The sequence below is a fragment of the Streptomyces sp. NPDC111507 genome, from assembly GCF_055638955.1.
This window is the reverse complement of the sequence record NZ_JBVKBU010000009.1, coordinates 191,029-247,230: the sequence shown is the minus strand read 5'-3', so window position 1 is coordinate 247,230 and position 56,202 is coordinate 191,029. Positions and strand designations below refer to the sequence as shown.

Sequence of the window (56,202 nt, the reverse complement as noted above, 5' to 3'; positions counted from 1 at the left end):
GCTGGTCCGCTCCGTGGCGACGTACAGCATGATCACGAACATGCCGAAGAACAGCAGCGAGGTACCGAGGTCGGTCTCGAAGACCAGGATCAGGATGGAGACGAACCAGACCACCAGGATCGGACCGAGGTCGCGGCCGCGCGGCAGGTAGAGGCCCATGAAACGGCGGCTGGCGAGGGCCAGCGCGTCGCGCTTCACCATGAGGTAGCCGGCGAAGAAGACCGCGAGGATGATCTTCGCGAACTCGCCGGGCTGGAGGGTGCCGAGACCTGGGATCGAGATCCAGATCTTGGCGCCGTAGATGTTGGCGCCGAGACCGGGGACCAGCGGCAGCAGGAGCAGGATCAGCGCGCCGAACATGGAGATGTAGGTGTAGCGCTGCAGGACGCGGTGGTCCTTCAGGAAGATCAGCACGGCGACGAACAGACCGATGCCCAGCGCGGTGTACATCAGCTGGCGGGGCGCCGCCTGGACGAAGTTGGGCAGCGACTGGAGCAGCTTCGACTGGTCGAGGCGCCAGATCATCACCAGGCCGAGGCCGTTGAGCAGCGTCGCCAGCGGCAGCAGCAGCGGGTCGGCGTACGGCGCGAACTTGCGGACGCCGAGATGGGCGACGCCCGCGATCAGGCCGAGGCCGAAGCCGTAGCTCAGCAGGCCGGCCGGCACCTTCTCATCGATGGCCAGGCCCACGTTGGCGTACGCGAAGACCGGGATGAGGACGGCGAACACCAGCAGCGCCAACTCGGTGTTGCGGCGGCTCGGTGTGCCGATCGAACCGATGGTCGATGTGTGGTGCGTCGGCGTGTTCGTACTACTGCTCATGGTGTGACAGGGCCCCTCACGGCTTCTTACTGCTTACCGCACAGCGAGACCAGCTTCTGCTCCTCGTCGGAGAGGCTGGGGCCGGGTGTGGGAGTGGGTGCGGCGGAGGTGGACGGTTTCGAAGACGGTGCCGAGCTCGATGGGTTCGGCGTCGCGGACGGGCTGGACGTGGCCTTGGACGTCAGCGAGGTGGTTGTGGTTCCCGTGGTTCCACCTGCCTGGCCCGTGCCGGTCTTCGCGCTGTTCTTGCTGTCGACGGCGCGGCGCTCGGCGTCCTTCTTGCACGCGGAGGCCTGTGTGGCGAGCTCGCTGATCTTCTTCTGGGCGTTCTGGAGGCCGCCCTCCGCGATCGTCGCCTTGACCTGCTTCTGCTGGTACGGCGGCAGGTACTTGAGTTCGATCTCGGGGTGATCCTTCTCCACCTTCGAGAGCGAGACCCAGGCCAGGTCCTGGCTGATCCCGCGGTACAGCGCGACGTGCTCGTCCTGGGTGCCGACGTAGTACTGCGTCTGCGTCCACCGGTAGCCGCCGTACAGACCGCCGCCGACGACGGCGAGGGCCAGCGCGGTGTAGAGGGATCTCTTCAGCCACTTGCGTCCGGCGCTCGGCTTGACGAAGTCCTCGTCGGAGTAGTCGCCGTAGCCGCCCGTGGAGACGTAACCGGTGGTGTCGCCGCTGCCGGGCGGGCCGAACTCGCCGCCACCGCCCTGTCCGGGCACCGGACGGCCGAGGCTGGAGGCGCGGCCCGCGGGGGTCTGCATGGCGCCGTTGTCGTGCAGCTGGTGCTGGTTCTCGGCGACCGCGCCGACCACGACCGGGGTGTCGGAGAGCTGGGCGGCGAGGGTGTCGCCGGAGTCGATGTCGAGGACGTCGGCGACGATGACGGTGATGTTGTCGGGGCCGCCGCCCCGCAGCGCGAGCTCGATGAGGTTCTGGACGGTTTCCTGCGGGCCCTGGTAGCTGGCGAGCGTGTCCTCCATCGTCTGATGGGAGACGACGCCGGACAGGCCGTCGGAGCAGATCAAGTAGCGGTCGCCGGCGCGGACTTCGCGGATGGAGAGGTCCGGCTCGACGTGGTCGCCGCTGCCCAGCGCGCGCATCAGGAGGGAGCGCTGCGGGTGGGTGGTGGCTTCCTCTTCGGTGATGCGGCCCTCGTCGACGAGGCGCTGCACCCACGTGTGGTCCTGGGTGATCTGCGTGAGGACGCCGTCACGCAGGAGGTACGCGCGCGAGTCGCCGACGTGCACGAGGCCGAGGCGCTGACCGGTCCACAGGAGTGCGGTGAGGGTGGTCCCCATGCCCTCCAGCTGGGGGTCCTCCTCGACCATCATCCGCAGCTGGTCGTTGGCACGCTGTACGGCGGTGCCCAGCGAGGTCAGGATGTCGGAGCCCGGGACGTCGTCGTCGAGCGCGACGATGGTGGAGATCACCTCGGAGGAGGCGACCTCACCGGCGGCCTGGCCGCCCATACCGTCGGCGATCGCGAGCAGCCGGGGACCGGCGTAACCGGAGTCCTCGTTGCCCTCGCGGATCATGCCTTTGTGCGATCCGGCGGCGAAGCGCAGTGACAGACTCATGCGCACCTCGCCCGTCGGCTCCGGGTACATCCGCACGGTGCCCACCCTCCGGTCGGGAGCGCGTCGGGGTCCGTCGTGTGGACCACTGCTGCGTGCTCGCTCCGCTCGCGCTCATTCATGACGTAGCACTACTTCCGCAGCTCGATGACGGTCTTGCCGATGCGGATCGGCGCGCCCAGCGGAACAGGCGTGGGAGTCGTCAGTCGGCTCCGGTCGAGATACGTGCCATTGGTGGAGCCGAGGTCCTCGACGATCCACTGGCCGTCCCGGTCCGGGTAGATCCTGGCATGGCGGCTGGACGCGTAGTCGTCGTCCAGCACGATGGTGCTGTCGTGCGCGCGGCCCAGGGTAATGGTCTGCCCCTGCAGCGCGACGGTCGTGCCCGTGAGAGTTCCTTCGGAAACGACCAGCTTGGTGGGGGCGCCGCGGCGCTGTCGGCCACCGCCGCCGCTCGGCGCCGCCTGCTGCTGGCGCTGCGGAGGTGGTGTGGTTTGGCGCGCGGCTTGCTGCGGCCTGGAGGCGTCCCTGCGCGAGCCGCGCTGTGTGACGCGCGTTCCGAACAGGTCGCTGCGGATGACCTGCACGGCCACGATCACGAACAGCCACAGTACGGCCAGGAAACCCAGCCGCATGACCGTGAGGGTCAGCTCTGACATTGCCCCCGCTTCACCCTTCGGCTTGCCGGTAAATGATGGTGGTGCTGCCCACGACGATCCGCGAGCCGTCGCGGAGCGTAGCGCGGGTGGTGTGCTGCCCGTCCACCACGATGCCGTTGGTGGACCCGAGATCCTGGATCGTCGAGGGCGTTCCGGTCCGGATCTCACAGTGCCGGCGGGATACGCCGGGGTCGTCGATCCGCACGTCGGCTTCGGTGCTGCGACCGAGCACCAGCGTCGGGCGGGAGATCTGATGGCGGGCGCCGTTGATCTCGATCCAGTGCCGCATGCGGCCGCCGGCCGCCGGGCCCGGAGCCGCGCCGGGCCGGGAGCCCATCGGCGTGGGGCCGGGGCGCACGCCGGGTGGCGGCGCGGACGGCATCGGGGGAGCGCCCGCGGGACCCGCGCCCGGGGCGGCAGCCGGATAGCCGTAGCCACCGGGCCGGCCGGGAGGCGGGCCCGCCGGGGCACGCTCGGGGGCCTGCTGGTCGGTGGAGGAGGCGAGCGTACGGCTGCGCACCCGGTAGAGACCGGTGTCGAGGTCGTCCGCCTTCTCCAGGTGGACCTTGATGGGGCCCATGAAGGTGTAGCGCTGCTGCTTGGCGTAGTCGCGCACCATCCCGGCGAGCTCGTCGCCGAGCTGGCCGGAGTAGGGGCTGAGGCGCTCGAAGTCCGGCGTGCTCAGCTCCACGATGAAGTCGTTGGGTACGACGGTCCGGTCGCGGTTCCAGATCGTGGCGTTGTTGTCGCACTCGCGCTGCAGTGCTCCGGCGATCTCCACGGGCTGGACCTCGGACTTGAACACCTTGGCGAAGGTGCCGTTGACCAGACCTTCGAGACGCTGCTCGAACTTCTTCAGGACTCCCATGGGGCACCTCCTCCTTCGTGACCGTCCTGGTTCTGCCTGCTGTCCATGTCGTACTGCGTACGGCCCGCCGTGTCGTACGGCCTGCCGTAGTCGTCCTGGTCCTGCTGGTACTGCTTACTGATCGTATCCACGCGTCGGGAAATCGGCTGGTTCCCCCTGTCGGCCCTGTCGACGGGTGTCGACGCCTTCCGAAGTCCCTTCCCGGAGTTCCCTCCGGGGCTCCTCTTCGAACACTTCCCGGCACTACTCCTGCCATGGATCGTAGAGGCGGCCCGAGACCAGTGTCCCGCACCTGACTGTGCACCCTGTCCTGCTCCTGGGGAGATGGCCTGGACCGGTACGAGGTTGATACGTGAACCGGTTAGGCCTGAGACGTGCGGTGCCGGCGGGGCCCGTGGCCGTGGAAAGGGATGTGATTCCACCCCGGACAGCGTGCTAATCTTCTGCATGTCGACAGGGGCTCGCACCACTCGGTGAGAGACCAAAGACACACCCAATGCGCGGGTGGCGGAATAGGCAGACGCGCTGGATTCAGGTTCCAGTGCCCGCAAGGGCGTGGGGGTTCAACTCCCCCCTCGCGCACCAACGAAAAGGGCTCATCGTCAAGACGATGGGCCCTTTTCCATGTCTCCGGTACGGGTCCGGGGGCGAGGCCGGGGTGGGGTCGGCCGGGGCGCTGGTCGGAGTGTGTTCTGTCTCTCAGTTTTCCTCGGGCGGGGCTCAGGGGTGTCCGCGCAGGGGCAGATGGATCTCCAGCAGGGTGCCGGTGGGGGTGCCCGCAGTGATGCCGATCCGGCCGCCGAGGTCCTCGACGCGGTCGGTGAGGGAGCGCAGGGCCCGCGCGGAATCGGCGGAGCCGGTGGAACCCGCCGCGGGGCCGTGGCCGTCGTCGGTCACCTTCGCGTACAGCCAGCGCCTGGTGACGCGTACTACGGTGTCCACGCGATGCGCGCCCGAGCGGGCCAGGCGGTCGCGCAGGGCCTCGCGCAGGGCGAGGAAGGTCTCCTCCCGGTGCCGCTCGGAGAGGGTCCACTCGTCGCCGATGACCTCGACGGAGGCCTGGATACGGCGGCCGTCGACGGGACGAGGGCCCGCGAGGAAGGCCTCCAGGGCCTCGCGCAGGGGCGGCAGGTCGGCGCGGTGGCGCACGCCGTCGATGAGCGCCTGGTTCTCCCTGGCCGCCGCGGCCAGTGCCCCTTGGGCGGTGGCGAGGTGGGCCGCGACGGCGCCGTGAGAGCCAGGGGTGGATGAGCCGGTCCTGACGGGGGCGCAGGTCGCGGCGGCGTCGAGGCTGAGTCGGGCGAGGGACAGGGCGCCGCCCAGTTCGTCGTGCAGCTGCCGGGCCAGCCGGCGGCGCTCGCCGCGGCCGTCGTCGCCGGACCACATGCCCTCCCCTGCCTCCCGGACGACCTCGCCGAGGCGTCGGACGACCGCGACCGCGCGGGGCAGCGCGCTCTCGTGGTGCGCGATGCCGTTCTCCAGGACGTGCAGGAGGGCGCACTCGAGGAGCAGGGCGACCGCGGCGGCCACCTGGTGCGGGGAGGCGGCGGGCGGGGCGATGGGGGTGGGTGCGGGGGTGGTGTCCGCGGCACGGGTCAGGGCGGTGCGGGCGAACTCCGTCAGCGTGGTGCGCAGGGTGGGCACTTCCGCCTCGGCGGGGGCGAGCGCGGTGGGGAGGCGGGCGGTGAAGCGGTCCAGGACGGCGCCGGTCTCCCAGGACCCCAGGGTGGTGGCGGACGCCATGAGAGGGGAGCGGCCCGGGCGGGACGACATCCGGGCCGCCGCGCGGACCAGGCCCTCGTGCAGGGCTTCGCCGAATCCACTGCCGACCAGGGGGATCGCCGCGGTGACAGGGGGGATCGGGCCGGTCGGTGAGGTCGGCGCTGTCGTGGAGGTGGGCGCGGTGGGGGCGGTCGTGCTGCTCATCGGACTCCTCGACGCTCGGGTGACGCTTGGGTGCCGGGGCAACGTGGCCATCGCCAACGTAACAAACAGACTTGTCTGATTGTCAAGGGTGGACGGGCGTTCCGGATGGGGTGTGGTCACGGGATCGCCCGGTCGTCAAGAGTCCGTCCATGGGCAAGAGCAGCAGGATTTATGGGGATTGCATGAAGGTCTGGGTTCACAGGGCTGTCGACTAAAACAGGCATGGTTGTATGATTCCGGTTGCTGCTGGCGCCTTCGGGGCACCCGCGCGCTCCTTCATGCCAAGAGCAGGAATAGGCAGGTGCAGCCTGATGCAGACCCGGTCCGAACAGACCCGTCAGGCTCTCGTCCGTGCCGCGGCGGAACTGATAGCGAACGGCCGGCTCTCCGATGCGGGACTGGTCAACATCTGCCGCCGGGCCGGGGTGAGCCGAGGGGCTCTCTACCACCACTTCACCTCCACCGCGGAGTTGACGGCCGCGGTGTACGAGCAGGCGCACGAGCGGGTCGTCGCGCTGATGGACGAGGCCTTCGAGGGGCCCGTGGAGGATGCCCCGGAGCGCCTCCTGGTCGCCCTGTGCGAGGCGTTGCGTACGGAGGAACTGGTCCGGGCCGGCATACAGCTGGCGGTGGACGGGTCCGCGGGGCCGCCTCGGTTGCGTGACGACGTACTGGCGTTGGTGCGCAGGCGGGTGGTCGACGCGCACCGGGACGTCGTGCCGGCGCCGGAGGATCTGGCCGAGCTGGCGGTGGTGGTGGCCGCGGGGCTGGAGTCGCTCGGGCACACGGACGCGGAGTGGTGGGACCCCAAGACGTCCAAGCGGTTGTGGGTGTTGTTGCGTCCGTTGTTCTCGTTGGCCGGGGAGGGACTGGCGCAGGAGGAACGGCGGGTGGGGAGCGGGTCCGACGGGGTCTGAGCTTTGAAGCGGGGGGTGAGGGCGGGCCTCCGCGGTCTCCTCAAGGTCGCGCGACCTGGGCGGAGTTGACCTGAAGGCCGGCGCGCGGACTCGGCAGGGCTTGGGTGCGCGGCCCAGGACGCGGGGGACGCCGGCCCCGTCCGGGAGGCGGGAGGGCTGGAGCCCGGGTGTGGGCGGAGCCCTCGGTGTCCAGAGGCCGGTTGCGGGGCGGTGCCCGTGAACGGGACGGCATGCGAAAGGGACCCGCGGTCGGAGGATCGGCCCGGGTGAGGTGTCGGGCTCGGGTCCGTCACGGGTGGGCGGCCCCGCCCGGGAGTTCGCGTTCGGGGCGCCGTGTGCTGTTCGGCTGGCGGTGCAGGGCGTGGGGCAGGGCGTGGGGCTTGGTTGTGCGGGTCCTGGCGGGGGTCAGGCCGTCTCGCGGGCCGGCGGCGGGATGGTGCGGAGGCGGCCGAGCATGCCGGGCGTGGCCAGGCCGGGCAGCATGAAGCGCCAGAACGCACCGATGCGTTCCGGCAGATCCTCGCGGTTGCTGTAGACCTGGGACATCAACTGCAGTCCGGTGAAGGCGCCGACGATGGTCGACGTGGCCTCCTGGATGTCCACGCCGGGCAGGATCTCGCCCTGCTCCTCGGCCTGCCGCAGCAGGGCGAGTATGGCGGCGCCCGACTGCTCGTACGCCGTCTGCGGCGGCCGCGAGAACGACGTCTGCTCGACGGCGAGCCGCACGCTGGCCCGTAGCACCGGATCGCGCTGGAGGCGCTGGGCGAACTCCAGGGTGAGGTCGATGACGGCCTGGAGCTTCACCGCCTGGTCCGGCACCACCAGCGCCTCGCTGTGCGCGGTCACGAGGGCCACGGCGATCGCTTCCTTGGAGGGGAAGTGGTGGTACAGCGCGCCTCGAGTGAGGCCCGTCCGGGCCAGGATGTCGTTGGTGCTCGCCGCGTCGTAGCCGCGCTCGTCGAACACGCGGGCCGCGGACTCCAGGATCGAGTGCCTCGACCTCGTCCCGCGCTCTTGTGTGGCCATACCAGGTCCTTGCTCTCGCCCACTGGAATTTTACCGACTGGTCTGTATTGTATCGGCAAGGCGGCACGCCGCCAGTAGGCGGGAGTATTTGCTTCCGGTTTGGCTCGATTTTCGGTCGGTCCTCGGCCGTTCATCGAGTGCTTCTCAAGTGGACCTCGAGTGGTCTCCAAGCGGCCCTCAAGCGGCCTTTACGTGGTCCTCGTACGGCCCGCGGGTGCCGCTCACGGGTGGCCGAGCCGAAAGCCGACACCGCGTACGGTGATGATCCAACTGCTCGAACCGAGCTTGCCGCGCAGGCTGCTGACGTGGGTGTCGATGGTGCGTCCGCGGTGGGACCAGGTGTCGTCCCAGACCTGCGCCATGAGCTGGCGCCGCGGCATGACGGTGCCGGGCTGCGAGGCCAGCAGGTGCAGCAGGTCGAACTCCTTGCGGGTCAGGTCCACCTGCTTCCCGTTCAGCGTGGCCACCCGGGTGCCGACGTCGATGCGCAGCGGCCCGTGGGTGATGACCTGGGCGGCGGCGGGCTGTTGACGCACCCGGCGCATCACCGCCTCCATCCGGGCCAGTAACTCGCGGAAGCCGTACGGCTTGACCAGGTAGTCGTCCGAGCCGGCCTGCAGTCCGAGTACGCGATCGAGCTCGGAGCCGCGCGCGGTGACGGCGATGACCGGGGTGTCGCAGACCGCCCGGATGCCCCGGCACACCTCGAGCCCGTCAAGGTCGGGCAGGTCCAGGTCGAGCAGTAGGAGATCGGCATCGCGGTGCGCCTGGAGCGCCTTGGTGCCGGTGGCCACGCTCTGCGCGGCGTACCCCTGCCGCAACAGGCCCTGGACGAGGGAGTCGGCGGCCCTGACATCGTTCTCTACGACCAGGACGCGCAGGGCTCCGGCCGGGGGGCTGGGGTGGTCGGCGGCCGTCTGTGGGGCAACGGCCCGCCCGGGCTGGGGAATCGTGGGGCGGTGCGGAAGATTGCGCTGCGATCGGGCGTCGAGTAGATCCACGGCTTGCCGATTCATCTGCTCCTCCTGAGGCACAGTCTCGTCATCACGGAACGGACTGCTGAACTCTCACAATGAGGACGATAGCAAACAGACTTGTCTGATTGTCAACGCGTTCGAAATCCCCCGCGCGTCGGTCCGTACCTTTTCCAATCTACCCACGTTGACCTGCGAATATGCAGAGAGATTCGATGCTTCAAGGTCATGTTTCCGGCAGGTTGCCGTCGGGGTGGACCCCCTTGTCCTGCGCGTGTCCTTGGCGCTAACCATGCAGGTCTGCACGGTTTGGAAGATCGCGCGTTCCTGGTGGCGCAATCGTGCTGTACCGGCGCGTAGCGGCGGCTCATCGCTCGAAGGATGCTAAAGCTTTACTTGAAAAACCGAACAGACATGTCTGTATCTTGTGTGAGCGAGAGAACGTCGGCCACGGGGGGTGGCTGCCGGCGGTACGGATTGCTGCCCCCTGCTCGGAAACAGACAGGAGTGCCGTACATGTCGTACACCACCTCCACCCGTGTGTCCGTCGAAGACGACGTCGCGACGGTGGGCACCAGCGCCTCACGAACCGCTGCCCGAAGCGCCGTTCAACCCGCCGTTCAGACCTCTGCCCAGGTCTCTGCCCAGGTCCCTGCCCAGGCCTCCGTCCAGACCGCCGCGCGAACTCTGACGCCGCGGCTGACCACGACGGTTCCGCGCGAGTACGTCCATCGCGCCGCCGTCTCGGAGGTGTTGCTGACCGGCTGGGAAGCCGCCGCCGAACCAGCCGGACCCGACCCGGACGAATTCGCGGTCAGCGCCCAATGGCCGCGCAGCCACTCCTTCTTCACCCAGTCCGGCGGCTACCAGGACCCGATGCTCCTGATCGAGTCCGTCCGCCAGATCGGTTCCCTGCTCGCACACGCGGAGTTCGGCGTCCCCTTCGGGCACCAGTTCCTGATGTGGGACATGTTCTTCAGTACCTCCCCCGAACTCCTCGTCGCGGACGCCGTCCCCACGGAGGTCGAACTGCGCACGGTCTGCCGCGACATCGTCCGCAAGGGCCGGGTGCTCGGCGGTATGCGCTACGACGTCACCGTGCTGCGTGACGGAAAGGCGCTGGCCACCGCGGGCGCCGCGTTCAGCTGTACCAGTCCCGCCGTCCACCGCAGGCTGCGCGCCGGCCGGCCCACCACCACCGACCGCGTCGTGCCGCCCGCGATCGACCCGGCCGCGGTGGGCCACTCCGACGACCGGCACGTGCTGCTCGCCGAGCCCGGATCGGCCTCCGGCAGCGGCGACCGCTGGGAACTGCGCGTCGACACCGCCCACCCCACCTTCTTCGACCACCCCGTCGATCACATACCAGGCATGGTCCTGCTGGAAGCCGCCCGGCAGGCCGCCCTCGTGTCGACCGGGATGCCGGACGCCCTCCTGCTGGGTCTCAAGAGCAACTTCGCGCGCTACGCCGAGTTCGACGCGCCCTGCTGGATCGAGCCGCAGGCCGAACCGCACGGTACGGAGGGCGGCGTACTGGTGCGGGTGCGCGGTACGCAGCACGCTGAGACCGTCTTCACCGCCGAGCTCGTCCTGAGCCCGCGCGGCCGCTGAGCGCGCGCATCCTCCGTACGCCTGGGAGAGCGTCCCCATTCCGAGGAGACAGACCCGTGCCCACCATCCTGATCACCGGCGCCGCCGGATTCGTCGGCGGACACGTCACCCGTGAAGCGGCCCGGTACCGGGCCGACTTGAGGCTCATGTCCCATCGCAGTCCCCTGCTCGGCTCCGGTCCTCCGACCCAGGAGGGTCCTGCGAGCCATGACGGTGCTCGCGTCGTACGGGCCGATCTGACCGACCCCGCGTCCCTGCGCGGGGTGTGCGACGGCGTCGACGTCCTGATCCACTGCGCCTCGCAGATCGGCGGCGGCGTCGAGGCCAACGAGGCCGTCAACGCCCGTGGCACGGCGGCGCTCATCGAGGAAGCGCGCCGCGCGGGGGTTGCGCGCATCGTCCAGCTGAGCACCGCGTCCGTCTACGGCCGTGGCACCTTCCGCGGCGACCGGACCGAAGAACTGCGCCGCAACCCGGGCTCGCCCACGTCCCGCACCAGGGCCGCGGCCGAGGACACCGTTCTCGCGGCCGGCGGCGTCGTCCTGCGCCCGCACCTGGTGTACGGGGAGGGCGACAGGTGGGTGGTGCCCGGCCTGACCCGGATGCTGCGCGTGCTGCCCGGCACGGTGGAGGGCTGGCCCGCCCGGAGCTCCGCTGTCGCCGTACCCGAACTGGCCGCGCTGCTGGTGGCCACCGCGCTCGCCCCCGCCGCCGACCTGACTGCCTCCGTCTATCACGCCGCCCACCCGGAGCCCCTCCCCGTGGACACCCTTCTGCGCGCGGTCGCCGAGTGCACCGGGGTCGACTGGCCGGACCGGGAACTGACCGTGGACGGAGCCCGGGCGGTCCTGGCCGAGAACGGTGTACCGCCGTCCGGACTCGACATGTTCACCACCGACCACGTCTTCGACAGCACCCCGCTCTGGTCCGACCTGCGTCGCGCACCCGGCGCCGGTTTCGACGCCGATTTCTCCCTCGCGGCGCCTTGGTACCGCAAGGCACTGCGGGACGGTTGACCGGGGACGAGCCCGGGAGCTCGACCGGCCAAGTGATCAACAGGCCAGGTAATCAGCAGGCCAGGTGATCGACTGGCCAAGTGGTCGACCGGCCCGCGAAACCCCGCGGGACTGCGGGAAGCGGCTCCCGGACCCCTCCCGGACCCCTCCCGGATCCCTTCCGAATGCCTACCGGACCCCTTCCGAACGCCGCTGCGGAACGCCTCCGAACGCCCCTCGAAATTCTCCGTGGAATGGCGCATTCCTTTTCTTTCCGGACCCGGCGGATCCGTCCGCCGGGTCCGGCTATTTGACGGAGGTCTGACCTTCCCCTTTCCTCTTCCGGTAAGTGCTGCCCCGGGTCTGCGGATTCTGACCCAGTCCTGCAACGGACCGTATTGAAGGAGAAGTACGCACTCGAACAGTCTTGTGGCTCCGAGCGGAGTCTGGGGAGGTTCATCGTGCGCAAGGTGCTCATCGCCAACCGTGGCGAAATCGCTGTCCGCGTGGCCCGGGCGTGCCGGGATGCCGGGATCGCGAGCGTTGCCGTGTATGCGGAACCAGACAGGGACGCTCTGCATGTCCGGGCGGCGGACGAGGCGTTCGCCCTGGGCGGTGACACCCCCGCCACCAGCTACCTGGACATCGCCAAGGTCCTCCAGGCCGCCAAGGACTCCGGCGCGGACGCCATCCACCCGGGCTACGGCTTCCTGTCGGAGAACGCCGAGTTCGCCCAGGCGGTCCTGGACGCCGGTCTGACCTGGATCGGCCCGCCCCCGCAGGCCATCCGCGACCTCGGCGACAAGGTCGCCGCCCGCCACATCGCCCAGCGCGCCGGGGCCCCCCTCGTCGCGGGGACACCGGACCCGGTGAACGGCGCCGACGAGGTCGTCGCCTTCGCCCGCGAGCACGGACTGCCGATCGCGATCAAGGCGGCCTTCGGCGGCGGCGGACGCGGCCTGAAGGTCGCCCGCACCCTCGAAGAGGTCCCCGAGCTGTACGAGTCCGCCGTGCGTGAGGCGGTGGCCGCGTTCGGCCGCGGCGAGTGCTTCGTCGAGCGCTACCTCGACAAGCCCCGCCACGTCGAGACCCAGTGCCTGGCCGACACCCACGGCAACGTCGTCGTCGTCTCCACCCGCGACTGCTCCCTCCAGCGCCGCCACCAGAAACTGGTGGAAGAGGCCCCCGCGCCGTTCCTGTCGGACGCCCAGGTGGCGGAGCTGTACTCCTCCTCCAAGGCGATCCTCAAGGAAGCCGGCTACGTCGGCGCCGGCACCGTGGAGTTCCTCGTCGGCATGGACGGCACGATCTCCTTCCTCGAGGTCAACACCCGCCTCCAGGTCGAGCACCCCGTCACCGAGGAAGTCGCCGGCATCGACCTCGTCCGCGAGATGTTCCGCATCGCCGACGGCGAGGAACTCGGCTACGGCGACCCCGCCCTGCGCGGCCACTCCTTCGAGTTCCGCATCAACGGCGAAGACCCCGGCCGGGGTTTCCTCCCGGCCCCCGGCACAGTCTCCACCTTCGCGCCGCCCTCCGGCCCCGGCGTCCGCCTGGACGCGGGTGTGCAGTGCGGCAGCGTGATCGGCCCGGCCTGGGACTCCCTGCTCGCGAAGCTGATCGTCACCGGCGCCACCCGCGAGCAGGCGCTCCAGCGTGCCGCCCGCGCCCTCGAGGAGTTCGAGATCGGCGGGATGGCCACCGCGCTGCCCTTCCACCGCGCGGTCGTCAAGGACCCGGCCTTCGCCCCCGAACTGACCGGCTCCGCCGACCCGTTCACGGTCCACACCCGCTGGATCGAGACCGAGTTCGTCAATGGCATCCCGGCCTTCACCAACCCCGCCGAGACGGCGGAGGAGACGGAGGCCGAGCCGGGCCGCGAGTCCGTCGTGGTCGAGGTCGGCGGCAAGCGCCTGGAGGTCTCGCTGCCCTCCTCGCTGGGCATGTCCCTGGCCCGCACCGGCCTCGCCGCGGGCGCCAAGCCCAAGCGCCGCGCGGCCAAGAAGTCCGGCCCGGTCGCCTCCGGTGACACGCTCGCCTCGCCGATGCAGGGCACGATCGTCAAGGTCGCGGTCGAGGAGGGCCAGGAGGTCAAGGAGGGCGACCTCGTCGTCGTCCTGGAGGCCATGAAGATGGAACAGCCCCTCAACGCCCACCGCTCGGGGATCGTCAAGAGCCTCAGCGCCGAAGTGGGCGCGTCCGTCGCCTCGGGCGCCGCCATGTGCGAAATCACCAGCTGAATTACCCGGCATTACCCGGCATTCTCCAGCGCAATTCTGAACCGGTCTGACAATTCCCTGACACGGGGAATATTGAAACCGCTCGTACCGCCCAAGATACTGAATACGAGCTTTCGTCAACTGTTGTGTGGTGGGCCCCGAGGAGAGGGAAACGTATGTACAGCACGCTGATTGTGGCTCGGATGGACCCCGGGTCGAGCGTCGACGTCGCGAAGATTTTCGGTGATTTCGACGACACGGAAATGCCGCACCGCATGGGCACGCGCCGGCGCCAGCTCTTCCAGTACCGGGGTCTGTACTTCCACCTCCAGGACTTCGACGCGGACAACGGCGGCGAGCTGATCCAGCACGCCCGGCACGACCCCCGCTTCATACAGATCAGCGAGGACCTGAAGCCGTTCATCGAGGCGTACGACCCGGCCACCTGGCGCTCCCCGGCCGACGCGATGGCCACGCGCTTCTACAACTGGGAGGCGTCCGCGTGACCGGCCGACGAGTTGTCATCACCGGTATCGAGGTGCTCGCCCCCGGTGGTGTCGGGGCGAAGAACTTCTGGAACCTGCTGAGCGAGGGCCGTACGGCCACCCGCCGCATCACGTTCTTCGACCCCAGCCCGTTCCGTTCCCGGGTCGCCGCCGAGATCGACTTCGATCCCGCGGAGCACGGACTGCGCCCGCAGGAGATACGCCGGATGGACCGCGCCGCGCAGTTCGCGGTGGTCGCGGCCCGTGGCGCGGTCGCCGACAGCGGTATCGACATCGACGCCTACGACCCGTACCGCGTCGGTGTCACCATCGGCAGCGCGGTCGGCGCGACCATGGGTCTGGACGAGGAGTACAACGTCGTCAGCGACGGCGGCCGGCTTCACCTGGTCGACCACGCCTACACGGCCCCGCACCTGTACAACTACCTGGTCCCCAGCTCCTTCGCGGCCGAGGTCGCGTGGGCCGTGGGCGCGCAGGGTCCCAACACGGTGGTCTCCACGGGCTGTACGTCCGGCATCGACTCGGTCGGACACGCCGTGGAGCTGCTCCGCGAGGGCTCGGCGGACGTCATGATCACGGGTTCGTCCGACGCCCCGATCTCGCCGATCACGATGGCGTGCTTCGACGCGATCAAGGCGACGACGCCCCGGGACGACGTACCCGAGCGCGCCTCGCGCCCCTTCGACGGGACCCGCAACGGGTTCGTCCTCGGGGAGGGTGCCGCCGTGTTCGTCCTGGAGGAGCTGGAGAGCGCCAAGCGGCGCGGCGCGCACATCTACGCCGAGATCGCGGGCTATGCGACGCGCTCGAACGCGTACCACATGACGGGTCTGCGTCCGGACGGCGCGGAGATGGCCGAGGCCATCACGGTCGCGCTCGACGAGGCCAGGATGAACGCGACCGAGATCGACTACATCAACGCGCACGGCTCGGGCACCAAGCAGAACGACCGCCACGAGACCGAGGCGTTCAAGCGGAGCCTGGGCGACCACGCCTACCGGACCCCGGTCAGCTCGATCAAGTCGATGGTCGGGCACTCGCTCGGCGCGATCGGCTCCATCGAGATCGCCGCGTCCGCGCTGGCGATGGAGAACCACGTCGTGCCGCCCACGGCCAATCTCACCACCCCCGATCCCAAGTGCGACCTCGACTACGTGCCGCTGGTCGCCCGTGAGCAGCTCACCGACGCGGTGCTCACGGTCGGCAGCGGTTTCGGGGGATTCCAGAGCGCCATGGTGCTGGCGCGTCCCGAGAGGAGCGTGGCATGACCACCACGGTGGTAGTGACCGGTCTGGGCATCGCCGCCCCCAACGGACTGGGCACACAGGACTACTGGGCCGCCACCCGGACCGGCAAGAACGGCATCGGGCGGGTCACCCGCTTCGACCCGTCCTCCTACCCGTCGACCCTGGCGGGCGAGGTGCCCGGGTTCGTCGCCGCGGACGTGCTGCCGAGCCGGCTGCTGCCGCAGACCGACCACATGACCCGGATGGCGCTGGTCGCCGCCGAGTGGGCGCTCGAGGACGCGGGCATCGACCCCAAGGAACTGCCCGAGTACGACATGGGCGTCGTCACGGCCAGTTCCTCGGGCGGCTTCGAGTTCGGACAGGGCGAGCTGGAGAAGCTGTGGAGCCAGGGAAGCCAGTACGTGTCCGCGTACCAGTCCTTCGCCTGGTTCTACGCCGTCAACAGCGGCCAGATATCCATCCGCAACGGGCTCAAGGGCCCCAGCGGCGTCATCGTCAGTGACGAGGCCGGCGGTCTCGACGCCGTGGCGCACGGCCGGCGGCTCATCCGCAAGGGCACCCCGATGATCGTCTCCGGGGGCGTCGACGCGTCGATCTGCCCCTGGGGCTGGGTGGCGCAGATGGCCGGCGACCGGCTGAGCACCAGCGACGAGCCGACCCGTGCCTACCTTCCCTTCGACGCCGACGCGGCCGGTTACGTACCGGGCGAGGGCGGCGCCATCCTGATCATGGAGTCGGCCGAGTCGGCGTGCGAGCGCGGCGCCAAGATCTACGGCGAGATCGCGGGCTACGGCTCGACGTTCGACCCGCGGCCCGGCAGCGATCGCGAGCCCGCCCTGCGCAAGGCGATCGAACTCGCCCTTGCCGACGCGGGCACCGTGCCCGAGGACATCGACGTGGTCTTCGCGGACGCGGCGGGCGTGCCGGAGCTGGACCGTATCGAGGCCGACGCGATCTCGGCGGTCTTCGGGGTCCGGGGTGTCCCGGTCACCGCGCCCAAGACGATGACGGGCCGGCTGTACTCCGGCGCGGCCCCGCTCGATGTCGCCACCGCGCTGCTGGCCATCGAGGAGGGCCTCATCCCTCCGACGGTCCACATCAACCCCGACGAGGAGTACGGCCTCGACCTGGTCCTCAACCAGTCGCGCACCGCCCAGGTGCGCACGGCCCTGGTCCTGGCCCGCGGTTACGGCGGCTTCAACTCGGCCGTCGTGGTCCGCGCCGTCGACTGACGGGCACCCCCTGTCCCCGACGCTCCCAAGACCCCCGACTGAACGATCCATTTCGACCTGGGAAGGAACCCACGTGTCCACTTCGGAATTCACCCTGGACGACCTGCGCCGCATCCTTCAGGAGGGCGCCGGTGTCGACGAGGGCGTCGACCTCGACGGCGACATCCTCGACGAGCCGTTCGAAGTCCTCGGCTACGAGTCGCTGGCGCTCCTGGAGACGGGCAGCCGTATCGAGCGCGAGTACGGGATCGTCCTCGACGAGGACCTGCTGACCGACGCCGACACCCCGCGCGCCCTCATCGAGGCCGTGAACCAGCAGTTCGGCGCCGACGAGCCTGCCGCCGCCTGACGCCCGACGGCGTTCCCGGACCGGGCGAAACCTTTCACCTGACCTCGTGACCTCGTGACCTGGTGACCTGGTGACCTCGTCCGGTCCGGTTCCGCCGCAGCCCCGCAGAAGCAAGCGCAGTCCCGCAGAACAAGAGGGAGAGGAAGCACATGTCAACGCTGGAAAAGCGGGTCGCTCTCATATCGGGGGCCACCAGCGGCATCGGCCTCGCGTCCGCGCGGGCGCTGGCCGCGGCCGGCCACCGTGTGTTCATCGGCGCCCGCAGCGCGGACAACGTCGCCGAGACCGTCAAGATCCTCCAGGAGGAGGGCATCGACGCCGACGGCACGGTCCTCGACGTCCGTGACCCCGCTTCGGTCGGCGCCTTCGTGCAGGCCGCGGTCGACCGCTTCGGCACCGTCGACGTCCTGGTCAACAACGCAGGCCGGTCCGGTGGCGGCGTCACCGCCGACATCGAGGACGAGCTGTGGACCGATGTCATCGACACCAACCTCAACAGCGTGTTCCGGCTGACGCGGGAGGTGCTCAACACCGGCGGCATGCGCCACAAGAGCCGTGGCCGCATCATCAACATCGCCTCCACGGCCGGCAAGCAGGGCGTGGTCCTGGGTGCCCCCTACTCCGCCTCGAAGCACGGCGTGGTCGGTTTCACCAAGGCCCTCGGCAATGAGCTGGCCCCCACCGGCATCACCGTGAACGCCGTCTGCCCCGGCTATGTCGAGACGCCGATGGCCCAGCGCGTGCGCGCCGGATACGCGGCCGCCTACGACACCTCCGAGGACGCCATCCTCGAGAAGTTCCAGTCCAAGATCCCGCTCGGCCGCTACTCCACCCCCGAGGAGGTCGCCGGCATGGTCGCCTACCTCGCATCCGACACGGCCGCCTCGGTCACCGCGCAGGCCATCAACGTCTGCGGCGGACTCGGCAACTTCTGAGCACCCCATCGACCGGCAGCCCGTACCCAGCCATGGAGAAGAAAGCGTCATGACGACCCGTGAGGTAGAGCACGAGATCACGATCGCCGCGCCCGCACCGGCCGTGTACCGGCTGCTGGCGGAGGTCACCAACTGGCCCCGGATCTTCCCGCCCACCATCCACGTGGACCGTGTGGAGCACGACGGCTCCCAGGAGCGGATACGGATCTGGGCCACCGCCAACGGCGAGGCCAAGAACTGGACCTCGCGCCGCGAACTGGACCCCGAGGCCCTGCGCATCACCTTCCGCCAGGAGGTGACCGCCCCGCCGGTCGCCGCGATGGGCGGGACCTGGATCATCGAGCCGCTCGGTGAGAACGAGTCCCGGGTACGGCTGCTGCACGACTACCGCGCCGTCGACGACGACCCGCACGACCTCCTGTGGATCGACGAGGCCGTCGACAAGAACAGCCGCTCCGAGCTGGCCGCGCTGAAGAAGAACGTCGAGTTCGCGCACGCGGCGGAGGAGGTGACCTTCTCCTTCGAGGACACCGTCTACGTCGACGGTTCGGCGAAGGACGTGTACGCCTTCATCAACGAGGCGCACCTGTGGTCGGAGCGTCTGCCGCACGTGGCGACGGTCCGTCTGGAAGAGGACACCGTGGGTCTCCAGACGCTGGAGATGGACACCCGGGCCAAGGACGGTTCCGTCCACACCACCAAGTCCTACCGGGTGACCTTCCCCCACCAGCGCATCGCGTACAAGCAGGTCACGCTCCCCGCGCTGATGACCCTGCACACCGGTCACTGGACCTTCGAGGACACCGACCAGGGCGTCGCGGCGACCTCCCAGCACACGGTCACCCTCAACACGGACAACATCGAGAGCATCCTCGGCTGCGGGGCCACCGTCGCCGACGCCCGCGAGTACGTCCACACGGCCCTGTCCACCAACAGCCGGGCCACCCTCACCCACGCCAAGGCCTTCGCAGAGAACAGGCGTTGACGATGACGACGGACCATCAGGACACCGACACGACCATCCTGGACACCGACGTCCTCGTGGTCGGAGCGGGCCCCGCCGGGCTGATGCTCGCCACCGAGCTGAGGCTGGGCGGCGCCGAGGTGGTCGTCGTCGACCAGCGCCCCGGCCCGACCACCGAATCCCGGGCCTCCACCCTGCACGCCCGCACGATGGAGATCCTCGACTCTCGCGGGCTGCTGGACGAGCTCGGTACGCCGCCGTGCGAGCCGCGCGGTCACTTCGGCGGCGTACCGCTGGACCTGACGCTGCCCAGCTCGCACCCCGGGCAGTGGAAGGTCGCGCAGACCCGCACCGAGGAGCTGTTGCAGCGGCGGGCCGCCGAGCTGGGCGCCGATCTCCGGCGCCGCCACCAGCTGCTGTCCCTGGAAGCGAAGAGCGAGGGGGCCGGGGTGGAGGCCGAGGCCATCGGTCCCTACGGTCCCGTCCGCATCCAGGCCCGCTACCTGGTCGGCTGCGACGGCGAGGACAGCACTGTACGGCGCCTGGTCCGGGCCCCCTTCCCGGGCCGGGACGCCGCACGCGAACTGCTGCGCGCCGACGTCTCCGGGGTCGAGGTCGCCGACCGGCGCTTCCAGCGCCTGGAGCACGGGCTCGCCATCGCCGCCACCCGCGAGGGGGTGACCCGGGTGATGGTCCACGAGTTCGGGCGCCCCGCCGCCGAACGCGGCGGCGCCGAACCGGACTTCGCCGAGGTCACCGACGTCTGGAAGCGCGTCACCGGCGAGGACATCAGCCAGGGCACGCCCCTGTGGGTCAACGCCTTCGGCGACGCCAACCGGCAGCTCGCCCACTACCGGCACGGTCGCGTCCTGTTCGCCGGGGACGCGGCGCACCGGCAGATGCCGAGCGGCGGACAGGCCCTCAACCTGGGCGTCCAGGACGCCTTCAACCTCGGCTGGAAACTCGCCGCCGTCGTCCGCGGCAGCGCGGGCGAGGACCTCCTCGACACCTACCACTCCGAGCGCCACACCGTGGGCCGCCAAGTCCTCGCCAACATCCGGGCCCAGGTCGAGCTGCTGCTCGGCGGCCCGGAGGTCGAACCCGCCCGCGCCCTGCTCACCGAACTCGTCGCCCTGGACGGCGTACGGCAGCATCTCGCCGGGATGATCAGCGGCCTCGGCATCCGGTACGACGTCGAGGGCCCCGAGATCCACTCCGACGCGCACCCGCTGCGCGGGCGGCGGTTGCCGGACGCGTGGCTGGAGCCCGCGGAGGGAGGCGCGCGGCGCCGTACGACCGAACTTCTGCGCACCGGTCGCGGGTTGCTGCTGTCCCTGGACGGGGACGGCGCCCCGGCGCTGCGCGCGACGGCGGCCCCCTGGTCGGACCGGGTCGCCTTCGTCGCCGACCGCCCCGCGGCCGGCGGCCCGCTGCCGGCCGGGCAGGCCCTGCTGGTCCGCCCCGACGGCCATGTGGCCTGGGCCGGTTCCGGTCCGGCCGGTCTGGCGCGGGCGCTGACCCGCTGGTTCGGCACCTTGGCCGCCGACGACTGAGCACGACCGCACGGGCCCGTCATGGACAAGCACACGCACAGGCAAAGACACGGCAGGGCACGGCAGGGCACGGACAAGCTCACGCACACGCACGGACAAGCTCACGCACACGCACGGACAAGCACACGCACAGCTGAGGCACCGCACGTCACCCACCGATGCGACGCGCGCCCGGGCGCGCGAGGAGAGGACACCCATGGACGCGCAGATGGACGCGGACGTCATCGTCGTCGGCGCCGGCCCGGCCGGGCTGATGCTGGCCGGGGAACTGCGGCTCGGCGGGGTGAGCGTCATCGTCGCCGAGCGGCTGGCGCGGCCCACCGGACAGTCGCGCGGGCTCGGGTTCACCGCCCGCGCCATGGAGTCCTTCGACCAGCGCGGCCTTGTCCCGCGCTTCGGCGGGCTGGAGAAGAGCCCGATGGGCCACTTCGGCGGGGTGCAGTTCGACTACACCGTGCTGGAGGACGCCCACTTCGGGGCCCGTGGCGTCCCCCAGTCCCAGACGGAGGCGGTTCTGGAGGAGTGGGCGGGTGAGCTCGGCGCCGACATCCGGCGGGGCTGGGAGTTCCTGGCGCTGGAGCAGGACGGGACCGGGGTCACCGTCACCGTGGCCGCGCCCGACGGCGAGCGCACGCTGCGCGCCGCGTACCTGGTGGGCGCCGACGGCGGGCACAGCCCGGTGCGCAGGGCCGCGGGCTTCGACTTCCCCGGTACGCCCGCCACCCGTGGCATGTACCTCGCGGATGTCGTCGGCTGCGAGATCCCGCCGCGCTTCCTGGGCGAGCGGCTGCCCGGCGGCATGGTGATGGCCGCGCCGCTGAAGGAGGGCGTGGACCGGATCATCGTGTGCGAGCACGGCACCCCGCCGGCCGACCGCAGTGAGACCCCGGAGTTCGCCGAAGTGGCGGCGGCCTGGGAGCGGTTGACGGGTGAGGACATCTCCGGCGGCGGCGCGGACTGGGTCAGCTCCTTCACGGATGCCACCCGCCAGGTCACCGAGTACCGGCGCGGACGGGTGCTCCTCGTCGGCGACGCCGCGCACATCCACCTGCCGGCCGGCGGTCAGGGACTGAGCACCGGTGTCCAGGACGCGGTCAACCTCGGCTGGAAGCTCGCGGCGACCGTCCAGGGCCGGGCCCCCGAGGGACTGCTCGACACCTACCACGACGAGCGTCACGCGGTCGGCGCGCGGCTGCTGATGAACACCAAGGCACAGGGCACGGTCTTCCTCGGCGGCCCCGAGTCCCAGCCGCTGCGCGATCTGTTCGCCGAGCTCATCGGCCTCGATTCGGTCAAGCGGCACCTCGCCGGGGTGGTCAGCCACCTCGACGTCCGCTACGACCTCGGGGACACCGGGGACTCGCTGGTCGGGCGCAGGTTGCCGCCGCGGGCGCTGAACACCGCCGCCGGCGTGGTCCGTACGCCCGAACTCCTCCACGCCGCCCAGGGCGTGCTGCTCGACCTCGCCGACGACTCCGTACTGCGCGAGGCGGCTGCCCGCTGGAAGGACCGCGTCACCGTGGTCACCGGCACCCCGCAGGATCCGGCCGCGTTCGGCGGCGCCGCCGCGGTGCTGGTCCGCCCCGACGGCTATGTGGCCTGGGCGGACGCCGGTTCGGCGGAGTTGTGCGCGACGCTGCACCGCTGGTTCGGCGCACCCGAGGCCCGCTGAGAACCACCACCGGCAACCGATCCGCACGAGAGCACCGAGAGCACCCACACGAAAGCACGAACACGCAAGCACGAACACGAGAGGAAGTACCCCAGTGAGCGTTCCCACGGTCGAGACCATCCCCTCGTCCGTACCCGGTTCGGCCATGCCCTCGATGTCCCCGGGTGTGCGCCCCGTCGCCCTGGCGGCCGGTGACGTCACGCTCTCCGCGCTGATCGCCCAACCCTCCGGGCCACCGCGGGCCACGGTCGTCGCGGTGCACGGGGGAGGAATGAGCGCCGGGTACTTCGACGGGCAGGCCCACCCCGACGTCTCCCTGCTCGCCCTCGGCGCCCGGCTCGGCTACACCATGGTCGCCGTCGACCGGCCTGGCTACGGGCTGTCCGCCGCGGACGCCCCGAGCGGTCAGACCCTGGCCGAGCAGTCCGCGGCGCTGCACGCGGCGCTGCGGCACCTGGCCGGCCGCGCCGAGACGGGCGCCGGGGTGTTCCTGCTCGCGCACTCCTTCGGCGGCAAGCTCGCCCTGACGTATGCCGCCTGCCAGGCCGGCGATCCGGATCCGGCCGTACCGCCGCTGCTCGGGCTCGACATCTCCGGGCTCGGCCGGGACTACGCGGTCGACCACTCGGAGGGCGGCCCCGACCCGCACCAGCACCGGCACTGGAAGCGGAACTGGGGTGCCCTGCGCTTCTACCCGCCGAACACCTTCCGCGAGGCCGAGGGACTGGTCGCCCCGATGCCCCCGCGCGAGCAGGCCGAGGCGCTTCAGTGGCCGCGGCGGTTCCCGGTCGCTGCGGCGGCCGTGCAGGTCCCGGTGCGGCTGACGTTCGCCGAGCAGGAACTGTGGTGGCACCACGACGAGGACACCGTCGCCGACCTCGCCGCGCACTTCGCCTCGGCGCCCTCCGCCGCCGTCGACCGTCAGCCCGGTGCCGGGCACAACATCAGCCTCGGCTGGGCCGCCCGCACCTACCACCTGCGCGCGTTCGCGTTCTTCGAGGAATGCCTCGCGCGCCGGTCCGCGGGCGCGTCCGTGACGCCCTGATGCCATGACGACCACACGGCCCGACGCCAGGGACACGACGACGAGGGCGAGGCGGGGAAGGAGGGGCAGGCGGGCCGCGGGTGTCGGCAGCCGTCGTCCGCCCTTCCGGTCCCTGGCCGTACGCAACTTCCGGCTCTTCGCGGCCGGCCAGGTCGTCTCGGTCGCGGGCACCTGGATGATGGTCACCGCCCAGGACTGGCTGGTGCTCTCCCTGACGGGGGACTCCGGCACGGCCCTGGGCACCGTGACCGCGCTTCAGTTCACCCCCCTGCTGCTGTTCACGCTGTACGGTGGCCGGCTCGCCGACCGCCACGACAAGCGGCTGCTGCTCACCGTCGTCAACCTGGTCTCCGGCGCCCTCGCGCTGGCACTCGCCGTACTCGTCCTGGCCGGCTCCGCCCAGCTGTGGCAGCTGTATCTGTTCGCGCTGGGCCTCGGAACGGTCAACGCGGTCGAGGTGCCCACCCGGATGGCGTTCGTCGGCGAGATGGTCGGCCCCGAGCTGCTGCCCAACGCCTCGGCGCTCAGCGCCGCCTACTTCAACACCGCCCGCGTGGTGGGCCCGGCCCTCGCCGGACTGCTGATCAGCGCGGTCGGCGCGGGGACGGCCATGCTGCTCAACGCGGCCAGCTATCTCGCCACCGTGACCGGGCTGCGGCTGATGCGCCCGGGGGAACTCCTGCGCACGGCCCCGCCGGAGCGCGGGGTCAAGGTGGTCGACGGGCTGCGGTACGTGCGCGGGCACCCCGACCTGTTCGTGCCGATGGCGCTGGTCGCCGTGGTCGGCCTGTTCGGCTTCAACTTCCAGCTCACCCTGCCACTGCTCGCCAAGACCGTCTTCCACTCGGGCGCGACCGCGTTCGGGCTGCTGACCACGGCGTTCGCCGCCGGTTCGCTGCTCGCCGCGCTCGCCACCACCGTGCGCAGCGCCCGCCCGGCCGCCCTGACCGTCACCGCCTCCGCACTCGCCTTCGGACTCCTCGAGACGGCGGCAGGCTGGTCGCCCACCTACACGTGGGCGGCCGTGCTGCTGTTCCTGACCGGCTTCGCCACCCTCTACTTCGCCCAGGCTGCCAACCACCGCATCCAGTTGGGCAGCGACGCCGCCTACCGCGGCCGGGTGCTGGCGCTCTACACGCTCATCCTGCAAGGACTCACCCCACTCGGCGCCCTCCTCGTGGGCTGGCTCACCGTCCGTCACGGTGCGCGCTCCGGCCTGTACGTGGGAGGGCTCGCCTCGTCGGCGGCAGCGCTCGCGGTGCTGCTCGCGGGGCGGACACGTCGATTCCTCCCCAGCCACCGGCCGGAACCGGCACTCCTCGGGCCCGGCCCTCTCCCTGAAAGGCAGCCCCATGAGTCTCCTGAGTGACGACACCCCGTGCAGTTGGCTCGACCGGCTCCCGGACCCGGTCCAGCTGCGCGCCATGACCCCCGACGCACGTGCCCGCACCATCGGCCACTGCCTGCGCCTCGAACTGCATGACCTGCTCGCGGTCCCGCCGGGGCACCGGCTCTCGCCCGGTCTGCCGTTGCGCGGCCAGGGCCTGGACACGCTCGACGCCCTGCACCTGGGGCGCCGGATCCGGCGCGCCCTCGACGCCGAGGTACCCGCCGAGGTGCTGCGGGAGAGCACCGTCGGCGAACTGACCGCGTTGCTCGCCCGCTGACCGAACCGTCTTTCCTCCTGAGCCACTGAATTGATCCACTTGAATGGGAGATCCGTACATGGAGCCCGCGATACCCATCGAACTGGGCGGCCGGCTGATGGAGCTGGCCGAACGCAAGGACATCGCCCGTGCCGGGCAGGACCCGAAGGCGACCGAACGACAGCACGCCAAGGGCAAACTGACCGCTCACGAGCGCATCGAACTACTGCTGGACAAGGGCAGCTTCCAGGAGGTCGAACCGCTGCGCCGGCACCGGGCGACCGGCTTCGGCCTGGAGGCGAAGAAGCCCTACGGCGACGGAGTGATCACCGGCTGGGGCACGGTCGAGGGCCGTACGGTCTTCGTCTACGCCCATGACTTCCGTGTCTTCGGCGGCGCGTTGGGCGAGGCCCACGCCTGCAAGATCCACAAAATCATGGACATGGCCATCGCCGCCGGGGCGCCGCTGGTGTCGCTCAACGACGGTGCGGGCGCCCGCATCCAGGAGGGTGTCTCCGCGCTCGCCGGGTACGGCGGCATCTTCCAGCGCAACACCCGGGCCTCCGGTGTCATCCCGCAGATCAGCGTGATGCTCGGCCCGTGCGCGGGCGGCGCGGCGTACTCGCCCGCCCTGACCGACTTCATCTTCTCCGTCCGGGACATCTCGCAGATGTTCATCACCGGGCCCGACGTGGTCCGCGCGGTCACCGGCGAGGAGATCAGCCAGAACGGGCTCGGCGGCGCCGATGTGCACGGCGCTGTCTCCGGAGTGGCGCACTTCGTCCACGACGACGAGGAGAGCTGCCTCGCCGAGGTGCGCTATCTGCTGTCGCTGCTGCCGTCCAACAACCGCGAGCTGCCGCCCCGGCACGTCAGCGGCGACCCGGGCGACCGGTCCGGGGACGTGCTGCTCGACCTGGTGCCGCACGACGGCAACCGCTCGTACGACATACGCGGGGTCGTCGAGGAACTCGTCGACGACGGCGACTACGTGGAGGTGCACGCGGGCTGGGCGCCGAACATCGTCTGCGCCCTGGCCCGGATCGACGGTCACACCGTCGGCATCGTCGCCAACCAGCCGGCCGCCATGGCGGGTGTCCTGGACATCAAGGCGAGCGAGAAGGCCGCACGGTTCGTGCAGTTCTGCGACTCCTTCAACATCCCGCTGGTCACGCTGGTCGACGTGCCCGGCTTCCTGCCGGGCGTGGACCAGGAGCACGAGGGCATCATCCGGCGCGGCGCCAAGCTGCTGTACGCGTACTGCAACGCGACCGTGCCGCGGGTCTCGGTGGTGCTGCGCAAGGCGTACGGCGGCGCGTACATCGTGATGGACTCCCGATCCATCGGCGCCGACATCGCGCTGGCCTGGCCGACCAACGAGATCGCGGTCATGGGTGCCGAGGGGGCCGCCAACGTGGTCTTCCGGCGGGAGATCGCGGCCGCGGACGACCCCGACGCGATGCGTCAAGAGAAAATCGACCAGTACAAGGAGGAGCTGGTCCACCCTTACTACGCCGCCGAACGCGGGCTGGTCGACGACGTCATCGACCCGCGCGAGACGCGGGCGGTCCTGGCCCGTTCGCTCGCCATGCTCGCGGCCAAGCACGCCGAGCTGCCGCGCCGCAAGCACGGCAACCCGCCCCAGTGAGCAGGGAGGAAACCATGAGCATCCAGCGTCCCGCCCTTGTCCCCGTTCCCGATCCCGCCCCCGAGCCCGAACCCGTCTGTGAACCCGCGGCCGGTCCGCTTTTCCGGATCGAGCGCGGCTGCCCCTCCCCGGAGGAGCTGGCCGCGCTGACCGCGGTACTGATGGCCGTCACCGCGGGCCCCGGCGTCGCACCCGACGACACGGCCCGCAAGCACCAGGTCGTCGCCCTGTGGCGCCGCCCCGAACGCGTCACCGGCTTCGACGGCCCCCGCACCTGGCGAGCGGCGGCCTGACCCCCCGGGGGTGGAACAGGGCGAAGGGGCCGGAGAGTTCACAGGAACTCTCCGGCCCCTTGGGTTTGTCGGGTGTCGGGGAATCTGCGGACCGGTTGTGGCCGGTCGCGCAGTTCCCCGAGCCCCTGGTGGGGTCCGACCTCAGCGTTCGAGATCCCCATGCTGGGCCGGATCCCGGAGCATCGATCGCAGCCCCGGTTCCATCTCCACAAGACGCTCCACCGCGTCCGGGGCGTACAGATAGGCGGTAGGCACGGCGCGAAGGGCGACGGGCCGATCCCCCGCCCCGGCCAGCGCCACCGCCGCGATGTGGGTGGAACACAGGGGCAGGTTGCCCACCACCCAGCCTGTCGGCCGCTCGGCCAGCCCCGCCTCACCGAGGTAGTCGAGGTCGGCCCCCCGGGTCAGCCCGGTGCCCAGTCCCTTCAGATACGCCTCCTTCCGTGTCCACAGGCGGCCGAAGGCCATGGTCCGTTCGTTCTCGGGAATCTTCTCGAGCTCCTCCCGCTCGGCCGGATGCAGCGCCGGCAGACACGCCTCGGCGGTCTGGGGCGACGGCAGCCGCTGGACGTCGGCGCCCACCCGTGACTCCGCCACCACCACGATCGCCAGGCCGTGGCTGTGCGAGAGCGAGAACTGGGGGGCGCCGCCGGGCACGCCGAGCACCACGGGGCGGCCATGGCGTTCACCGTTGCCGTTGTACCGCTCGCCGGCGAGGTTGAGCCGGCTCGGTTCGATGCCGGTGTAACCGGCGAGGACCCGGCGCAGTCCCACGTGCGCCGCGGCGTACATCTGGCGGTCGTCGGGGCGACGGTAGGAGTCGGCCCGACCTCTCTCGTACGCGTCGAGCTCGTCGTACGGGACGTCACGCGGCGAGTCGGGCGGCGGCAGCAGCCACACGTCCAACTCCCCACGCGCTACGGCGAGCCGGCGCACCGTCGGGGTCAACGGCGGCCCTCCGCGTGAGCCTTGGCATGGTTCAGGGTGGCCAGGCTGTTGGTGGACAGGGCGGTGTGGACGTACTCGCGGGCGTCGGCGACGGTGGCGGTGTCACCGAGGACGCGGGCGATGTTGTCCGTGCGGAGACTGACGGTGTGCTGGGAGGTGGCCGCGACGCCCTGGTCGGTGTCGGTGAACGTCCAGTGCCCCGTGTGCAGGGTCATCAGCGCGGGCAGGGTGACCTGCTTGTACGCGATGTGCTGGTGGGGGAAGGTCACCCGGTAGGACTTGGTGGTGTGGACGGAGCCGTCCTTGGCCCGGGTGTCCATCTCCAGGGTCTGGAGACCCGCGGTGTCCTCTTCCAGACGGACCGTCGCCACGTGCGGCAGACGCTCCGACCACAGGTGCGCCTCGTTGATGAAGGCGAACAGGTCCTTGGCGGAGCCGTCGACGTAGACGGTGTCCTCGAACGAGAACGTCAGCTCGGCGTCGGCGTATTCGCGTTCCGCGTTCTCCTTCAGCGCCGCGAGTTCCGCGACGGCGCTCCGGTCGAGCTCGGCGCCGATCCGGTCCAGGGCCCCGGGGTCGTCGTCGGCGGCCCGGAACTCGTGCAGCAGCCGTACCCGGGACGCGTTCTCCCCGAGCGGTTCGACGAGCCAGGCGCCGCCGAGGCCGGCGACGGGGGACGCGGTGACCAGGTGCTGGAAGTTGACCCGCAGCTTGGCGGGTTCGACGATCCTGCGCAGCGGACGGCAACGCGGTTCGCCCGCCGCGGTCGGTGCGGTCTCCCAGATCGTCAGCCGCTCCTCGCCCTCGGGAGCCTCCTCGTGCTCGACGTGGATGACTGAGGGGAAGATCCGTGGCCAGTTCCCCACCTCGGCGATCAGCCGGTGGACGGTGTCCGCCGGGACCGCGATGTTGATCTCGTGCGCGACTTGGCGCATGCCCGGGTGTTCCATGCGTGCTGTCTCCTCGTCCTGGTGTGGCGCGCAGGGGCGGGACGGGAACGGGAACGTGACGGACAGAAAAGCCGCTGCCGGGTGGGGGATTCCCGGCAGCGGCCAGCCAGTGGGGATGGGAACGCGCCCGTGCGTCCGCGTCCGTGCGCGATCTGTCATACGTGTTTGCGTGGTGTGTGCTTCCGCTGCGGGTGTTTCACGTGAAACACCGTGCAGACCCGGTGGCGGGCCGGCCGCCGCCCGACCGGCCGGCCCGCCACCGGGTGGCTCACTCGCCCGCGGCGCGGGTGTGGACGACCTGGTAGGTGTTCTCGTCCTGCCAGGTCTGGAGCGCGGCGACGCGGGCGTCGACCTTCTGACGCTCCGGGGAGCGCTCACCCTGCGGCACGGAGCGGAAGGCGTCGTACGCCTCCTTGCTGTCCCACTGGGAGTAGACGACGACGAACTTGCCCTCGATGCCGCGGGCACGCAGGCCGCGCAGCACCGTGTGGGTGCGGTAGCCGGGGACGTCGACCAGCCACGTCTGGGACTCGCCCAGGGCGTCGATCAGGTCTTCCTGGTTCTCCGGCAGCACGCCGAACAGCTCGATGGCCGTGTAGTCGTCGCGGGACGGGGAGATCTCGGTGACGCCGCCCAGCTCCGGCTTCTGCTGCGTGAAGGCGATCTCGTTCTGGAGCAGACGGATCGAGGTGGTGATCTCACCGAAGAGCGGGAGGGTGCGGTGCTTGAACTCCTCACCGGCGTAACGGCTCTCCAGGTCCTCGGTGCTGCGCCACTGGATGAAGTTGGCCGTTCCCGGCTTGTCCTGCCCGGCGTGGACCGTGCTGGATATCCAGCCCTCGTAGGCCGCCGTGTCGACGATCTCGCGCATCGCGGCGAGCAGCTTGACCTGCTTCTCGGCGGCGTCGGTCGAGAACAGGTTGAGAACGGTCAGGTGCTGACCATCGGCTGCGATCTTCGGCATTCTCTCGTCTCTTCCGTTCGAGGAAATGGGAGTGCGAATGGAGGTGCGAATGAAGGTGCTGGTGGAGCTACGAATGCAGCATGGCAAGAAGATCTGCCCATGTGAAAGGGTCGGCACTTCAGGATTGGCGGCGCTTTTGTCAATTGTTCGAGGGCGGTGTCAGATCTTTCTCAACTTCGTCAGGGCTGTGAAAAACGGCCTTGGTTGCCGATTGGCGTGGGCGCCATGCTCGGGTAATGCAGTCAGGCCCGGAAGTATTAGAGATATCCACTCTCCTTGACCGGTACCTCATCGGTCTCGACGACGACGAACTCGACGACGCGTGGGCGCGGAAGCTCTTCACGAAGGACGCCCTGGTCGAGTTCCCCATGAGCCGGCACGAGGGCCTCGACGGACTCGCCGGCTACCACCGTGACGCGCTGGCGGCCTTCGCCGCCACCCAGCACCTCGGTTCGCCCGCGGTCGTCGACCTCGACGACGCCGGTGAGCGGGCCGTGCTGCGCGCCAACCTCGTCTCGACGCATGTGCACCACCCCGGTGCGGCGGACGAGCCCCTGTTCCAGGTCGGCACCCTCGCGACCGGCGAAGCCTGCCGCATCGCCGAGGGCTGGCGGCTCTCCTCCCTGACCTTCCGCGTGCTGTGGACCCGCGGTACCCCGCCCCGACCCCGGGAGCCCCAATGACGACTCTGGCGGCGACCAGCCCCCAGGACATGAAACTCGGGATCATGCTCGCCGACATCGGCGTGGTACTCGTGGCCGGCGCCGCACTCGGCCGGCTCGCGCGGAAGCTGCGGCAGCCCGTGGTGGTCGGCGAGATCGTCGCGGGCATCCTGCTCGGCCCGAGCGTCCTCGGCCTGCTGCCGGGGAACCTCACCGAGCGCCTCTTCCCCGCCGACGTGAGGCCTTTGCTGTCCGCGGTCTCCCAGGTCGGTCTGATCCTGTTCATGTTCGTGGTCGGCTGGGAGTTCGAGAAGCGCCTGATCAGGCCGCACGCCCGGCTCGCCGCGGGCGTCTCCATCTCGTCGATCGCGATGGCCTTCGGCCTGGGTGTGGCGCTGGCCCCGTTCCTGTACGACGAGCACTCCACGGTGGCCGGACACCACATCTCCTTCGTCGCGTTCGCCACCTTCATCGGCACCGCGATGTCGGTGACCGCCTTCCCCGTGCTCGCGCGGATCCTCACCGAGAACAAGCTCCTGGACACCCGGGCCGGTTCGCTCTCGCTGGCCAGCGCCGCCATCGACGACCTGCTCGCCTGGTGCCTGCTGGCCTATGTCTCGGCCCTGGTCACGGCGAACGGGAACTACTCCGACCTCGCCCGCATCGGTCTCTACAGCGTGCTCTACGTGGCCGGGATGCTGCTGGTCGTACGCCCGCTGGTGGCGCGGCTGGTGTGGCGCTGGGCGGCCACCGAGCGCTGGTCGGCGCTGCTCGCGGTGCTGTGCGCGGGCGCCCTGACCTCGGCCTGGCTGACCACCTGGATCGGCATCCACGCCATCTTCGGGGCGTTCCTGTTCGGGTTCGTGATGCCTCGTGAGCCCGCCATGGTCCTCGCGGAGCATCTGCGCAAGCCCATGGATCACGTCAGCGTCGTGCTGCTTCCCGTCTTCTTCATCGTCACCGGGCTCGGCGTGGACCTCGGTGCGCTCACCGCGGGTGACTGCGTCGCGCTCGTCGCGATCATCGTCGTGGCCTGCACGGGCAAGCTGGTCGGCGCCATCCTTCCGGCGCGGCTGGCCGGGTTCTCCTGGCGTGAGTCGAAGGACCTGGGGCTGCTGATGAACACCCGGGGTCTGACCGAACTCATCATCCTCAACGCGGCCGTCAGCCTGGGTGTGCTCGACACCCGCATGTTCACGATGCTCGTGATCATGGCGCTCGTCACGACGGCGATGGCGGGTCCGCTGCTGTCCAGGCGTCGTCCGGTGCCGACTGTCGTACCCGAGCCTTCCGAGCCGTCCGAGGCCCCGGCTTCACGCGCGGCCTGATCAGAAACGCCCCCGGAACCCCCGTAACTCCGTAACCGCGTAACTCCGTAACCCCGTATCCGAGAACGAGAGGGCTGTCGTGATCCCCGTTTCGCAAGCCATCCCCGAGCAGCTCGGTCCGGTCGACGGCCGCGCACTGCGCACCGTGTGCGGACACTTCGCCACCGGTGTCACGGTCATCACCTCGGGCAGCGGCGACAACGCCACGGGCGCCACGGTGAACTCCTTCACCTCGGTCTCCCTAAACCCGGCGCTGGTGCTCATCTGCCTGCACGACGACTCCCGGCTGTTGCCCGTGGTCCAGGAGTCCGGCGGCTTCGTCGTGAACTTCCTGACGCAGCGACAGGAGCCCGTGGCCTGGGCGTTCGCCGGTCGGCGGACCGCCCGGATCGAGGAGGTGCCGCACCACAGGTCCGTCCTCGACCTGCCGGTGCTCAGCGAGGCGCTCGCGCATCTGGAGTGCCGGCTGGTCACCGAGTACGACGGCGGCGACCACACCATCCTGCTGGGCGAGGTCGTCGGTCTGCGCGCGCCCTCCGAAGCGGAACAGGAGGACCCGCTGATCTTCTTCCAGGGCTCCATGCGGACACCGGCATGGAGCTGAGGGACCTACCCGGTTCAGTGGCGGGCCGCGGCCTGCTGCTCCGCCTCGTCGAACGCCTGTCGCGCCTGCTCCACCAGCGGCAGGTGGCCGGCCGACCAGTCGAAGAGCGAGGCGAACAGGGGGGCCAGGGTCCGTCCCAGATCGCTGATCTCGTACTCCACCCGGGGCGGCACCTCCGGGTAGTACGTGCGGATCACCAGCCCGTCCCGCTCCAGCTGGCGCAGCCGCTGCGTCAGCACCTTCGGCGTGATGGTGCCGATGTTGCGGTGCAGTTCCACGAAGCGCTGGGTGCCGAAGGCGTTCAGCGTCCACAGGATCGGCGTGGTCCAGCGGCTGAACACGATGTCGAGGACCGGGGCGATCGGGCACCTCTGCGGGGTGCCGGCGGCGGCCGCGTGCGCGGCTTCGGGGCTGGTCATGACCGGCATGCCGGTCGCGTCGGCGGCGCCGCTCGCGGCCGTACGGCCCTGCGTGGCTGTGTCCTTCATTTTGACCATCACCTTCCGGGAAGTCACTTTCCTCTAGGTACCTACTATACCCAGGATGCTAGCTTCCAAGAAGCCAGCAAAGCCAGTACCTCCCTGTACGTCCCCGTCCGAGAATCCTCATGCTCCTAGGGAGTGACATGTCCATCCAAGAGTCCACCCACAGCCCCGCCAAGGCGGGGGGCGAGTCCGGACCGGCCCGCCGCCCCGGCCTCATCCTGGCCTTCCTCTGCCTGGCCGGCTTCATGACCTTCCTCGACGTGTCGATCGTGAACGTCGCCCTGCCGACCATCGAGGACGAGCTCAACATCTCCACCACCGCTCTCCAGTACGTGGTCACCACCTACGGCATGCTCCTCGGCGGCTTCCTGCTGCTGACCGGCCGGCTCGCCGACACCCTCGGCCGCCGCCGGATGCTGCAGACCGGCCTGCTCCTGTTCGCCGGTTCCTCGCTGCTCGCCGGGGTCTCGCAGAACGCCGCGATGCTGATCGGCGCCCGCGGTGCCCAGGGCCTGGGGGCCGCGTTCATCGCCACCGCCGCGCTGAGCCTGCTGACCAACAACTTCGAAGAGGGCCCGGCCCGCAACAAGGCGCTCGGTGCCTGGGGCGCGCTCAGCGGTCTCGCCGCCGTCGCCGGCGTCACCCTCGGCGGTCTGCTCACCGATGGGCCCGGCTGGCGCTGGATCTTCTTCATCAACGTCCCGATCGGCGTCATCGGCGCCCTGGTCGCCCCGATGGTCGTCGGTGAGAGCCGCTCCGCCCAGCGCAGCAAGTCCTTCGACGTCGCCGGTGCGGTCACCCTCACCGCCGGCCTGGTCCTGCTGATCTTCACCCTCGGTCAGACCGTCTCCGACTCCAACGTCCCGACCGGCCGCGTCGTCGGCGGGTTCATCCTCTCCGCGATCCTGCTCGCCTCCTTCATCGTCATCGAGCGCCGCGCCAAGGAGCCGCTGATGCCGCTCGGCATCTTCCGCCGCCCCTCGCTGCGCGCCGCCAACGGCATCGCCATCCTGCTGCTCGGCACCTGCGTCACCCTGTTCTTCTTCGCCAGCCTCTTCATGCAGCAGGTCCTGGACTACTCCGCCGTCAGGACCGGCTTCGCGTACGTGCCGCTCGCGGTGCTCACCGCCGTCGGCGCCGGCGTCGCCTCCCAGGTCGTCACCAAGGTCGCCGCCAAGCCCGTGCTGCTGGTCGGCCTCGCGCTCGCCGCGACCGGCATGATGCTGCTGTGGCGTGCCCCGTCCGACGCCTCCTACCTGACGGACATCCTGCCCGCCTTCGTCCTGATGGGCCTCGGCCTCGGAATGTCCTTCGTCCCGCTGCAGGTCTCCGCGTTCGCGGGGATCGAGGAGCGCGAGTCGGGTCTGGCCGCCGGTCTCATCAACACCGCCCAGGAAGTCGGCGGCGCGCTGGGCCTCGCGGTCGCGGCGACCTACGCCTTCCGCCGGGTCGACGAGCTGACGGCCAAGGCCCACGGTGTTCCCGCCCTGGTCCAGGAGGCCCGTACGACCGTCTTCCACGACGCGTTCCTCGTGGGCGCCTGCTTCGCCGCGGCCGCCTTCGTGGTGACCCTGGTGCTGCTCCCGTTCACCAAGTCCTCCGAGCAGTCCGCGGCCGTCCCCGCGCACGCCTGACGGCAGACCAGAGACCAAAGTCGGACGACGAAGAACGGACCCGGCCATGTCCCAACCCCTGCCCCTGTCCGCCGCGGCGGAGGAGTTCCTCGCCGAGAACGCCCTGTGCACCCTCACCACCCTTCGCCCGGACGGCACGCCGCACGTCGCGCCCGTACGGTTCACCTGGGACGGTGAGGCGGGCCTGGCCCGGGTGATGACCACGGTGCACCGCCGCAAGTCCCGCAACCTGTTAGCCAGGGCCGGTGGCCGGGCCGCCGTGTGCCAGCTGGTCGGCCCCCGCTGGATCACCCTGGAGGGCCCGGCCACCGTCTCCACCGACCCGCCCCGGGTGGTGGAGGGGATGCGCCGCTACGCCAAGCGGTACTGGTCCCAGCCGCCGCAGCCCCCGGGCCTCGCGGTCATCGAGATCGCGGTCGACCGCGTGATGGGCCTGTACTGAACGGCCCGTACCGAACTCCCGGAGCACATACGGGGCGAGAGGGTGCCGGAAGACACTTCCGGCACCCTCTCGCATGCTCCGCCTGTACCTGCCCCGTACTCGCCACCCCGTACCGCCCAGTAGCTGCAAGGCCTCTGACGAACTTGTCAGAGTCCTGTATCGGCGCCCATTCAGCTTCCCGAGAGCCCTCGGAATACTGGAGAAAACGCCAGCGGGAGAGGGAATATGGACGCCTTCAATGCCGATGTGATCGTTGCCGGAGCGGGACCCTCGGGTCTCATGCTCGCGGGAGAACTGCGCCTCTCGGGTCTCTCGGTCATCGTGCTCGACCGGCTGGAACAGCCGATGCAGCAGTCCCGTGCGCTGGGATTCTCCGCCCGTACGATCGAGGAATTCGGCCAGCGCGGCCTTCTCGAGGATTTCGGTGCGCTGGAGACCATACCCGGCGGCCATTTCGGTGGACTCCCCATCGACTACCGCATTGTCGAGGGCGGCAATTTCGGTGTCCGCGGTGTTCCGCAGTCGCGCACCGAGGCCATCATCAACAAGTGGGCCGTGGGTCTGGGCGCCGACGTCCGCCGGGGCCATGAGGTCATCGGCCTGACGCAGGACGAGAACGGGGTCCAGGTCGAGGTCGCGGGCCCGGAGGGCGTCGAGACACTGCGCGCCGCGTACGTCGTCGGCTGTGACGGCGCCCGCTCCACCGTGCGCCACCTGGCCGGGATCGACTTCCCCGGCGTCAGCGCCACCATCGAGATGAAGATGGCGGACGTCGCCGGAGTCCAGCTGCGGCTGCGACCCACCGGTGAGGTCGGCGAGGCCGGCATGGTCGTGGTCCTGCCGCTCGGCCCGGGCGCCACCCGCGTCGTGGTCTTCGAGCGCGGCGCCGGTGTCCGCCCCACCCAGGAGCCGCCCACCTTCGAGGAGGTGGCCGCCGCCTTCCAGCGGGTGACCGGCGAGGACATCAGCGGTGCCAAGCAGCTGTGGACCAGCTACTTCACCGACGCCAGCCGGCACGCCGCCGAGTACCGCAAGGGCCGGGTCTTCCTCGCGGGCGACGCCGCCCACATCCACCTGCCGATCGGCGCCCAGGGCATCAGCGCGGGCGTCGGCGACGTGGTCAACCTCGGCTGGAAGCTCGCCGCCGCGGTCAAGGGGCACGCCCCGGAGGGCCTGCTCGACACCTACCACTCCGAGCGCCACCCGGTCGGCGCCCGCATCGTCTACAACACCCTGGTCCAGCGCACCCTCTACCTCGGCGGTCCCGAGGCCCAGCCGCTGCGCGACCTGTTCGCCGAACTGGTCCAGATCGAGGACGTACGGCGTCACCTCGTCGGCCTGGTCACCGGCCTGGACATCACCTACGGCGCCGTCGAGGGCGGTCACCCGCTGCTCGGCCGCCGGCTGCCCGACCAGGAACTGCTGGCCGGCGACGACAAGACCACCACGTACGAGCTGCTGCACCAGGGCCGCCCGGTCCTCCTCGACCTGCATGACAACGCGGCGCTGCGCGAGGCCGCGGCCGCCTGGTCCGACCGTGTCGACGTCGTCACCGCCACCCGGCCCGACGCCGCCGCCCCGGCCGCCGACCTCCTCGTACGCCCCGACGGCTACATCGCCTGGGTCGGCGCCGACGGTTCCACGGACGGCCTGACCGACGCACTCGCCCAGTGGTTCGGCGAGCCCGGCACCGCCGCCTGAATCGCCCGGTCGCCCGGACCTGTTGATCCGACCTGTTGATCCGAATCCCTTCAGTAGGACGCGCGCCACCCATCCGACCCGTCCGTGAAACGAGAAAGAGGAGTGCGGTCTTGCCCACCAAGGCTGAGGAAGCGAAGAAGGCCGACAAGGCCGCCGAGTGGACCGAATGCGACGTAGCCATCCTGGGGTCGGGCCTCGCGGGCTCGATCATGGGAGCGATCCTGGCCCGTCAGGGCGCGAACGTGGTGCTCATCGACGCAGGTCAGCACCCCAGGTTCGCCGTCGGCGAGTCCCAGAACCCGCAGCTCGTCGAATGGCTGCACATTCTCGCCGTGCGCTACGACGTGCCCGAGATCAAGCACATGCTGGACGTGAAGGCGGTCACCGAGCACATCGGTCCGACGCACGGCCGCAAGCAGAGCTTCGGATTCGTCACGCACCGGCCGAACCGCGAGCCGGACCCGCACGAGGCGACGATGTTCGTCATCCCGAAGATGCTCACCGAGGCGGTGCACCTCTTCCGGCAGGACACGGACTCGCACTACCTGAACGTCGCCGCCAAGTACGGCTGCACGCTCCGCCAGAACTGGTTCGCCACCGACCTCGACGTCGACGACGACGGTGTCACCATCACCGGCAGGAACGGCGAGGTCTTCCGGGCCAAGTACCTGATCGACGCGAGCGGTTTCCGCTCCCCGCTCGCGCAGAAGTTCGACCTGCGCGAGAACCCGCCCCGGCACAAGCACCACGCGCGCTCACTGTTCACGCACTACGTCGGCATCAAGCCGTACGACGACGTGTGCAACTACCCGGAGGCGCTGCGCCCGCCCGCCGAGTCGCCCTTCCACGGCGGCACCCTGCACCACCTCATCGAGCGGGGCTGGTTCTGGATCATCCCGTTCGACAACTACAAGGACTCCAAGAACCCGGCCTGCAGTGTCGGCCTGACCTTCGACGAGCGGCTGTACCCCAAGCCGAAGGACATGACGCCGGACCAGGAGTTCAACCACTACCTCGACATGTACCCGGCGGTGAAGCGGCAGTTCGAGGGCGCCAAGCGGATCCGTGAGTGGGTCTCCACCGACCGCCTCCAGTACTCCTCCAAGCGCACCATCGGCGCCCGCTGGTGCCTGATGTCGCATGCGGCCGGTTTCATCGACCCGCTGTACTCGCGCGGTCTGTCCAACACCTTCGAGGTCGTCGACGCCCTCGCCTACCGGATCCTGGACGCCCTGCGCGAGAACGATTTCACCGAGGAGCGCTTCGAGTACGTGGAGCGCCTGGAGCAGGGGCTCCTGGAGTACAACGACAAGATCGTCAACAGCTCCTACATCGCCTTCAGCCACTTCCGGCTGTGGAACGCGGTGTTCCGGGTGTGGGCGTGCTTCACCACGCCGGCCACCATGCGCCAGATCATGGCGCGCCAGAACTTCCAGCTCGACGGTGACGACCGGCACTTCAAGGAGATGGAGAAGGCGCCCTACACGGGTCTGTGGTGGCCGGACAGCCACGCTTTCAAGGTCCTCTTCGACACCACCGCCGAGACCTGCGAGCGGTACGAGGCGGGCGAGATCGACGGTGACAAGGCCGCGGACATCGTCTTCGAGGCGATCCGCGACTGCGAGTCCGTCAACACGCCCTTCGGCTGGAAGGGCCCCGAGGACCTCCGGTTCTTCCGGGCCACCACCCCCACGATGATGAAGTTCATGTGGTGGGCCAGCACCTCCGGCCCCAAGGAGATGCGCGACCTCGGCCGCTCGATGCTGGCCGGCGTCGTCAAGCAGGGGGTGCGCGGCCGCAAGGTGTCCTGACCCCGGCCCCCTCACGAAGGCCCTGACTCGAAGCCCCGCCTGCCGGGTCCGCCTTCACAGAGCCACTTCCCCCCCGGATCCGGCGCCGGGCCCACCTTCCCCCCGTGGGCCCGGCGCCGGCCCCCTTGCTCCTTCTTCCCTCACGTCTCCCCCCACCGCATTCCACCTACATCCACCGCTTCCTAGAACCTTGGGACCTCCGTGATCACTCGTAGAGCACTGATCGGTGCGGGAACCGCCGCCGTCGGCCTGGCCGTCCTGCCCAACAGCCCCGTCTCCGCCGGCTCCTCCGCCCCTTGGAGCACCCTCGCCGGCAAGCTCCAGGGACAGCTGGTGCTGCCCACCGACTCCGGCTACGGCGTGGCCAAGCAGCTGGAACTCGGCCAGTTCGACTCGGTCAACCCGCAGGCCGTCGCGTACTGCGTCAGCTCCTCCGACGTCTCCGTCGCGCTGCGCTTCGCCCAGGACAACGGCCTCCCGTCCGCGGTCCGCAGCGGCGGCCACAGCTTCGCCGGCTACTCGACCACGCCCGGCCTGATCATCGACGTGTCGCGGCTCAACGCGATCACCGTCGGCAACGGGACCGTCGACGTCGGCCCCGGCGCCAAGAACGTCGAGATACTCAACGCGCTCGCCCCGCACGCCCTGGTGGTCAGCGAGGGCGGCTGCCCCACCGTGTCGGCCGGCGGCTTCCTCCAGGGCGGCGGATTCGGCTTCCTGACCCGCCCGACCGGCATGGCCTGCGACGCGATCACCTCGGCCGAGGTGGTCCTCGCCGACGGCTGCGTGGTGACCGCATCGCCGACCAGCCACCCCGACCTCTTCTGGGCGATCCGCGGTGGCGGTGGCGGCAACTTCGGTGTCGTCACCCGCTTCACGGTCACCCCGCACGAGGGCGACCAGATGGCCATCAGCAACCTGATCTTCCCGTACGACCGCGCGGCCGACGTGCTGCACGGCGTGGGCCAGTGGCTGGTGGACGCCCCCCGCACCATCGGCGGCGGCGCCTATCTCGTCCAGGCCGACGCGGCGCCCGGCACCGTACCGGCGCTCAACGTCTTCCTCGCTTCCCGCGGCACCCCGGCCGAACTGGCCTCGGAGGCGGCGCGGCTGCTGTCGCTGACCGGCGCGGTGACGGCCCGCCAGGACGCGGTCATGACGTACCAGCAGGTCATGATGATGATCTTCGGTTGCAGCACCCTGACCCAGGACCAGTGCCAGCGCGCCGGGAAGTCGCCGAGCGGGGTGCTCACCCGGCCGGCCTTCGGTCTGGAGCGGACCCGGCTGGGCAGCGCGCCCTACGCGCAGAGCGACTGGGCGAACGTGATGACGGCCTTCGACGCCGACCGCAAGGCGGGGCAGGCCCGGTACCTCGACTTCCACTTCTTCGGGGGCGCGGCCAACGACCCGGCCCGCACCGACACGGCGTACGTGCACCGTGACTCGCTCTTCTCCGTCAACTACCGGGTCCTGATCAACGACCCGGCCCAGGTCACCGCCGAGGCCACGGCCGTCGCCACGAGCTGGGTGGACCACGGGTTCGACACCATCGACCCGCTGTCCAACGGCGAGACGTACCAGAACTGGATGGACGCGGAGCTGCCGAACTGGCGGCAGTCGTACTACGCCGAGAACTACGCGCGGCTGAAGGTCGTGAAGGCGAAGTACGACCCGTACCGCTACTTCAAGTTCGCCCAGGGCATCGGAGCCTGACGCTTCGTGACCTCGGACATCTCATGAACCCGGACATGGGGAAGGGCCGCCGGATCGATCTCCGGCGGCCCGCCCGCTCGATCGTCTGCCGCGTCGCCCCGTCAGGGACGACGTCCGTACCAGCCCACCAGCTTGTCGATGTCGGGAGCGTCCTCGTGCACCTCCACCACCGGACCGAACGGCACCTGGCCGCCGCGGGGCTCCGCGGGCACGGCCCGGTGCATGTTGGCCAGCGGCGCGGCGAGCATCTCCGGGTCCCACTCGGGGCTCTGACCGGTCGCCTTCGCCAGGTCCCAGGCGTGCAGCACGAACTCGTTGGTGTAGATCACCGAGGCGACCACCCCGGGAACCGGGCCCCAGGGCAGGCCGATCTGGCGGCCCAGTACGGCCGGGTCCGACCACACCGCGTCGAACTCCTTCGTCGACTCCGACCAGGCCTTGGCCCAGTCGCCGTCGGGGACGTCCTGCGCGAAGTGCGGAACGCTCATGAAGGAGCCGCCCGCGCCCATGACGGCGACCCGGCGCAGCACGGACACCACGTGGTTGGCCATGTCACGGACCGAGTAGTCGGGACACGGGGTGACGGTGTCGTACTGCTCGGGGCGCAGCGCGGCGAGCGTACGTCCGGTGAGCTCGACGGCCTTGAACAGGCCGCCGCGGGGGTCGGTGGGCGGGTTGGCGGGGGAATTGGTGCTGCCGGCCATGTCTTGAGTCATGTCTTCATCGTCGAGGTCAAACAGGTCATCTTGTGGCCTCTTTCTGAAGCCTCATCAGATCTTGCTGAAAATAGATGTATTGGCTCAAAGCATCCCGAAATCCATGAGCGGGGGCGGTCGTTGTGAAGGCTGACCGTCTGGTGGCGACCCTGCTGCTGCTCCAGGCGCGCGGGCGGGTGACCGTGCGCGAGGTGGCCCAGGAACTGGAGGTGTCGGAGCGCACCGCGCGCCGCGACCTGGAGGCCCTCACCACCGCCGGTGTCCCCGTCTACTCGCAGCGCGGCCGGGGCGGCGGCTGGAGCCTGGTCGGCGGCGCCCGCACCGATCTGACCGGTTTCACCTCGCGGGAGATCGGGGCGTTGTTCCTGGCCGCGGGCCCCTTGTCGGCCTCGCCCGAACTGCGGGCCGCGTTGCGGAAGTTGATGCGGGCGGTGCCCGCGCCCATGCGGCCGCACGCCGAGGCAGCCGCCAAGGCCATCCTCATCGACGGTGTCGACTGGTCGCGCACGGCGGGCGGCGGCGGCCCCCACCAGCACACTCTGGAGCGGGCAGTGCTCGACGGCGAACAGGTCCGGCTCGGCTACGCCCATCCCGACCGGGCTCCCGGCGAGCGCACGGTGCACCCGCTCGGCCTGGTCTCGAAGGCCGGCCGTTGGTACCTCGTCGCCGGTACCGAGGAGGGGCTGCGCACCTTCCGGCTCAGCCGGGTCACCTCCGCGACCGGGACCGGTGAGCCGGTGCGGCGCCCGGAGGGTTTCGACCTCGCCGCCGCCTGGCGGGAGTTGGCCGCCGAGGTGGAACAGCGGCTGACCGCGGCGACCGTACGGGCGCGGGCCGACCGCGACGCCCTGCCGGTGCTGCGGCAACTGCTGGGCGGTCGGCTGCGGACGGGCGAGGCCCAGATCGACGGCCGGGTCGAGTTCACGGCCGACGGACCTTCGGTGGAGGTGCTCGCCGCCCAACTGGCCGGTCTCGGCAGCCGCGTCGAGGTGCTCGATCCTCCGGAGGCGCGGGAGTCGCTCGTACGGCTGGGCCGTTCGCTCACCGCGGTGTACGGCGGGCACGAGGAAGAGTCCCGCTTGGATAGCCACTTTCCTCTAGGTACCTACTATACGGAGGATGTTAGCGTCCCTGTCATGGCCGCCCACCACGGATGACCGGCGGATTTCCCCACACCGACCCCCACACCGACCCCCCTCTCTCTCCACCTCAATCCCCACACCGATGCAACCGATGACTGCTGATTACTGGTTCGGATTAACGCACTAGGGAGTTTTTTCTGATGATCGTCGTCACTGGAGCCACTGGAAATGTCGGACGTCCGCTGATCGAGGCGCTCGCCGAGGCGGGGGAGCAGGTCGTGGCGGTCTCGCGCCGCCCGCTGCCCTCCCCGGCGGCCGGTGTCCGCCACGCCCAGGCCGACCTCGGCAGCGCCGAGAGCATGCGGCCGGTACTCGAAGGCGCCGACGCCTTCTTCATCCTGCTCGCCGGCGAACTGCTCGGTTACGGCGAGGCCGCGACCGACCTGCTGGCCGCAGCCCGGGACGCCGGCGTCAAGCGGGTCGTCCTGCTCTCCTCGCAGATCAACGCCACCCGCCCCGACTCCGCCTCGCACGGCAGGCTGCGCGAGTTCGAGGAGGCCGTTCGCGGATCGGGCCTCGACTTCACGATCCTGCGCGCGGGCGGATTCGCCTCCAACGCCTTCGCCTGGGCCGAGTCGGTCCGCGCCGACCGCACGGTCTTCGCCCCGTTCGGTGACGTGGCCCTGCCGGTCGTCGACCCCGCGGACATCGCCGCGGTCGCCGCGGTCGCCCTGCGCGAGGACGGTCATGCCGGTCGTACGTACGAGGTGACCGGCCCCGAAGCGGTCAGCCCGCGTGCGCAGGCCGAGGTGATCGCCGAGGCCATCGGTGAGGAAGTGACCTTCGTGGAACTGACCCGCGAGGCCGCCCACAGCCACATGGCCCAGTTCATGCCGGAGGACGTCATCCCCGGCACCTTGGACATCCTCGGTGCCCCGCTCCCCGCCGAACAGCGGGTCAGCCCCGATGTGGAGAAGGTCCTGGGCCGCCCGGCCACTCCCTTCTCCGGCTGGGTGAGCCGCAGCCTCCCGGCGTACAAGTAGCCGGCTCGGCCCACTCGGCCCCTCGGCCCGATCGTCCCCCGGTACCGCCGCCGGATGCCCGCTGTGATCCATCCCCCGCGGCAGTGGGCATTCGGCGGCCCATACGCACAGCCCCGCAGGTCACGAACCTGCGGGGCTGTCGCGTCATGGGGGGGGCGTACCGAGGCAGGGGTTCATTCACCCCTCCCCCGGAGGGGCTACGCGGCGAAGCGCTCGGCGAACTCCTTGGCCTTCGTGGCCGCCTCGTGGGCGGCCTTGGTGCGGGAGGCCTCGTACAGCGGGATCAGATCGGCCATCGCCGGGTTGTGCGGCGCCATCGTGAGCTCCGGGACGATGACGTGGACGTCCAGGGCGAGGGTGTCGCGCAGGACCGCCTCCAGGTAGTTCTGGACGTACTCGTAACCCTCGCGCGGGGTGCCCGGCGCGTAGGAGCCGCCGCGGCTGGCGACGACCGTGACCGGGGTGCCCTTGATCTTCGAGTCCTCGCTCATGGCGGTACGGCCGATGAGGATCACCTGGTCCAGCCACGCCTTGAGGGTCGAGGGGATCGTGAAGTTGTACATGGGCGCGCCGATCAGGATCGCGTCCGCCTGCTCCAGCTCCTCTATGAACGTCAGGCGCTCGGCGAAGGCCGCGGCCTGCTCGGGGGTGTGCGCGTCCGCGGGGGCGAAACCGGCGGTGTGGGCGTCGGCCGTGATGTGCGGCACCGGGTTCACGGCGAGGTCGCGGTAGATCACGGTGCCCTGCGGGTGCTGCTCCTCCCAGGCCTTGCGGAACGCGTCCGTGACCGTGCGGGAGGCGGAGGCTGCGCCCGGGAAAACGGACGAGTCGACGTGCAGGAGGGTGGCCATGGGGATCTCCAGGAGAAGGGGGCGAACTTTTCGTACTGGACTAGAGATAACACAGCTACTTACTTTTTTTCATCCCCCTACGGGAACACAGTACCCTGGACCCATGCCAGATCCGGGGATTCACGACGCAGGGCCGTGCCAGAGGGTCGACGACGGCATGGCCCGCGTCTTCCAACTGCTCGGGAAGCGCTGGACCGGCCTGGTCGTGGCCGTGTTGCTGCCGCATCCCGCGCACTTCGCCGACCTGCGCAGAGCGATCCCCGGCATCAGCGAACGGATGCTCTCCGACCGCCTCACGGAACTCGGCGCGGCGGGGCTGGTCGTCCGCGAGGTCGACGAGGGTCCTCCGCTGCGGGTCGTGTACGGCCTGACGAAGGCGGGCGCCGCACTGCAGCCCGCGCTCCTGGAACTCGGAACCTGGGCGGAGGAGCACCTGCCGGGGAGCCCGCCGTGCCCGGGCGAACTCCGCAAGTGACCCCGGACCGGGGCTGATGGTGAGCTGATCGCGAGGGCGGGGTTTTCCACAGGCTGAGAGTTGTCCACAGGGTCTGACGCGTTTCAGCCACCGGCGGTACGGTCATGACGAGTTGATGTTCGTGCGTGACGGGGGAGGCAGTCGGTATGACGGATCTTGGTGCAGTGGATCGGGCGCAGCAGGACCAGCGGAGCCGACCGGGCGGGCGGGACCATCAGGATCATCGGGGCGGACAGGACGAACAGGGTCGGCGGAGCGAAGAAGATCGCCGGAGCGAACAGGGTGGGCAGGCGTCCAGGGTGTCCGGGGTCTTCGGCGTGCGGGGATTCGCGGGCCGGCCCGTGCAGGCCGCACCCAAGGAAGAGGGCAAGGCGCTGCGCCGACGGGTGCCGCGCGGCGTGCATGCGGAGCTGAGCTTCGACGCCGGCCGGCCGGACGCGGTGACCGCCGTCGAGGAGTCCAACCTCGGCCGGATCCCGGAGCTCACTCCGATACGGGTCGGCAGGATGGCCGCCACCCCCTTCGCCTTCCTGCGCGGTTCGGCCGGCCTCATGGCCTATGACCTCGCGCGCACCCCCGCGACCGGCATCGCCGCCCAGATCTGCGGCGACGCCCACGCGGCCAACTTCGGCCTGTACGGAGACGCGCGCGGCGGCCTGGTCATCGATCTGAACGACTTCGACGAGACGGCACACGGCCCCTGGGAGTGGGACCTCAAGCGCCTCGCCACCTCGCTCGTGCTCGCGGGCAGGGAAGCGGGCGCGGACGAGGACACCTGTCGCAAGGCCGCCCACGACGCGGTCGGTGCCTACCGACGCACGCAGCGGCTGCTCGCGAAGCTCCCGGTGCTGGACGCGTGGAACGCCATCGCGGACGAGGAACTCGTCTCCCACGCCGACGCCCACGACCTGCTCGGCACCCTGGAGCGGGTCATGGAGAAGGCGCGGGCCAACACCAGCGGACGGTTCGCGGCCAAGTCGACCCGGCCGACGGAGGACGGCAGCCACCGCTTCGTGGACGCGCCTCCGGTGCTGCGCCGGGTACCCGACGCGGAGGCCTCGGCGGTCGCTGCCTCGCTGGAGCACTACCTGACCACCGTCTCCGAGGACCGTCTCCCCCTCCTCGCCCGGTACGCGGTGCACGATGTCGCCTTCCGCGTCGTCGGCACCGGCAGCGTCGGCACCCGCTCCTACGTCGTGCTGCTCCTCGACCACCGCGGCGAACCCCTGGTCCTCCAGGTGAAGGAGGCCCGCGCATCGGCGCTGCTCCCGCACCTGGCGACGGCCGGCCACGCCATACCGGAGGTGCCGCACGAGGGCCGCCGGGTCGTCCTCGGCCAGAAGCGCATGCAGGTCGTCAGCGACATCCTGCTCGGCTGGACCACCGTCGAGGGCCGCCCCTTCCAGGTACGCCAGTTCCGCAACCGCAAGGGCAGCGTCGACCCCGCCGCCCTCGCCGCCGACCAGGTCGACGACTACGCCCGTATGACCGGCGCCCTTCTCGCGCGCGCCCACACCCACACCGCCGACCCCCGTCTCATCGCCGGGTACTGCGGGAAGAGCGAGGAGTTGGACGAGTCCATCGCCTCGTTCGCCGTGGCCTACGCCGACCGTACGGAGGCGGACCACGCGGAGCTGGTAGCGGCGGTCAGGGAGGGGCGGTTGGCGGCGGAGCTCGGGGTGTGAGCCGCACGATTCGAGAGGAGCGGGGCGGCCCGAGAGCGGCAGGGCTGGGGCGTGGCGCACCGCCCCGGCCGGGGGAAGGCCGCGAGTCGTAAGGGGCCGTGGCCTAGTCTGGTCGGGTGACGACCCCGGAAGCCGAGCACAGCGAGTCCGACCGTACCCAGGCCGAGGATGCCCGGCCCCAGGGCGCCGGGGATGCGGATGCCCACGACGGGTCCGCCCCGGAGGCGGCGCCCGAGGCGCAGCCGCGGCCCGAGGAGCGGCTGGAGCGGGCCGTGCGGGCGGCCGAGCAGGCGTTGATCGAGTTCGAGATCGCCGTGGAGACCTTCCGCGTCGAGGTCGAGAACTTCTCGCGCCTGCACCACCAGAAGCTCGGCCCGATGTACTCGCGGCTCGACGAGCTGGACGCGCAGATCGCCGAGGCGGTCGCCGCGCGCACCGGGGACGTGGAGGACATACGCAAGGCGGACGAGGCGCGGGCGCGGGTCATGCCGATGCCCGGGGTCGAGGAGCTCTTCCACGGCTGGATGGACTCCGAGGGACTGTTCCCCGAGGCGGTGGCGATGCTGACGGACCAGTCCGTACGCCCCCCGCAGCGCGTACGCCCCAGCGACGAGGCCCGTCAGCTCTACCGTGAGCTGGTCCGCAAGGCCCACCCCGACCTGGCACAGGACGACGACGAGCGCAGGCGGCGCGACGAGTTCATCGCCCGGGTCAACGCCGCGTACAGCCGTGGCGACGAGGCCCTGCTGGGGGAGTTGTCCGAGGAGTGGGCGGCGGGCCCGGTGCCCGAGGAGTGGAAGCCGAGCCGCAGTGAGGAGCTCTACGCCCGCCTCGAGTGGCTCGCCCAGCGCAAGGAACTGCTGACCCTCGTCGCCCGCGAGCTGGAGGAGAGTGCCATCGGCGCCATGCTCAAAATGGCCCCGGAGGACCCGGACCGGCTCCTGGACGAGATCGCCGAGCAACTGCTGGCCCAGGTCGACGAGCGCGAGAAGGAGCTGACCCGGCTGGTCGACTAGGGCCTGTCCGGCGGGGGCTTCGGGTCGCCTGCCCGGTCGGGTAGCGTCGGGGGCATGAGTTTTGGATCTGGTGTGCCCACGGTCGAGGTCGGGGATCTCGCGGACGGAGACTTCCTGCTGGACGTCCGGGAGGACGACGAGTGGCAGGCGGGCCATGCCGCGGGGGCGCTGCACATCCCCATCAGTGAGTTCGTCGCACGCTACGGCGAGCTGACCGAGGCGGCGCCGCAGGACGGCAGGGTCCATGTGATCTGCCGCTCCGGGGGCCGTTCGGCGCAGGTCACGATGTACCTGGTCCAGCAGGGCATCGACGCCGTGAACGTCGACGGTGGCATGCAGGTCTGGGCCGCCGCCGGCCGCCCGGTCGTGGACGACAAGGGCACCCCCGGCTTCGTGCTCTAGCCACCGGCAGGGCACCCCGGCTCCGTGCTCGCCACCGGCGAGGGTTCACGCACGCTGGAGCCACCGGCAGGGTTCGCGCCCGCGCTCGCATCCGCCGAGTGACGTTCACCACCGCTGCCCGGGGCTTGCCCACACCTGGAGAGGCGAGGACGAGCCGTGGGCGTGGGCGTGGGCGTGGGCGTTCAGCCCAAGGGATGGGCCGCGAGCAGATCCCCCAGTGCCTCCTCGTGCGCCGCCGCCGGTCCGAGCGACAGTTCAAGCTGCTTGGCCCAGGCGTGGTACCGGTGCAGCGGGTAGTCGACGTCGGCGCCGAACCCCCCGTGCAGATGCTGCGCGGTCTGCACGACCCGTCGTACCCCTTCCGACGCCCAGATCTTGGCGACGGCCACGTCCCCGGACGCCGGAAGCGCACCCCCCGCCCCCGTGCTGATCCGCCACGCGGCCTGCCACAGCGTCGCCTCCATCGCCCGCAGGTCGATATAGCGGTCGGCGGCCTGCACGGCGACGGCCTGGAACGTGGCGACCGGGAACCCGAACTGCTCCCGCTTGCCCGTGTACGTGCTGGTCATCGCGAGCACCCGCTCGCCGAGCCCGAGCGCCAGCGCGCACGTCCCGGTGGCCAACAGCTCGCGCAGCCACTCCCACGCCCCGTCGGCGTCGATGACATCCCGGGCGGTGATCCGCGCGGACTCCAGACGCAGCTCGCCGAGCCGTTCCCCGGTCGTGGAGATCTGCTCGCCGAGGACGACGCCCTCATGGACCCGGGGTGCCAGCGCGAGGACGGTCCGGCCGCCGCCCGTGTGCGCGGGTACGACGGTGAAGTCGGCGTTCTGCGCCCACGGAACCGCCGTCTGCACCCCGTCCAGCACCCACACGTCACCGTCCCGCCGTGCGGTCACGGCGAGTTCGGCCGGGTCGTGCCCGGTCCGTCCGTTCGCCGCGACGGTCAGCACGACCTCGCCCCGGCCCGCCCGCGCGAGCAGCTCCGCCTTCAACTCCTCGCCGCCGTAAGCCTGTACGGCCACTGCCGCCGCACTGCTCTCCAGCAACGGCACCCGCGCCAGCACCTTCGCCGCCTCGCGCAGCACCAGGCACAGGGCGATCGCGTCCAGGCCCGCCCCGCCGTACTCCGCGGCGAGCAACAGACTCAACAGATCCGCATCGGCGAGCTTCGTCCACAGCGCCCGGTCGAAGTCGTCGGCGACGGCGCCCGCGGTGATCGCTGGGCTGGGTACTCCGTCGGGCGCGACCCCGCCGAACACCGCCTTCGCCGCCTCGACCGCCGCCTGCTGCTCCTCGGTGAAGGTGAAGTCCACGTCCCTGTCCTCCCACGCACCGATCCACCGACCCGGCGGACACCGGATCTGACGGAGCGTCAAGATAGAACAGGTTCTACAAGAAGGGAACGGTCCGGCCGCGGAAGGCCCACCGCCTCGGCAGACCGAACGTTCGGTTTCTATCGCCGCACGGCGGGGCGGGCGGCCGTAGGGTGTCCACCGCTGTGGATAACCTCAGGGTCGCTGTTGTGTCGCTGTTGTGCCCGCTGTGCCGAATGGGGCTGTGCTGGGCGGTCCGGCCTGAGTACCGTTCCGGTGCGCACGCCGCGGTGTGGTGCGCGCGGGCGCCACGGCGCCGCGCGGTCCGGCGGCAGGAATCGGACCGGGATCGGGAATCGGGGCGGAATGGACGCGTACGACGAGGGTACGAAGGCCCGGCATCTGCCGGACGGCCCTGACGGCTCCCTGCCCGAGGGCCCCGCCTCCGCCGGTTCCACCCCCGACAGCACACCCTCGCCCGACCAGGAATCCGTCGGCCAGGAATCCGGTGGCCACGAATCCGGTGGCCAGGAATCCGTCGACCAGGAATCCGGTGGCCAGGCGCCCATCGGCGATCCCCCTGTCCCCGCCCCCGTCCCCACCGGCATAGCCTCCCTCCCCCTCCGCTCCCAGGTTGTCGCCGCGCTCGCCCTCGCGGTCGTCGCGGTGGTCGCCTGTGTGCACCTCGGCATGGTGTTTCTGCACGTCGCGCCCTCGAACACGGTCACCAAGCAGCACGGCCGGGCGATCGACGACTGGATCTACCCGGAGTTCGAGCAGAACTGGAAGCTCTTCGCCCCCAACCCGCTGCAGCAGAACATCGACGTCCAGGTCCGTGCGCAGGTCCGCGGCGCGGACGGTGGCATCACCGAGACCGGCTGGTACGACCTGTCCGCGCTGGACGGCGCGGCGATCGACGGCAATCTGCTGCCGAGCCACACCCAGCAGAACGAACTGCGCCGGGCCTGGGACTTCTACATCGGCACGCACGACAACGACAACCGCCCCGCGGGCCTGCGCGGCGACCTCTCCCAGCGCTATCTGCGCCGGATCGTCGTGCTGCGTCTCGACCGTGAGGGGGCCGGCGGCAAGGGTGCCGTCGTCGAAAGCGTCCAGGTCCGTTCGCGTACCACCAACGTGCCGCCCCCGAAATGGAGCGAGGAGCAGGTGTCCGACACGCCCGTCCTGCGCGAGCTGCCCTGGTGGACCGTTCCCGAGGAGGACGTCACGGACGCGCGGACGGAGGCGAGCGCCCGATGAACCGCATCGCAGTGTCGATCTCGCGCGGTATCGCCCGGGTCACCGACGCCGCCCTCGGCCCGTACCAGACGGCCGTGATCCGCATCGGCTTCGCGGCCACCTGGCTGCTGTTCCTGCTGCGCGAGTTCCCGCACCGCCAGGAGATGTACGGCCCCGACGGACCGTGGAAGTGGGACCTCGCCCAGCGGCTCGTCGCGGACAACCACGCCTTCACGATCCTGATGTGGTCCGACAGCCAGGTGTGGTTCGAGACCGTCTACGCCCTGGCCGTCCTCTCGGCTCTCCTGCTGCTGGTGGGCTGGCGGACCCGCACGATGTCCGTGCTCTTCATGGTCGGCGTGCTCTCGCTGCAGAACCGCAGCATCTTCATGGGGGACGGCGGCGACAACGTCATCCACCTGATGGCGATCTATCTGGTGTTCACACGCTGTGGACAGGTGTGGTCGCTGGACGCCCGGCGGGCCCGGCTCGCACGGGAGGCGCGCGCGCGTGAGGACCTTCCCCGGGCCGGGACCCAGGACCGGGTCGGTCTCGTCCTGTGGGCGGTGCTCGGCCTGCTGCTGGCCGCGGCGACGGGCGCGGGGCGGCTGAGCCCCGGCTGGCTGGCGATCTTCTGGGGGCTGTGGGCGGTCCAGGCGCTGTGGGGGGCCGTCGGCCGCCTGGCGCGCGCCGCGGAGCCTCGGATCCTGCTCGACGTCATCGCCAACGCCGTGCACAACGCGGCCCTGCTCGTGATCATGGCCGAGGCGTGTCTGATCTACGCGACCGCCGGCTGGTACAAGATCCAGGGCTCGCGCTGGCAGGACGGCACGGCCGTCTACTACCCGCTCCACCTGGACTACTTCTCTCCCTGGCCCGCTCTGTCCGACCTGCTGGCCTCACACGGCACGATCGTGATGCTGGTGACCTACGGGACGGTCGCCGTCCAGGTCGCCTTCCCCTTCACCCTGATCAACCGGCGCGTCAAGAACGTCCTGCTGGCCGCCATGATGACCGAGCACGCCGTGATCGCCGTGGTCCTCGGGCTGCCGTTCTTCTCGCTCGCGATGATCGCCGCCGACGCGGTGTTCCTGCCGACGTCGTTCCTGCGGCGCCTCGGCGGATGGGCGGCACGCGGGCGTGGACGACTGTTTCCGCCCGGCGCCCGGAAGCTGCCGGGCCAGCGCGCTCAGGGGCCGCGCACCCCGGAGCCGGCCGAGGACTCGCACGTAGGCTTCACCGCATGAAGGACCCCGCAAGCGACCCCACGGACCGTGTGCAGGACCCGGTGGGCGACCGTCGGCAGGACCAGGACCCCGTGAGCGCCTGGCACCGCCTCGCCGACACCTCCGTCCTGCTCGACGGCTTCCACGCCCTCAAGCACGCCGTGCGCTTCCGGGCCGAGGTCCTGGTGGCGGTCACCAGTGACCGGCCGGCGGCGCTCACCCTCACCGACGAGTTGGCCCCGGACGTACGCGAGGCCCTGGACGCCCTCCTGGTGGAGGTTCCGGAGGCCACGTACCGCTCCCTCGTCCCGCGTCCGCACCCGACCGCGGTGGCCGCGTTGGCGGTACGTCCCTCCCGCGAGGCCAATCTGCGGGCGCTGGCCCGCACACCCCGCACCGCCCCCGTGGTCGTCCTCGACCATCCGCGCAACCTCGGCAACGCCGGCGCCGTGATCCGCCTCGCGGCCGGCTTCGGCGCGACCGGCGTCGTCACCACGGGCACCCTCGACCCCTGGCACCCCACGGTGGTGCGGGGCGGGGCGGGCCTGCACTTCGCGACCGCCGTGGAGCGGCTGACGGTGGCCGAGCTGCCGTCCGGGCCGGTGTTCGCCCTCGACCCGGACGGCGAGGACATCCGGGGACTGAAGCTCCCGGACGACGCCGTGCTCGCCTTCGGCTCCGAGCGCAGCGGCCTTTCCACCGACCTGCGCGCGCGTGCCGACCATCTGGTGTCGCTCCCGATGCGCCCCCAGGTCTCCAGCTACAACCTGGCGACGAGCGTGGCCATGACCTTGTTCCACTGGAGCGCCCCGCAAGGGGGCTAGGGCCTGCCGTTTGGATCAGGCCTGGGCCGCGGGGCCTGGGACCTGTCCGGCGGAACAGGTCCTAGCGTCGGACCTCCACCACCCGGAACCGGTTGGCCACGAAGCCCCCGTCGCACAGCGCGGCGTTCGCCGCCGGGTTGCCGCCCGACCCGTGGAAGTCCGAGAACGCGGCCGTCTGGTTGACGTACACGCCGCCCGTCAGATTCAGGGACAGCTGGGCACACTCCTCCAGACAGGCCTCCCGTACGGCCTCCTCGACGACCTCGTCGGTGGTGTACGCCCCGACGGTCATCGCCCCCTTCTCCCGGACGGTCCGCCGCAGCAGCTCCACCGCATCCCCTGCCGAGTCGACCGCGACCGCGAAGGACACCGGTCCGAAGCACTCGTTCATGTAGGCGGCCTCGTCGTCGGCACCCTCCCAGTACTTCCGGGCACCGTCGAGCTTGACGATCACCGGGGTGCGGACGACCGCGTCCGGGAACTCCGGGTTGCCGACCTCACGCGACGCGAGGGCGACCTCGCCGAGCCCTGCCGCGGCCTCCAGACGTGCCTTGACGTCCGGGTTCACGATCGCGCCCAGCAGCCCGTTGGCACGCGCGTCGTCCCCGAGGAGTCCGTCGACCGACCGGGCGAGGTCGGCGACCACCTCGTCGTACGACTTGGAGCCCTCCTCCGTGCGGATGCCGTCGCGGGGGATGAGGAGGTTCTGCGGGGTCGTGCACATCTGGCCGCTGTACAGGGACAAGGAGAAGGCCAGGTTGGACAGCATCCCCTTGTAGTCGTCGGTCGACTCCACGATCACCGTGTTGACGCCCGCCTTCTCCGTGTAGACCTGCGCCTGGCGGGCGTGGGTCTCCAGCCAGTCGCCGAACGCCGTCGACCCGGTGTAGTCGATGATCCGGATCTCGGGGCGCACGGCCAGGGTCTTGGCGATGCCCTCCCCGGGCCGCTCGGCGGCGAGCGCCACCAGGTTCGGGTCGAAACCCGCCTCGGCGAGCACCTCGCGCGCGACCTGCACGGTGAGCGCGAGCGGCAGCACCGCGCGCGGGTGCGGCTTGACGAGCACGGCGTTACCGGTGGCCAGGGAGGCGAACAGGCCCGGATAGCCGTTCCACGTCGGGAAGGTGTTGCAGCCGATCATCAGCGCGACACCGCGCGGCACCGGCGTGAACTGCTTGGTCATCGCGAGCGGGTCGCGCTTGCCCTGGGGCTTGGTCCACTCCGCGGTGTCGGGCGTGCGGACCTGCTCCACGTACGCGTACGCCACCGCTTCCAGGCCGCGGTCCTGCGCGTGCGGGCCGCCCGCCTGGAACGCCATCATGAAGGCCTGGCCGCTGGTGTGCATGACCGCGTGCGCGAACTCGTGCGTGCGGTCGGCGATCCGCTTGAGGATCTCCAGACAGACCATCGCGCGCATCTCCGCGCCCGCGTCGCGCCAGGCCCGCTGTCCGGCCCGCATGGCGGGCAGCAGCACGTCGACGTCCGCGTGCGGGTAGGTGACCCCCAGCTCGATGCCGTACGGGGAGATCTCACCGCCCACCCAGTCGTCGGTGCCGGGCTGGCCGAGGTCGAGGCGGCTGCCGAGGAGGGCGTCGAAGGCGGCCTTGCCCTCGGCCATGCTCAGGCTGCCGTTCTCCCCGTAGGCCTTCGGGTGCTCGGGGTGGGGGGACCAGTACGCGCGCGTGCGGATCGCTTCCAGCGCCTGGTCGAGGGTGGGCCGGTGCTGGGCGGTCAGCTCGTGCGCGGTCAGTTCGGCGGCCATGCGGGACCATCTCCTCGTCTCAAGAACTCTTCGCTGAGCTCATGACCTGGGCAGAAATAGCCGGACAGAGTTAGAGTAACCGAACGATCGGTCGGGACAAGGGGGTCCGCCGCATCTGTGGAAAACCCCGTGCGGGAGGATCGCGCACATGACAGCACTCGACCTCAGCAGCCCCGTGGCCGTCGTCGGCACCGGCACCATGGGCCAGGGCATCGCCCAGGTCGCGCTCGTCGCGGGCCACCCCGTGCGGCTCTACGACACGGTTCCCGGGCGTGCCGACGTGGCGGCCAAAGCGATCGGCGCGCGCCTCGACCGGCTCGTCGAGAAGGACCGGCTCGCCGCCGCCGACCGGGACGCGGCACGCGCCCGGCTGCACCCCGCGCACAGCCTCGCCGAGCTGGCGGACTGCGCGCTCGTCGTCGAGGCGGTGCTCGAACAACTCGAGGCGAAACAGCAGCTGTTCCGCGAGCTCGAGGACATCGTCGAGCACGACTGTCTCCTCGCCACCAACACCTCGTCGCTGTCCGTCACGGCCATCGGCGGCGCCCTGCGCAACCCCGGCCGGCTGGTCGGACTGCACTTCTTCAACCCGGCGCCGCTGCTGCCGCTGGTGGAGGTCGTCTCCGGGTACGCGAGCGACTTCTCGTCGGCCACGCGCGCGTACGAGACGGCACGCGCCTGGGGCAAGACGCCGGTCGCCTGCGCCGACACCCCCGGATTCATCGTCAACCGCATCGCCAGGCCCTTCTACGCCGAGGCCTTCGCGGTGTACGAGGCGCAGGCCGCCGACCCCGCGACGATCGACGCCGTCCTGCGCGAGTGCGGCGGCTTCCGGATGGGGGCCTTCGAGCTGACCGACCTGATCGGTCAGGACGTCAACGAGTCCGTGACGCACTCCGTGTGGCAGTCCTTCTTCCAGGACGTGCGCTTCACGCCCTCGCTCGCCCAGCGGCGACTCGTCGAGTCCGGCCGGCTCGGCCGCAAGACGGGGCACGGCTGGTACGACCACGGAGCCGACGCCGAGCGTCCGGAGCCGCACACCGCGGAGAAGGCGCAGGCACCCGCGTACGTCGTCGCCGAGGGTGATCTGGGTCCGGCCTCCGAACTGCTCACGCTGATCCGCGAGGCGGGCATCCAGGTCCGCGAGGACGAGGAGGACCACGGGACCCGCCTGGTGCTGCCCAGTGGCGGCCAGCTGGTCCTCGCCGACGGCCAGACGTCGGTCGAGTTCCGCGACGTCGTCTACTTCGACCTGGCGCTCGACTACCGCCGGGCGACCAGGATCGCCCTCTCCGCCTCCCAGGACACCGCCCCGCAGACCCTCTCCGAGGCCGTCGGCCTGTTCCAGGCGCTGGGCAAGACCGTCAGCGTCATCGGGGACGTACCCGGCATGATCGTCGCCCGGACCGTGGCGCGGATCGTCGACCTGGCGCACGACGCCGTCGCCAAGGGCGTCGCCACCGAGGAGGACATCGACACCGCGATGCGGCTGGGGGTCAACTACCCCCTGGGCCCCTTCGAATGGAGCCGCAGGCTCGGCCGGAGCTGGGCCTGTTCCCTTCTGGACGACCTGCACCAGCGCGATCCCTCCGGGCGCTACGCGCCCTCTCTCGCGCTCTACCGCCACGCGTACGCCACCGAGAAGCGCGAGGGAACCTCATGACCACCGCCAAGCGCGACACGTACACCCCCGAGAGCCTGCTCTCCGTCGCCGTCCAGGTCTTCAACGAGCGCGGCTACGACGGCACTTCCATGGAGCACCTGTCCAAGGCGGCCGGTATCTCGAAGTCTTCGATATACCACCACGTCACGGGCAAGGAGGAGCTGCTGCGCCGCGCCGTCAGCCGGGCCCTGGACGGTCTCTTCGGCATCCTCGACGAGGAGCACGCGCGCGTGGGGCGTGCGGTGGAGCGCCTGGAGTACGTCGTGCGGCGCATGGTCGAGGTACTCACCGCGGAACTCCCGTACGTGACCCTGCTGCTGCGCGTGCGCGGCAACACGGACACCGAGCGCTGGGCCCTGGAGCGGCGCCGCGAGTTCGACCACCAGGTGGCCGAACTCCTGAAGGCCGCGGCCGCCGACGGGGACGTACGCGGCGACATCGAGGTCCGCCTGGCGACCCGCCTGGTCTTCGGAATGATCAACTCACTCGTCGAGTGGTACCGCCCCGACAGCCGAGGCATGGGCGAACGCGAGGTCGCCGACGCGGTGGCGCAACTGGTCTTCAGCGGCCTCAGAGAGGAACGCTGACCCTCCGCCCCCCACTCCCACCCGCGTCCCCTCACCCTTTCAGCCCCCGGCCCACGCCCCTGAGGCCCCGGCCCTCCGACCGGTGGACCCTCCGACCCGTGGGCCCTCCGACCCGTGGGCTCTCAGCTCCCTGGCCCGTCGTCCCTGGCCCTCGGACTCTGGGGCATCGGTCCCGGCCTTTCGACCCGTGGGCTCTCAGCTCCCTGGCCCTTCGTGCCCGGCCTTCGGACTCTGGGGCATCGGTCCCGGCCTTTCGACCCGTGGGCTCTCAGCTCCCTGGCCCTTCGTGCCCGGCCTTCGGACTCTGGGGCATCGGTCCCGGCCTTTCGACCCGTGGGCTCTCAGCTCCCTGGCCCTTCGTCCCCGGCCCTCGGACTCTGGGGCATCGGTCC

At 70.6% G+C, this 56,202-nt stretch carries 52 protein-coding genes and 1 tRNA gene (1 of these 53 only partly in view); 37 read left to right on the top strand and 16 right to left on the bottom strand.

The genetic code is table 11. The annotated features are described in order from the left end of the window. From ACZ7M2_RS32425 to ACZ7M2_RS32405, 5 genes are all read right to left on the bottom strand, one after another. Window positions 1–822: the 5' portion of an FtsW/RodA/SpoVE family cell cycle protein gene (locus tag ACZ7M2_RS32425; protein ID WP_352051866.1), read on the bottom strand. 618 nt of this gene lie to the left of the window's left edge; only the first 822 of its 1,440 coding nucleotides appear in the window; its start codon is at window positions 820–822; its stop codon lies off the left edge, out of view. A gap of 26 nt (window positions 823–848) precedes the next feature. After that, window positions 849–2,429 carry a Stp1/IreP family PP2C-type Ser/Thr phosphatase gene (locus tag ACZ7M2_RS32420; RefSeq protein ID WP_471598406.1) on the bottom strand — a complete coding sequence of 527 codons (1,581 nt, stop codon included), beginning with the start codon at window positions 2,427–2,429 and terminating at the stop codon, window positions 849–851. A gap of 98 nt (window positions 2,430–2,527) precedes the next feature. Beyond that, on the bottom strand, window positions 2,528–3,055 hold the full coding sequence (locus ACZ7M2_RS32415) for an FHA domain-containing protein FhaB/FipA (RefSeq protein WP_352051865.1): 528 nt from the start codon (window positions 3,053–3,055) through the stop codon (window positions 2,528–2,530). 10 nt (window positions 3,056–3,065) lie between these two features. Beyond that, window positions 3,066–3,923 (bottom strand): FhaA domain-containing protein, encoded by an 858-nt coding sequence (locus tag ACZ7M2_RS32410; protein WP_471598335.1) that lies wholly within the window; start codon window positions 3,921–3,923, stop codon window positions 3,066–3,068. Then, window positions 3,911–4,054, bottom strand: a complete 144-nt coding sequence (locus ACZ7M2_RS32405) for a hypothetical protein (protein WP_177324350.1) — start codon at window positions 4,052–4,054, stop codon at window positions 3,911–3,913. The genes ACZ7M2_RS32410 and ACZ7M2_RS32405 overlap by 13 nt, the downstream gene beginning before the upstream one ends. Before the next feature lie 367 nt (window positions 4,055–4,421). On the opposite strand from ACZ7M2_RS32405, the gene ACZ7M2_RS32400 reads away from it, so the two are divergent. Further along, window positions 4,422–4,508 (top strand) — tRNA-Leu (locus tag ACZ7M2_RS32400). Window positions 4,509–4,643: 135 nt separating this feature from the next. Here ACZ7M2_RS32400 and ACZ7M2_RS32395 read toward each other — a convergent pair. Further along, the gene (locus ACZ7M2_RS32395) at window positions 4,644–5,849 is read right to left on the bottom strand and encodes a sensor histidine kinase (RefSeq protein WP_471598334.1); all 1,206 of its coding nucleotides are present in this window, start codon (window positions 5,847–5,849) and stop codon (window positions 4,644–4,646) included. A 311-nt stretch (window positions 5,850–6,160) separates the two neighbouring features. On the opposite strand from ACZ7M2_RS32395, the gene ACZ7M2_RS32390 reads away from it, so the two are divergent. Then, a complete protein-coding gene (locus ACZ7M2_RS32390) occupies window positions 6,161–6,766 on the top strand; it encodes a TetR family transcriptional regulator (RefSeq protein ID WP_471598333.1) in 606 nt (201 codons plus the stop codon). A 405-nt stretch (window positions 6,767–7,171) separates the two neighbouring features. Here ACZ7M2_RS32390 and ACZ7M2_RS32385 read toward each other — a convergent pair whose 3' ends face one another. Together ACZ7M2_RS32385 and ACZ7M2_RS32380 are read right to left on the bottom strand one after the other, a co-directional pair. Then, on the bottom strand, window positions 7,172–7,792 hold the full coding sequence (locus ACZ7M2_RS32385; protein WP_054236402.1) for a ScbR family autoregulator-binding transcription factor: 621 nt from the start codon (window positions 7,790–7,792) through the stop codon (window positions 7,172–7,174). A 221-nt stretch (window positions 7,793–8,013) separates the two neighbouring features. Beyond that, window positions 8,014–8,808, bottom strand: coding sequence for a response regulator transcription factor (locus ACZ7M2_RS32380; RefSeq protein WP_471598332.1), 795 nt, complete (start codon window positions 8,806–8,808; stop codon window positions 8,014–8,016). Window positions 8,809–9,282: 474 nt separating this feature from the next. Here ACZ7M2_RS32380 and ACZ7M2_RS32375 point away from each other — a divergent pair, with 474 nt between their 5' ends. The 16 genes from ACZ7M2_RS32375 (at window position 9,283) to ACZ7M2_RS32300 (ending at window position 26,681) form a co-directional block, all read left to right on the top strand. After that, entirely contained in the window at window positions 9,283–10,377 is a 1,095-nt protein-coding gene (locus tag ACZ7M2_RS32375; protein WP_471598331.1) for a ScbA/BarX family gamma-butyrolactone biosynthesis protein, read from the top strand. 56 nt (window positions 10,378–10,433) lie between these two features. Beyond that, entirely contained in the window at window positions 10,434–11,393 is a 960-nt protein-coding gene (locus ACZ7M2_RS32370; RefSeq protein WP_471598330.1) for an NAD-dependent epimerase/dehydratase family protein, read from the top strand. A 440-nt stretch (window positions 11,394–11,833) separates the two neighbouring features. Beyond that, a complete protein-coding gene (locus ACZ7M2_RS32365; protein ID WP_471598329.1) occupies window positions 11,834–13,612 on the top strand; it encodes an acetyl/propionyl/methylcrotonyl-CoA carboxylase subunit alpha in 1,779 nt (592 codons plus the stop codon). 155 nt (window positions 13,613–13,767) lie between these two features. Beyond that, window positions 13,768–14,097: a TcmI family type II polyketide cyclase gene (locus ACZ7M2_RS32360; RefSeq protein ID WP_054237209.1), complete on the top strand. Its 330-nt coding sequence runs from the start codon at window positions 13,768–13,770 to the stop codon at window positions 14,095–14,097. After that, window positions 14,094–15,365 carry a beta-ketoacyl-[acyl-carrier-protein] synthase family protein gene (locus ACZ7M2_RS32355; RefSeq protein ID WP_054237210.1) on the top strand — a complete coding sequence of 424 codons (1,272 nt, stop codon included), beginning with the start codon at window positions 14,094–14,096 and terminating at the stop codon, window positions 15,363–15,365. The genes ACZ7M2_RS32360 and ACZ7M2_RS32355 overlap by 4 nt, the downstream gene beginning before the upstream one ends. Then, window positions 15,362–16,576: a ketosynthase chain-length factor gene (locus ACZ7M2_RS32350; RefSeq protein WP_471598328.1), complete on the top strand. Its 1,215-nt coding sequence runs from the start codon at window positions 15,362–15,364 to the stop codon at window positions 16,574–16,576. The genes ACZ7M2_RS32355 and ACZ7M2_RS32350 overlap by 4 nt, the downstream gene beginning before the upstream one ends. A 73-nt stretch (window positions 16,577–16,649) precedes the next feature. Further along, a complete protein-coding gene (locus tag ACZ7M2_RS32345; RefSeq protein WP_054237212.1) occupies window positions 16,650–16,925 on the top strand; it encodes an acyl carrier protein in 276 nt (91 codons plus the stop codon). A 149-nt stretch (window positions 16,926–17,074) separates the two neighbouring features. Continuing rightward, the gene (gene fabG, locus ACZ7M2_RS32340) at window positions 17,075–17,860 is read left to right on the top strand and encodes a 3-oxoacyl-ACP reductase FabG (RefSeq protein ID WP_352054235.1); all 786 of its coding nucleotides are present in this window, start codon (window positions 17,075–17,077) and stop codon (window positions 17,858–17,860) included. A gap of 49 nt (window positions 17,861–17,909) precedes the next feature. Next, entirely contained in the window at window positions 17,910–18,845 is a 936-nt protein-coding gene (locus ACZ7M2_RS32335; RefSeq protein WP_471598327.1) for an aromatase/cyclase, read from the top strand. A 2-nt stretch (window positions 18,846–18,847) separates the two neighbouring features. Beyond that, entirely contained in the window at window positions 18,848–20,377 is a 1,530-nt protein-coding gene (locus ACZ7M2_RS32330) for an FAD-dependent monooxygenase (protein ID WP_471598326.1), read from the top strand. Window positions 20,378–20,585: 208 nt separating this feature from the next. Beyond that, a complete protein-coding gene (locus ACZ7M2_RS32325; protein WP_471598405.1) occupies window positions 20,586–22,049 on the top strand; it encodes an FAD-dependent monooxygenase in 1,464 nt (487 codons plus the stop codon). A gap of 145 nt (window positions 22,050–22,194) precedes the next feature. Then, on the top strand, window positions 22,195–23,094 hold the full coding sequence (locus tag ACZ7M2_RS32320; protein ID WP_471598404.1) for an alpha/beta hydrolase: 900 nt from the start codon (window positions 22,195–22,197) through the stop codon (window positions 23,092–23,094). A 4-nt stretch (window positions 23,095–23,098) separates the two neighbouring features. Then, entirely contained in the window at window positions 23,099–24,463 is a 1,365-nt protein-coding gene (locus ACZ7M2_RS32315) for an MFS transporter (RefSeq protein WP_471598325.1), read from the top strand. After that, window positions 24,447–24,761: an acyl carrier protein gene (locus tag ACZ7M2_RS32310; protein ID WP_352054087.1), complete on the top strand. Its 315-nt coding sequence runs from the start codon at window positions 24,447–24,449 to the stop codon at window positions 24,759–24,761. The genes ACZ7M2_RS32315 and ACZ7M2_RS32310 overlap by 17 nt, the downstream gene beginning before the upstream one ends. A 58-nt stretch (window positions 24,762–24,819) precedes the next feature. Further along, on the top strand, window positions 24,820–26,388 hold the full coding sequence (locus tag ACZ7M2_RS32305; RefSeq protein ID WP_471598324.1) for an acyl-CoA carboxylase subunit beta: 1,569 nt from the start codon (window positions 24,820–24,822) through the stop codon (window positions 26,386–26,388). A gap of 14 nt (window positions 26,389–26,402) precedes the next feature. Continuing rightward, window positions 26,403–26,681 (top strand): acyl-CoA carboxylase subunit epsilon, encoded by a 279-nt coding sequence (locus tag ACZ7M2_RS32300; protein ID WP_471598323.1) that lies wholly within the window; start codon window positions 26,403–26,405, stop codon window positions 26,679–26,681. A 141-nt stretch (window positions 26,682–26,822) separates the two neighbouring features. Here the strand turns inward: ACZ7M2_RS32300 and ACZ7M2_RS32295 are convergent, their stop codons facing one another. The 3 genes from ACZ7M2_RS32295 to ACZ7M2_RS32285 all read right to left on the bottom strand — a co-directional run bounded on the left by ACZ7M2_RS32295 (window position 26,823) and on the right by ACZ7M2_RS32285 (window position 29,543). Beyond that, a complete protein-coding gene (locus tag ACZ7M2_RS32295; RefSeq protein ID WP_403705604.1) occupies window positions 26,823–27,629 on the bottom strand; it encodes a 4'-phosphopantetheinyl transferase family protein in 807 nt (268 codons plus the stop codon). Beyond that, complete coding sequence (locus ACZ7M2_RS32290) at window positions 27,626–28,579, bottom strand: aromatase/cyclase (RefSeq protein ID WP_471598322.1); 954 nt, start codon at window positions 28,577–28,579, stop codon at window positions 27,626–27,628. Before ACZ7M2_RS32290 ends, ACZ7M2_RS32295 begins: the two co-directional genes overlap by 4 nt. A gap of 268 nt (window positions 28,580–28,847) precedes the next feature. Then, entirely contained in the window at window positions 28,848–29,543 is a 696-nt protein-coding gene (locus ACZ7M2_RS32285; protein WP_471598321.1) for an antibiotic biosynthesis monooxygenase family protein, read from the bottom strand. A gap of 236 nt (window positions 29,544–29,779) precedes the next feature. Between ACZ7M2_RS32285 and ACZ7M2_RS32280 the strand changes: the two genes are divergently transcribed. From ACZ7M2_RS32280 to ACZ7M2_RS32270, 3 genes are all read left to right on the top strand, one after another. Next, window positions 29,780–30,226 (top strand): nuclear transport factor 2 family protein, encoded by a 447-nt coding sequence (locus ACZ7M2_RS32280; protein WP_352049514.1) that lies wholly within the window; start codon window positions 29,780–29,782, stop codon window positions 30,224–30,226. Continuing rightward, window positions 30,223–31,533: a cation:proton antiporter gene (locus tag ACZ7M2_RS32275; RefSeq protein WP_471598320.1), complete on the top strand. Its 1,311-nt coding sequence runs from the start codon at window positions 30,223–30,225 to the stop codon at window positions 31,531–31,533. The genes ACZ7M2_RS32280 and ACZ7M2_RS32275 overlap by 4 nt, the downstream gene beginning before the upstream one ends. A 79-nt stretch (window positions 31,534–31,612) precedes the next feature. Then, complete coding sequence (locus tag ACZ7M2_RS32270; RefSeq protein WP_471598319.1) at window positions 31,613–32,137, top strand: flavin reductase family protein; 525 nt, start codon at window positions 31,613–31,615, stop codon at window positions 32,135–32,137. A gap of 14 nt (window positions 32,138–32,151) precedes the next feature. Here ACZ7M2_RS32270 and ACZ7M2_RS32265 read toward each other — a convergent pair whose 3' ends face one another. Next, window positions 32,152–32,556 carry a winged helix-turn-helix transcriptional regulator gene (locus ACZ7M2_RS32265; protein WP_471598403.1) on the bottom strand — a complete coding sequence of 135 codons (405 nt, stop codon included), beginning with the start codon at window positions 32,554–32,556 and terminating at the stop codon, window positions 32,152–32,154. A 206-nt stretch (window positions 32,557–32,762) separates the two neighbouring features. Between ACZ7M2_RS32265 and ACZ7M2_RS32260 the strand changes: the two genes are divergently transcribed. From ACZ7M2_RS32260 to ACZ7M2_RS32240, 5 genes are all read left to right on the top strand, one after another. After that, window positions 32,763–34,256, top strand: a complete 1,494-nt coding sequence (locus ACZ7M2_RS32260) for an MFS transporter (protein ID WP_471598318.1) — start codon at window positions 32,763–32,765, stop codon at window positions 34,254–34,256. A 46-nt stretch (window positions 34,257–34,302) separates the two neighbouring features. Next, the gene (locus ACZ7M2_RS32255) at window positions 34,303–34,698 is read left to right on the top strand and encodes a pyridoxamine 5'-phosphate oxidase family protein (RefSeq protein ID WP_095853649.1); all 396 of its coding nucleotides are present in this window, start codon (window positions 34,303–34,305) and stop codon (window positions 34,696–34,698) included. A 225-nt stretch (window positions 34,699–34,923) separates the two neighbouring features. Then, on the top strand, window positions 34,924–36,399 hold the full coding sequence (locus ACZ7M2_RS32250) for an FAD-dependent monooxygenase (protein ID WP_471598317.1): 1,476 nt from the start codon (window positions 34,924–34,926) through the stop codon (window positions 36,397–36,399). Between the two features lie 110 nt (window positions 36,400–36,509). Further along, complete coding sequence (locus tag ACZ7M2_RS32245) at window positions 36,510–38,210, top strand: NAD(P)/FAD-dependent oxidoreductase (protein WP_060900219.1); 1,701 nt, start codon at window positions 36,510–36,512, stop codon at window positions 38,208–38,210. Between the two features lie 201 nt (window positions 38,211–38,411). After that, window positions 38,412–39,923, top strand: coding sequence for an FAD-binding oxidoreductase (locus ACZ7M2_RS32240; RefSeq protein WP_471598316.1), 1,512 nt, complete (start codon window positions 38,412–38,414; stop codon window positions 39,921–39,923). Between the two features lie 101 nt (window positions 39,924–40,024). Here ACZ7M2_RS32240 and ACZ7M2_RS32235 read toward each other — a convergent pair whose 3' ends face one another. Beyond that, a complete protein-coding gene (locus tag ACZ7M2_RS32235; protein ID WP_471598315.1) occupies window positions 40,025–40,639 on the bottom strand; it encodes a TIGR03086 family metal-binding protein in 615 nt (204 codons plus the stop codon). A 122-nt stretch (window positions 40,640–40,761) separates the two neighbouring features. On the opposite strand from ACZ7M2_RS32235, the gene ACZ7M2_RS32230 reads away from it, so the two are divergent. Both ACZ7M2_RS32230 and ACZ7M2_RS32225 read left to right on the top strand, forming a co-directional pair. Then, a complete protein-coding gene (locus ACZ7M2_RS32230) occupies window positions 40,762–41,796 on the top strand; it encodes a helix-turn-helix transcriptional regulator (RefSeq protein ID WP_471598314.1) in 1,035 nt (344 codons plus the stop codon). 125 nt (window positions 41,797–41,921) lie between these two features. Further along, the gene (locus tag ACZ7M2_RS32225) at window positions 41,922–42,764 is read left to right on the top strand and encodes an NAD(P)H-binding protein (protein ID WP_471598313.1); all 843 of its coding nucleotides are present in this window, start codon (window positions 41,922–41,924) and stop codon (window positions 42,762–42,764) included. 197 nt (window positions 42,765–42,961) lie between these two features. On the opposite strand, the gene ACZ7M2_RS32220 is transcribed toward ACZ7M2_RS32225, so the two are convergent. Beyond that, window positions 42,962–43,615: an FMN-dependent NADH-azoreductase gene (locus tag ACZ7M2_RS32220; RefSeq protein ID WP_471598312.1), complete on the bottom strand. Its 654-nt coding sequence runs from the start codon at window positions 43,613–43,615 to the stop codon at window positions 42,962–42,964. Window positions 43,616–43,718: 103 nt separating this feature from the next. On the opposite strand from ACZ7M2_RS32220, the gene ACZ7M2_RS32215 reads away from it, so the two are divergent. From ACZ7M2_RS32215 to ACZ7M2_RS32200, 4 genes are all read left to right on the top strand, one after another. Continuing rightward, window positions 43,719–44,090: a winged helix-turn-helix transcriptional regulator gene (locus tag ACZ7M2_RS32215; RefSeq protein WP_471598311.1), complete on the top strand. Its 372-nt coding sequence runs from the start codon at window positions 43,719–43,721 to the stop codon at window positions 44,088–44,090. Between the two features lie 299 nt (window positions 44,091–44,389). Further along, window positions 44,390–45,775, top strand: coding sequence for a DUF2252 domain-containing protein (locus ACZ7M2_RS32210; protein WP_471598310.1), 1,386 nt, complete (start codon window positions 44,390–44,392; stop codon window positions 45,773–45,775). A gap of 116 nt (window positions 45,776–45,891) precedes the next feature. Then, the gene (locus ACZ7M2_RS32205; protein ID WP_471598309.1) at window positions 45,892–46,791 is read left to right on the top strand and encodes a hypothetical protein; all 900 of its coding nucleotides are present in this window, start codon (window positions 45,892–45,894) and stop codon (window positions 46,789–46,791) included. Window positions 46,792–46,863: 72 nt separating this feature from the next. After that, window positions 46,864–47,193 (top strand): rhodanese-like domain-containing protein, encoded by a 330-nt coding sequence (locus tag ACZ7M2_RS32200; RefSeq protein WP_054237233.1) that lies wholly within the window; start codon window positions 46,864–46,866, stop codon window positions 47,191–47,193. Between the two features lie 182 nt (window positions 47,194–47,375). Here the strand turns inward: ACZ7M2_RS32200 and ACZ7M2_RS32195 are convergent, their stop codons facing one another. Beyond that, a complete protein-coding gene (locus tag ACZ7M2_RS32195; RefSeq protein WP_471598308.1) occupies window positions 47,376–48,509 on the bottom strand; it encodes an acyl-CoA dehydrogenase family protein in 1,134 nt (377 codons plus the stop codon). Between the two features lie 366 nt (window positions 48,510–48,875). On the opposite strand from ACZ7M2_RS32195, the gene ACZ7M2_RS32190 reads away from it, so the two are divergent. From ACZ7M2_RS32190 to ACZ7M2_RS32180, 3 genes are read left to right on the top strand one after another with little or no spacing between them, the layout of a single operon-like run. Beyond that, a complete protein-coding gene (locus ACZ7M2_RS32190) occupies window positions 48,876–49,769 on the top strand; it encodes a DUF5819 family protein (RefSeq protein ID WP_471598307.1) in 894 nt (297 codons plus the stop codon). Beyond that, a complete protein-coding gene (locus tag ACZ7M2_RS32185) occupies window positions 49,766–50,995 on the top strand; it encodes an HTTM domain-containing protein (RefSeq protein ID WP_471598306.1) in 1,230 nt (409 codons plus the stop codon). Before ACZ7M2_RS32190 ends, ACZ7M2_RS32185 begins: the two co-directional genes overlap by 4 nt. Beyond that, complete coding sequence (locus tag ACZ7M2_RS32180; protein WP_471598305.1) at window positions 50,992–51,798, top strand: TrmH family RNA methyltransferase; 807 nt, start codon at window positions 50,992–50,994, stop codon at window positions 51,796–51,798. Before ACZ7M2_RS32185 ends, ACZ7M2_RS32180 begins: the two co-directional genes overlap by 4 nt. A gap of 61 nt (window positions 51,799–51,859) precedes the next feature. Here the strand turns inward: ACZ7M2_RS32180 and paaN are convergent, their stop codons facing one another. Then, entirely contained in the window at window positions 51,860–53,560 is a 1,701-nt protein-coding gene (gene paaN, locus ACZ7M2_RS32175; RefSeq protein ID WP_471598304.1) for a phenylacetic acid degradation protein PaaN, read from the bottom strand. A 148-nt stretch (window positions 53,561–53,708) separates the two neighbouring features. Here paaN and ACZ7M2_RS32170 point away from each other — a divergent pair, with 148 nt between their 5' ends. Further along, on the top strand, window positions 53,709–55,223 hold the full coding sequence (locus ACZ7M2_RS32170) for a 3-hydroxyacyl-CoA dehydrogenase (protein ID WP_471598303.1): 1,515 nt from the start codon (window positions 53,709–53,711) through the stop codon (window positions 55,221–55,223). Continuing rightward, window positions 55,220–55,810: a TetR/AcrR family transcriptional regulator gene (locus ACZ7M2_RS32165; protein ID WP_352049495.1), complete on the top strand. Its 591-nt coding sequence runs from the start codon at window positions 55,220–55,222 to the stop codon at window positions 55,808–55,810. Before ACZ7M2_RS32170 ends, ACZ7M2_RS32165 begins: the two co-directional genes overlap by 4 nt. Window positions 55,811–56,202: the final 392 nt, after the last annotated feature.

Coding starts and splice junctions, on each gene's coding strand:
- ACZ7M2_RS32420 (WP_471598406.1), bottom strand. CDS start 2,429: ATGTACCCGGAGCCGACGGGCGAGGTGCGCATGAGTCTGTCACTGCGC.
- ACZ7M2_RS32415 (WP_352051865.1), bottom strand. CDS start 3,055: ATGTCAGAGCTGACCCTCACGGTCATGCGGCTGGGTTTCCTGGCCGTA.
- ACZ7M2_RS32410 (WP_471598335.1), bottom strand. CDS start 3,923: ATGGGAGTCCTGAAGAAGTTCGAGCAGCGTCTCGAAGGTCTGGTCAAC.
- ACZ7M2_RS32395 (WP_471598334.1), bottom strand. CDS start 5,849: ATGAGCAGCACGACCGCCCCCACCGCGCCCACCTCCACGACAGCGCCG.
- ACZ7M2_RS32390 (WP_471598333.1), top strand. CDS start 6,161: ATGCAGACCCGGTCCGAACAGACCCGTCAGGCTCTCGTCCGTGCCGCG.
- ACZ7M2_RS32385 (WP_054236402.1), bottom strand. CDS start 7,792: ATGGCCACACAAGAGCGCGGGACGAGGTCGAGGCACTCGATCCTGGAG.
- ACZ7M2_RS32380 (WP_471598332.1), bottom strand. CDS start 8,808: ATGAATCGGCAAGCCGTGGATCTACTCGACGCCCGATCGCAGCGCAAT.
- ACZ7M2_RS32375 (WP_471598331.1), top strand. CDS start 9,283: ATGTCGTACACCACCTCCACCCGTGTGTCCGTCGAAGACGACGTCGCG.
- ACZ7M2_RS32360 (WP_054237209.1), top strand. CDS start 13,768: ATGTACAGCACGCTGATTGTGGCTCGGATGGACCCCGGGTCGAGCGTC.
- ACZ7M2_RS32350 (WP_471598328.1), top strand. CDS start 15,362: ATGACCACCACGGTGGTAGTGACCGGTCTGGGCATCGCCGCCCCCAAC.
- fabG (WP_352054235.1), top strand. CDS start 17,075: ATGTCAACGCTGGAAAAGCGGGTCGCTCTCATATCGGGGGCCACCAGC.
- ACZ7M2_RS32335 (WP_471598327.1), top strand. CDS start 17,910: ATGACGACCCGTGAGGTAGAGCACGAGATCACGATCGCCGCGCCCGCA.
- ACZ7M2_RS32330 (WP_471598326.1), top strand. CDS start 18,848: ATGACGACGGACCATCAGGACACCGACACGACCATCCTGGACACCGAC.
- ACZ7M2_RS32325 (WP_471598405.1), top strand. CDS start 20,586: ATGGACGCGGACGTCATCGTCGTCGGCGCCGGCCCGGCCGGGCTGATG.
- ACZ7M2_RS32320 (WP_471598404.1), top strand. CDS start 22,195: ATGCCCTCGATGTCCCCGGGTGTGCGCCCCGTCGCCCTGGCGGCCGGT.
- ACZ7M2_RS32315 (WP_471598325.1), top strand. CDS start 23,099: ATGACGACCACACGGCCCGACGCCAGGGACACGACGACGAGGGCGAGG.
- ACZ7M2_RS32310 (WP_352054087.1), top strand. CDS start 24,447: ATGAGTCTCCTGAGTGACGACACCCCGTGCAGTTGGCTCGACCGGCTC.
- ACZ7M2_RS32305 (WP_471598324.1), top strand. CDS start 24,820: ATGGAGCCCGCGATACCCATCGAACTGGGCGGCCGGCTGATGGAGCTG.
- ACZ7M2_RS32300 (WP_471598323.1), top strand. CDS start 26,403: ATGAGCATCCAGCGTCCCGCCCTTGTCCCCGTTCCCGATCCCGCCCCC.
- ACZ7M2_RS32290 (WP_471598322.1), bottom strand. CDS start 28,579: ATGGAACACCCGGGCATGCGCCAAGTCGCGCACGAGATCAACATCGCG.
- ACZ7M2_RS32285 (WP_471598321.1), bottom strand. CDS start 29,543: ATGCCGAAGATCGCAGCCGATGGTCAGCACCTGACCGTTCTCAACCTG.
- ACZ7M2_RS32280 (WP_352049514.1), top strand. CDS start 29,780: ATGCAGTCAGGCCCGGAAGTATTAGAGATATCCACTCTCCTTGACCGG.
- ACZ7M2_RS32275 (WP_471598320.1), top strand. CDS start 30,223: ATGACGACTCTGGCGGCGACCAGCCCCCAGGACATGAAACTCGGGATC.
- ACZ7M2_RS32265 (WP_471598403.1), bottom strand. CDS start 32,556: ATGACCAGCCCCGAAGCCGCGCACGCGGCCGCCGCCGGCACCCCGCAG.
- ACZ7M2_RS32260 (WP_471598318.1), top strand. CDS start 32,763: ATGTCCATCCAAGAGTCCACCCACAGCCCCGCCAAGGCGGGGGGCGAG.
- ACZ7M2_RS32255 (WP_095853649.1), top strand. CDS start 34,303: ATGTCCCAACCCCTGCCCCTGTCCGCCGCGGCGGAGGAGTTCCTCGCC.
- ACZ7M2_RS32250 (WP_471598317.1), top strand. CDS start 34,924: ATGGACGCCTTCAATGCCGATGTGATCGTTGCCGGAGCGGGACCCTCG.
- ACZ7M2_RS32235 (WP_471598315.1), bottom strand. CDS start 40,639: ATGACTCAAGACATGGCCGGCAGCACCAATTCCCCCGCCAACCCGCCC.
- ACZ7M2_RS32225 (WP_471598313.1), top strand. CDS start 41,922: ATGATCGTCGTCACTGGAGCCACTGGAAATGTCGGACGTCCGCTGATC.
- ACZ7M2_RS32220 (WP_471598312.1), bottom strand. CDS start 43,615: ATGGCCACCCTCCTGCACGTCGACTCGTCCGTTTTCCCGGGCGCAGCC.
- ACZ7M2_RS32215 (WP_471598311.1), top strand. CDS start 43,719: ATGCCAGATCCGGGGATTCACGACGCAGGGCCGTGCCAGAGGGTCGAC.
- ACZ7M2_RS32190 (WP_471598307.1), top strand. CDS start 48,876: ATGGACGCGTACGACGAGGGTACGAAGGCCCGGCATCTGCCGGACGGC.
- ACZ7M2_RS32185 (WP_471598306.1), top strand. CDS start 49,766: ATGAACCGCATCGCAGTGTCGATCTCGCGCGGTATCGCCCGGGTCACC.
- ACZ7M2_RS32180 (WP_471598305.1), top strand. CDS start 50,992: ATGAAGGACCCCGCAAGCGACCCCACGGACCGTGTGCAGGACCCGGTG.
- paaN (WP_471598304.1), bottom strand. CDS start 53,560: ATGGCCGCCGAACTGACCGCGCACGAGCTGACCGCCCAGCACCGGCCC.
- ACZ7M2_RS32170 (WP_471598303.1), top strand. CDS start 53,709: ATGACAGCACTCGACCTCAGCAGCCCCGTGGCCGTCGTCGGCACCGGC.
- ACZ7M2_RS32165 (WP_352049495.1), top strand. CDS start 55,220: ATGACCACCGCCAAGCGCGACACGTACACCCCCGAGAGCCTGCTCTCC.